Consider the following 57671-nt stretch of genomic DNA (forward strand, 5'->3'; position numbering starts at 1 on the left):
CAGTTTCATTGATATAATCTTTTTTGACTATTCATTTCACGAGTGCCCACACAGATTGCATGGTCAAATTGTTAAAGAACATTGTTATCTCGACTTTCTAACGAGTAGTTTGTCGTGACAACGGAAGCGAATTATAGGGAGATATTTGGAAGAGGCAATAGTTTTTTTAAGAAAAAAACACCAAGCGAACAAAGTTTATACAGCGACCCTGTTTTTTGTATAAATCAGAGACAAGACTCGAGCTAATTAAACTTGGTTCGCATCGTTGATAATGCCAAGCTTTGCTTTTCATCCCGCCTATCAGACCATGTCACAGTAGTCTGCAATTGCTTCGCATCACCTGACATTACTGATTTATATGTCCGCACCCAATCATAAGTCCCTTCAGCACGGCTAATACTGCCACTGGCACCAGAGATAGAGGAAAAACTCAGGCTCTGAACATACTGCATGTCATTTTCAGCTATCTGCAAAGCTACCAACCCCATCTGAACATACTCACTTTTACGCTCAAGGAAAGTTTGCATTTTAACCAAACCAAGAGTCGCGATAGCCACGACAGACATGGCAACGACAACTTCCACCAGCGAAAAGCCGTAACTCCTTCTCTGCTGATAACTAATCACGCCAGGTTCCTTCTTTCCATTTAACGGCGCTGCCACCGGGTGTCGCCCCTCCTCCCGGAGAGATAATCCCCTGCCACTTGCTAATATCGTATTCCGCCCAGAGCGAGCCAAACACTTCAAAAACTAAATCAGGCATATCCACTGCCAGCCCACCAAACGCATAAAGGGCGCCGTGAGTATAGAAGGCTTTATTTTTATAAGGCGCACTATGATCAGAACTCGAGCAAAATCCTGCCTTCTCACAAGAGGTAACCATATCAGCCGTCATCGCGCTATCCGCTCTATCTCCAGTCTTAAACTGATAAACCAGCCCTGAAATACCCACCTGCCCTGCCGAATAAATAATGCCGTCGCGTACAACGATCATCACTTCCATGTCTGCTTTATTATCTGCTGGCGTATTCAAATCTATCGGCATCCCATCTGTTGCAGGTTTGTCACTACTCCCTAGATTACAACTACCATCAATCCAGATACGTTTAGCACCATTTTTATAAGCCTCATTAATTTTATCGGCACAGTTTTCAACCATCACACCGGTGTTATCTTTATTAATGATGGCGGCATGGCTCCCCGTAAATTGTGAATCCCGCACTTCTTTCCATTTATCTCTAGTTACCCCAAACAAGTCTTTGAACATATCCATTGCCGGGTCTTCATCAATATCGTTCGCGAGGTACTCCCCCTCTCTTGTCCCCACCATATTGAAGCTCTGATATCCGGGCGCACAGGAAAAGTTACCAAGCTTAGCGCTGTTATTTAGTGCAGCCAGATCGACGCCGGGGGGAACCTGACCTTCGCTATACCCATCATTGTCACGAATAATCAACTTTGAGTTTGCAGTACTGTCGCTATGCACAAAGTTATGTTTGTCCTTTACCACCATGGTAATGCACTCGTTTTTCCCATCCTTGGTGTTTTTATTCGGGAGCAAGGCAAAATCGCCCGTCAGTTGGAGCATGGAAGAAGTCTTGAATATTCCGGGCATCACGGACTTCGTAGTCACTTCTATATTCTTGGAAATGTTGCGCTTACCTCTTCCATTACTTTCTGATGCTTTACTTTCAAGGTTATACAACGAGGGACTACCACTTACCTGACTTGCTGTGACTTGCAAATCAAGCCTCCCCCGCTCGCCAACGGGCAAGACCTCTTTTTCACAATCGCTATAACTTTGCAGAGGGGGAAGTACCCCGGTGTTTTGTTTATTCACGGCAAACGCACATTCCAGTCCCCCCTGTGCAGCCCAGTGAAGCTTCTTGGCCGCCAGGGTATTTTGGAAACGCTTGATAAGAAAAAGGCTGGTATCGGCGGATTCGAAAAATGCATAGCTGCCGATCAACAACAAGAGGACAGCCACCATTAACGTTAAAAAGCCTAAAGTTCGGCTCACTCGCTTCATCTTTTTTCCTTAGTTCATCCGGTGAACTTTGAACGCCATTTGTTCATCATGACCATCAAACTGCGACTGTGCTTGGATCACAACGTCATATAGCGGTGAAGCACTGCCGTCAAAAGTGAGAGCATTGACCTTCATACTCTTATTGTCTGTGATTGCTTCCCCCCAACGATCTCCCCCCTTACCACAAGCCTCGGTTACATTGGGTACACTTGCTGCGGCGACGGGAATAGTCTCCTCAAGGGTGTACAAACGTATAGCCTTACCAGCCGCAAAGAAATACACACTGGAATAGCGCACCTTTTCCGTACCCGAGTCGTCAAACTCATAGGCATAGGCAATGCACTGGCCTGACTCTAAGATCTCAAGCTCCGAAGCCGCGCCAGCCCACTTTACCAGCCCTTCACGGGTACCTTTTATTGCATGGCCGGCTCTTCGCATGTCATCAAGGATAAAACGTGAAACATCATAGAACTCGTGGAAAAAATACGAACCGTCAGAAACCCGTACCGCCGTTTGGGTACCACTCAAAAAGGTCGAGACCATGAGGGATAAAGCCAGAATACCAATAGCCATGGCGACAAGGCTCTCAATCAGCGTCATCCCCTTGCAGTTAGCAGGACTCAAAGCCCGGTATTCCATTCTTGCTACACCGCCTAATTCGTGACTTTTTACTCACTATCACTTCAATCCTTTGATCCGCCGTCATACCATCGGTTTTCAACTCATAGGTCATTCCTTGGTTTACCATGCTTCGGGCTCCATCAAATGAACTGTAGTTTCTGTTACTGCTAATTAAAATCGAAGGGAACTGACCGCCATCAACCACGGCTAACGCCTGTGTCCAGTCCGAGGCAGAACATCCGCCGGGCGTAGCGGCATTTGATGTCATTACTACGCACCACCCGGAATTTGTCGACGAGCTCATATTGATATTGTGAACATAAATAGTCTGGTTGGTGCGAACAGCTTCGGTACGCGCCAAATGCAAATTGGTCGCCAACTGATTGGCCAAGCGCCTGAGCTTGTAATGCTCAAGCGTCGATGTAAAAGACGGCGCGGCCGTTGTCAGCAAGACGGTGATGACAGAGAGAGTTATCAGCAACTCCAATAGAGTAAAGCCTTGATGTGATACCCAACTTCGCATGCAATCACCTTGATTAATACCAATTTAATTGCATATAGATTATCACTATAGAACAATAGCCTTACTTTATATCAATGAGTTAGCGATGCACTTCAGGAGATCGTGGTGAGCCAGATTCACAATTGCCAAAAAGGTATGACGCTGATCGAATTATTGGTCGTGGTTGCCATTGTCGGGATTATCAGTGCGTTCGCCTACCCGGCCTATACCGATCATGTCACTAAAAGCTATCGAGAGGACGCCAAGGCCGGACTCGTCCGGTTGCTGCTATGGATGGAAGAACAATACACCACCAACGGCAGTTATCCGGCAGCTGTCGATAACACCAGCTGTCCGGGCTGCAATCTCAATCTGAAGCGGTACGATTACGGTGCAACCTCAGGTACCGAGGCCAATATCTATAAGTTATCAGCCACTCCCAAACTAGATGATACATGCGGGACGCTTTATTTAAACGCTGCCGGTGTGGGCTCTGCATCAGGAAGCGGTGATTGCTGGTAAGAAAGATTAATAGAACACCGGTAAAATGCAGGCACAAAAAAGCCGACTTTACGTCGGCTTTTATCATGGCGTTCACCAGTGCTTAACCAGTCAAGTGATTAACCAGTCAGGTCATCAAAGAACTTTTTCACGCCGTCGAAGAAACCTTCTGATTTAGGCTTATGCTTCTTTGCCGCAGAGCCACCCAGGGTCTCTTCCAGCTCTTGCAGAAGCTCCTTCTGACGAGAGCTCAGGTTAACAGGCGTTTCAACCACAAGCTTACAGATCAGATCGCCAACCGTACCGCCACGTACTGATTTCACCCCTTTGCCACGCATGCGGAACATACGGCCAGTCTGGGTTTCAGTAGGCACTTTCAGGTTAACGCGACCGTCTAGGGTCGGTACTTCAACCTCACCGCCCAGGGCTGCCATGGTAAAGCTCACAGGTACTTCGCAGTACAGGTTGCTGCCATCACGCTCGAAGATATGGTGCTGGGCAACATGAACCTGTACATACAGATCGCCTGCCGGTGCACCAAACTCGCCCGCTTCGCCTTCGCCTGATAGTCGGATACGGTCGCCCGTATCAACACCTGCCGGGATCTTCACAGACAGAGTCTTGGTTTCTTCCTTACGGCCCTGACCATGACAGGTGCCACAAGGCTCCTTGATGATCTTACCGCGACCGTGACAGTGCGGACAGGTCTGCTGTACAGCAAAGAAGCCCTGGCGCATTTGCACCTGGCCCTGACCGTGACAGGTGCCACAGGTTGTCGCTGACGTACCTTTTTTGGCACCGGAACCGTCACAGGTATCACAGTGAACCAAAGTAGGAACACGGATCTCTTTGCTACAACCGCGAACGGCTTCTTCCAGTGTCAGCTCCATGTTGTAGCGCAAATCAGCACCACGCTGGGCACGCTGCTGACCACCGCGACGGCCACCGCCACCACCGAAGATATCGCCGAACACATCACCGAAAATATCGCCAAAGTCAGCGCCGCCGCCGAAGCCGCCACCGCCGCCCATACCACCCTGCTCAAACGCAGCATGGCCATACTGATCGTATGCCGCTTTCTTCTGAGGATCGGTCAGGATCTCATAAGCGGTTTTCACTTCTTTGAATTTTTCTGCAGCCTGCTCATCACCCTGATTACGGTCGGGGTGAAACTTCATCGCAAGGCGCTTATAGGCCTTTTTAATATCACGTTCTGACGCGTCACGGCCAACGCCAAGAACCTCGTAAAAGTCACGTTTAGACATACTTAACTGTCACCTGCCTGAATACAGCTACGGGCGCAAGAGTATTCCTCCAACGCCCGCGCGAAAATAAGATTATGAATTAACTATCTTATTTTTTGTCGTCTTTAACTTCTTCGAACTCAGCGTCAACAACGTTGTCGTCTTGTTGAGCTTGCTGCTCGCCAGCTTCACCAGCACCAGCTTGTGCCTGCTGAGCTTGAGCCTGCTGCTGAGCAATTTCCATTAGCTTCTGAGAAGCTGCGATTAGCGCCTGAACTTTCGCGTCGATCGCTTCTTTATCTTCGCCTTTGCGTGCTTCTTCTAGTTCAGAAACAGCGGCTTCGATTTTCTCTTTCTCGTCAGCTGGAAGTGCTTCACCCGCTTCTTCGATCTGCTTGCGCGTACCGTGTACTAGCTGGTCAGCCTGGTTACGTGCAGTTACCAACTCTTCGAACTTCTTGTCCGCTTCTTTGTTAGCTTCTGCTTCTTGTACCATTTTCTCGATATCTTCATCGCTCAGGCCGCCAGAAGCTTGGATAGTGATCTTCTGCTCTTTACCTGTGCTCTTGTCTTTCGCAGACACGTGCAGGATACCGTCGGCATCAAGGTCGAAAGTAACTTCGATCTGAGGCATACCGCGAGGTGCTGCCTGGATACCTTCAAGGTTGAACTGACCAAGAGACTTGTTGTAGTTCGCCTGCTTACGCTCACCCTGTAGTACGTGGATAGTTACCGCGTTCTGGTTGTCTTCTGCAGTCGAGAATACCTGGTTCGCTTTTGTAGGAATCGTGGTGTTCTTCTCGATAAGCTTAGTCATTACGCCACCCATGGTTTCGATACCAAGAGATAGTGGAGTAACATCTAGCAGTAGAACGTCTTTCACGTCGCCCGCAAGAACACCGCCCTGAACAGCCGCACCAACCGCTACAGCTTCATCCGGGTTCACGTCTTTACGTGGTTCTTTGCCGAAGAATTCAGATACTTTAGCCTGAACCATTGGCATACGAGTCTGGCCACCAACAAGGATAACGTCAGTGATATCGCCTACAGACAGGTCTGCATCAGCCAGAGCAACTTTTAGTGGCTCTAGAGAGCGCTGAACAAGATCTTCAACCAGAGACTCAAGCTTCGCACGAGTCACTTTGATGTTCATGTGCTTAGGACCTGTTGCATCAGCAGTAACGTAAGGTAGGTTTACGTCAGTTTGCTGTGCAGAAGACAGTTCGATTTTCGCTTTTTCAGCAGCTTCTTTAACACGCTGCATCGCAAGAGGATCGTTCTTAAGGTTGATACCCTGCTCTTTGTTGAACTCTTCTACCAGGTAGTTGATCATGCGGTTATCGAAGTCTTCACCACCAAGGTGTGTGTCACCGTTGGTCGCCAGAACTTCAAACGTCTTCTCGCCTTCAACTTCATCGATTTCGATGATAGAGATATCGAATGTACCACCACCAAGGTCGTAAACAGCGATAGTGCGGTCACCGCCCTGCTTGTCTAGGCCGTAAGCCAGTGCAGCTGCTGTTGGTTCGTTGATGATACGCTTAACTTCAAGACCTGCGATACGGCCGGCATCTTTAGTTGCCTGACGCTGAGCATCGTTGAAGTAAGCAGGAACAGTAACAACTGCGCCAGTCACTTCTTCGCCCAGGAAGTCTTCTGCCGTTTTCTTCATCTTCTTAAGTACTTCAGCAGATACTTGAGGAGCAGCCATTTTCTGGCCTTTCGCTTCTACCCATGCATCGCCGTTGTCAGCCTTAACAATTTTGAAAGGCATAATTTCGATATCACGCTGAACTTCTTCGTCTTCAAAACGACGACCGATCAGACGCTTGATAGCGAATAGTGTGTTTTCAGGGTTAGTTACCGCCTGACGTTTAGCTGGCTGACCAACTAACGTTTCACCATCTTGGGTGTAAGCGATAACAGATGCCGTTGTACGCTCACCCTCTGCATTCTCAATTACACGTGGTTTTTCACCATCAAGTACTGCTACACAAGAGTTAGTTGTACCCAAGTCAATACCAATGATTTTACCCATCAGGCTTTCTCCGAAATTCGTTTAGTTCTACTAACCTGCCCGAAGTCATATTGGGGCAAGCGGTGCGGACTCAGCCGCAGAAAATTGATTTACGATGTCGTATGACTACTAGATAAGGGCAGCCATTTTGTTTTCAAGGGCAACATCGAAAAAAAATTCAAAAAAATAAAAAACCGCTTAAAAATTGCGGGTTTTCCGATCCTAGCCGCTCAGCTTACGCCTGAGTATCAACGTTGCCCGCTGCAGCTTTAGATACCATTACCATTGCAGGGCGCACAACGCGGCCGTTTAGCTCGTAGCCTTTCTGCATAACCAGGATAACCGTGTTCGGCTCATGGTCGGCACTTTCCTGAATAGACATCGCCTGGTGGAACTCAGGGTTGAACGCTTCACCCATAGGGTCGATTTGCTTCAGGCCGAACTTCTCGACGGTATCCGTCATTGTCTTCAGCGTCAGCTCGACACCTTCAAGCATTGGCTTAATAGCTTCGTCATTCTTGTCTGACATTTCGATCGCACGTTCCATGTTATCGATAACCGGCAGCAGCTCTTCGGCAAACTTGTTCAGGGCAAACTTACGTGCCTTGTCAACTTCCTGCTCGGTACGGCGACGCATGTTGTCGATATCAGCGCGAGCACGCAATACACTGTCTTGCTGCTCTTTCACTTTCGCTTCGCTGGTTAGCAGAGCCGCTTCAAGTTCAGCAATACGTGCTGCCTGAAGCTCTTCTGCAATCATTTCTACTACTTGTTCCTCAGCAGATTCAGTTTCAGCTGCATTCACAGTGTCTTGCTGCAGCTGTTCGTCCTGTACTTTTTTCTCTTCGTTGCTCATGCGTTCGCTTCTCCGCCAAGATTTATTGTTCGTCAATGGAGTGGAAAAAACACACAGTTCCCACCCTTAAAAAACGGTCATGCGCATATTATGGGGATGAAGTTCAATGATTCAAGCCGAGATCGCTCACAAAGCGCGACAAGTGTCTAAACCTAGCGCTATACTGGCTCCACTATCATTTGTCGGATCAAGGACATGAAGCGCATTTTTCAGACAATCGCGTTAATTGGTAAGCCGAGAAACCCTGACGCCCTGCAAACCCACAAAAGTCTGTACGACTGGCTGAACAACAAAGGCTACGAAGTATTGGTCGATCACCGTCTGGCTAACGATCTGGACGTCCCGCAAGCCTCACTATGCGATTTGCTGACAATTGGCGACAAAGCCAACCTGGCCATCGTCGTCGGCGGTGACGGCAATATGCTCGGTGCCGCCCGGGTACTTTCCCGTTTCGATGTGGCAGTGATCGGCGTCAACCGTGGCAACCTCGGCTTTCTGACCGACCTTGCCCCCGACGATTTCGACTCGGAGCTCGAAAAGGTACTGAACGGCGAATTCATCACCGAAAAACGCTTCTTGCTGGAAGCCGAAGTGCACCGTCACGGGCAAATCAAAAGCCGCAACGCCGCCCTGAACGAGGCCGTGCTGCACCCGGACAAGATTGCCCACATGATTGAGTTCGAAGTGTACATCGACGAAACCTTCGCCTTCTCTCAGCGCTCTGACGGTCTGATTATCTCGACCCCGACAGGTTCGACTGCCTATTCGTTATCCGGCGGCGGCCCTATCCTGTCGCCGAGCCTCAATGCGATTTCTCTGGTGCCGATGTTCCCGCATACACTGTCTTGCCGCCCGCTCGTGGTTGACGGCAACAGCCGGATCAAGCTGCTGGTTTCACCGACCAACGGCAGTACCCTAGAGGTCAGCTGTGACGGACAGGTCTCCCTGCCGGTCAGCCCCGGTGACGAAATCCTTATTTACCAGAGCCCGGACCACCTCAAGCTGATCCACCCGAAGAACTACAGCTACTACAACGTGCTGCGAGGAAAGCTGGGCTGGTCAAGCAAGCTGTTCTGACCCCCTTTCCCTTCTGGGCCCTTTCTCTTCTGAGCGAAGCCAGCCATTGCGCTGGCTTTTTTGTGTTTGCAATTCATCACCTTAACTCACATCAAACTTTCTGAGAAAAAATTCACCCAGTATCTTTACTGTGTATAGATACAGTATATACTGTATGAAAAAACAGGTGTTGATTTAAACAGGTGAACACATGCTTGCACATATGACGATCTCCAACTTTGCTATTGTCAAAAACCTTGAATTTGAACTGAAGCCGGGAATGACCACCATTACCGGTGAAACAGGCGCAGGTAAATCTATTGCCATTGATGCGCTCGGCCTATGCTTGGGAGATCGGGCAGAAGCCAGCATGGTGCGACCAAATGAAGACAAAGCCGAGATTTCGGCCGCTTTTTCATTGCAGAACAACCAGGCAGCCCGCCGCTGGCTGGAAGACAATGAACTCGTCGACGGTGAGGAGTGCATCTTGCGCCGGGTGATCACCAAAGAAGGCCGCTCCCGTGGCTTTATCAACGGCAGCCCGGTACCGGCCTCGCAGCAGAAAGCCCTCGGCCAGCTGCTGATCAACATCCACGGTCAGCACGCTCACCAGCAGCTGATGCGCGCCGAGCATCAGCAGCAAATGCTGGATCAATATGCCGGTCATCACCTGTTGATGGAAAAAACCCGCAAGGCCTACCAGATCTGGCGCCAGGCCAATAACGAGCTGAAGCGCCTGACCCAGAACCGGGAAGAGAACAAAGCGCAGAAACAGTTGATCCAGTATCAGGTCAAAGAGCTCAATGAACTGGCCCTTGGCGAAGACGAATTTGCCGAGATCGAAGAAGAGCACAAGCGCCTGTCCAACAGCGGCGAGCTGGCCGTTTCCAGCCAGACCGCACTTTCCGTACTGTATGACAACGATGAAGGCAACGCCCTGCAACTGCTGCAAATGGCCAGCCAGCAGGTCATTACCCTTGGTGAGCTAGACAGCAACCTGAGCACCATTCCGGCCATGCTGGAAGAGGCCATTATTCAGGTTCAGGAAGCGAGCCAGGAGCTTCGCTGCTACCTAGACAACCTGGATATGGATCCGCAGCGCCTGATCTACCTTGAAGAGCGTCTGGCTAAAATCATGTCACTGGCACGCAAGCACTACGTAATGCCCAACGAGCTATACCAGAAACACCAGGATTTGCTGAAAGAGCTTGAAGAGCTGGACTGCAGTGACGAGCGTCTGGAAGAGATGGCCGAGCAGGTTGAACTCCAGCGCCAGAAATTCCTCGCCACGGCTGAAAAGCTCAGCAAGAGCCGCCAGCGTTACGCCAAGGAGCTCGACAAGAAGATTTCCAACAGCATGCATGAACTGAGCATGGAACACGGTATTTTCAAAATTGATATCCAGAGCGATGCCGAAGGGATGCTCAGCCCGTTAGGCTTTGACAACATCACCTTCCTGGTCTCGACCAACCCCGGCCAGCCGTTGCAGCCGCTAGGCAAAGTCGCCTCCGGTGGTGAGCTGTCGCGTATTTCCCTGGCCATCCAGGTAATTACCGCGCAAAAAGTCGAAACCCCGAGCCTGATTTTCGATGAGGTGGATGTCGGCATCAGCGGCCCGACCGCCGCTATCGTCGGCAAGATGCTGCGTACACTGGGTGAATCGACCCAGGTAATGTGTGTGACTCACTTGCCGCAGGTTGCCGGTTGCGGCCACCAGCAGATGTTTGTTGCCAAGAAATCAACCAAAGGCCAGACCGAGACCAACATGTACCCGCTGGATGACAAAGCCCGGGTTTCCGAGCTGGCCCGTCTGCTGGGCGGTAGCGAAATCACCGAAAGAACGCTCGCCAACGCAAAAGAATTGCTGTTTGCGGCCTGATATCAAACAGAATATTGTTCAGACCGGTATTATTGAAATAAACTTAAGCCGTGATGCAACTAATTAGCTAGCTCACAGTCTCAATTACAGTTTTTTTCTTAACCGCTTTTTTACTTCTGCCCAGAGCTTGTTTATCATCGCAGCAGTAAAAGCGAATTTGCCGGGATGCTATGAGTTGGAAAAACATTGCTGCACTAACGTTAGCAGTAAGCCTGTTAGGTGGTTGTTCAGTCGTTGAAAGGCTGGTTTATCGAATTGATATCAATCAGGGTAACTACCTTGATCAAAACGACATCAATACCCTGCGTTACGGTATGAACAAAGAACAGGTGAGCTATGTTCTGGGATCGCCAATGTTGGTAGAACCTGAATATCCAAATACCTGGTACTACGTCTACTACCACAAGCCGGGCCATGACGAAGCCATTCAGAAGAACCTGGTGCTCACCTTTGATGCCCAGAACAAACTCACTGGGCTATCCGGTGACTATCAGTCGGGACCAAACTTTATGGATCCGATTAACTGATACCACTGAAATAAGTGATGACCACAAAAAAAGCTCGCATCTGCGAGCTTTTTTATTAATTCCGGTATACAAGAATAAGGCTTTATTCAGTGGCCTTAGCTTCGGATTCCTTTGCTTCAGCTGCCTTGGCGTCTAGCGCCTCCTGCTTGGCCTGTTCGGCGCGCTTGCGGCGGATCTCTTTCGGATCGGCCAGTAACGGACGGTAGATTTCAATCCGATCGCCATCGTGCACCGTCGCATTGGGCTTCACATTACGGCTGTAGACACCCACCTTATTCTTCTTCAGGTCGATTTCCGGATACATTTCCAGCACGCCGGACTGCTCGATAATCTCATGAACCTGGGTATCAGGGGTGATCGCCAGCTTGATCACACGCTGGGCCTGAGGCAGCGCGTACACCACCTCGACATGGATCAGCTTTTCTTCAGAACTCATACACTTCTCTGGCTCGTTGGGTAAACGCATTCACCATATTATTGGTTAGATCGCGGAACACCTTGCCAAACGCCGCTTCCACCAACCCGTTGGTAAATTCAAAATCAAGCTTCAGTTCGACCTTGCATGCCTCGGCATCAAGCTCGGTAAAGTGCCAGCCGCCAACCAGACGCCGGAAAGGGCCTTCCACCAGCTGCATGTCAATTTTATTCACGCCAATCAGCTGATTGCGGGTGACAAAGGTTTTCTTGATTCCTGCCTTGGATACATCGACAGATGCCATCATATGCTCGTCAGAACTTTCTAATATCTTAGTGCCGGAACAGCCCGGCAAAAACGCAGGGTAAGACTCAACATCATTAACAAGTTCAAACATTTTCTGTGCACTAAAAGGAACCAGTGCAGAGCGACTAATCTGAGGCATAGTTTCTCCTTTACCCATAACAAGTGCCTCAACTCTCAAGTATTTAGCGACTTAGCAGCCAAAACCTAGGAGAAGAGGTGGGGCAATGATACCATTACTCGGCTATTAGCCAAAATTCGTGCAAATCGTGCCTGAGACATTAGCCAATCAGGTCTGTGATTATTGCACTTCGACCTGCCGATAATCTCATCCGGCAGGGACTGCAAAAGAGTGAAAAAAATATCTATGGCAAAGAAAAAACCAAGCAAGCAGGGTAGCAATACCATTGCGAAAAACAAATCAGCGCGTCATGAGTATGCGATTGACGACGAATACGAAGCAGGCCTGGAACTGCAGGGCTGGGAAGTCAAAGCCATCCGCTCTGGCAAAGTGAACATTTCCGAAAGCTATGTGTTCCTGCGCAACGGCGAAGCCTTCATCTCCGGGGTCACCATCACCCCGCTTAATGCGGCCTCTACCCACGTAGTGGCCGATCCGACCCGTACCCGCAAGCTCCTGCTTAAGCGCCGCGAGATTGACAAGCTGTTGGGCGCCGTCAACCGCGAAGGCCAGACTATTGTGGCACTTTCTATGTATTGGAAAGGTTCATGGGTTAAACTGAAAGTAGGTACAGCGCGCGGTAAGAAGCTTCATGACAAGCGTGCCGACTCCAAACAGAAAGACTGGCAGCGCGACAAGGCACGTATTATGAAGAGCAGCATGCGCTAAGAAGATGCCGAACCGGCTAAGTGGTGGATTTTTCTCCACAAGAGCCGATTCAACAGGGTTTTATGTTGACCCTATCGCATTTTCTGTTACCATCGATCGAACTCTGGGGCTGATTTAGGATTCGACAGGATCACGAAGGCTTTGGGAGCATGCCGAGGTGCGGTTGGCCTCGTAAAAAAGCCGCAAAAAAATAGTCGCAAACGACGAAAACTACGCACTAGCAGCTTAATACCCTGCTGAGAGCGCTCCTGCCCTAGCTTCCGCTTGTAAGACGGGGAATAACAGGGGTTCAAACCCAAACGAGATAGCGAGGGAATCTTTGACTAGAGAGATGAACCGCGAAATATGAATTCTGGTATGTACTTGCATAGCGTGTCTGTTCGCAGTGCACTTACGAGAATAAAGACAGACTAAGCATGTAGCGCCTCTGGTTAGACTGGTTTTGGACGCGGGTTCAACTCCCGCCAGCTCCACCAAACGTTTGGAAACGGGACATCTTCGGATGTCCCGTTTTTGTATCTGCTTCATACCTATGTTTTGTTATCAGCAGGAGTATATCCATGCTTGAGCAACTTCTAAACTGGCACCTTGTAAAGCACCCGCAATACACATTTGATAACTCCGCCAATCCAGCTTCAATTCACCAACTCCGCTTGCTTAGCGCTAAGCTACTCATGCCAATAGAACATCACCTAGGAACAATTAAGATAACGTACGGTTTTACTAGCCACGCTTTACTCAGATTTATCTTGAACAACAGTCCTAGAGATATAGCTCCTGATATTGATCAACATGCATCATTGGAAACAAATAGCCGTGGTAATCGCATTTGTAAACGAGATGGCGCAGCCTGCGATTTTCTTGTAAGCGGTTATGAAAACCGAATGGATGAAGTCGCAAAATTCATCGTTCAGCACCTAACCTTCGATAGGCTTTACTTTTACGGTAAAAACAAACCGCTACACATCAGCATTGGCCCAGAAAATACTCAGTATGTACTAATTCGTCGTACTCGTAGTGATGGACTTAGAGTTAACAAAAAGAGTGCGAAAGGTTTAGCCGCAGTAAGCTTGTTTGATGATTTATAATAACTAAAAACGCTATAACTCAGGTTACTGACATGGATGCAAAACTTTTCTCACAGCTCGCCACACAAGTAAAAGTTGGGAAACAACTTCCTGATGCACTCTATCTTCACCGAGATGCATTTTCAGCTATACCTGACGAGCTTGCGAAGTTTATCCCAGCAGTAGCGAAAGCGCTTCGCCTTAATGATTCTGAGTGGAATCTAGTTAAAATATTTAAGAAAGATTTTAGATTATCACTACTGCACTACCCTGGTTTTTATACAGAATCTTACCCAGAACTAAAACAAAGCCTCAATGTAGACCTTGCAAAACTAAGCCATAAAATCACTAGTTATGAAAGTTCAGAAAACCCACCTATCCTTCACCGCAAAGAGACAATGGTGCTATCTGATAACGAGCACTATCAACACTTTATCTCACTCACTCAAGAAGGCGAAAATGCCGGCTTATACGAAAATAGCCGCCTGATAGGCTTTAAGCGCTCTTGGGAAAACCTAATAGCCCGCCACGGGTACGAGCTTGTTGATGGTCGATTATTTCGTAGCTCTGCGGTAACAGTACAAACCAATGACAACGGGATAGACCGCCATAAAACAGCCATCGTCCGTCATGAACTGTCAGCTCCTATGAAAAGCTTAATAAAGCATGGTTTCCTTGAAGGAGCGTACTCCATTTTTGATTATGGTTGCGGTCGAGGTGATGATTTAAGAGAGCTGGAAGCTCACGGTTTAGACGCTCTAGGCTGGGATCCAAACTTTCAACCTGACAATGAAAAAGTAACTTCAGATATCGTCAACTTAGGCTTTGTACTCAATGTCATTGAAGACCAAGACGAGCGCCTTGATGCTTTACTAAGCGCATGGGAGCTGGCTGATAAGTTTCTAGTCGTGTCTGTCATGCTAGCAAATGAAAATTTCATTGCTCAGTTTACGCCTTATAAAGACGGAGTTATTACCTCCCGTAACACCTTTCAAAAATATTATGCGCAATCTGAAATCAAAGCCTATGTCGAAAGATGCCTACAAGAAGATGTAATCGCTGTGGCCCCTGGCATTTTCTACATCTTTAAAGACAAGCTTGAAGAACAACAATACTTGCAAAGTAAGTACAAGCGTCACCACAAATGGCAACAACTGACCTCACCTACTCCAATTGAAGCCAAAGACAGAGCAAGGCTAGTTATTACTCAAAACCAGCCACTATTCGATGCTTTTTGGAATACTTGCTTAGAGCTAGGTCGCATACCAGCGAATGATGAATTTGAAAACTCAGAGAAAGTGCGTGAGCTAATAGGCTCACACAAAAAGGTGTTTGGTTTACTGCAAGAGATGTTCGACACAGAAGAGTTCGAACAAGCAGAAACAAGTAGGAAAGAAGACCTATTACTTTACTTTGCAATGGGGCTATTTGAAAAACGGAAGCCCTATACCCAGCAGCCAGAGCCACTGAAGAGAGACATAAAGGCACTGTTTGGTGACTACAAAACCGTGATTAACCTTGCTACCGAGCTTCTATTTTCGATTGCTGATACTAGCCTGATTAAAAGCCTGTGTGAGAAAGCCCATAAAACCATACCCGCAAGCCTCCTCAATGAAAGCCACTCACTGATCTTCCATAGAGATTACATTGATGAACTTCCCCTACTCCTACGTACCTATGTAGGTGCAGGACTGCAGATGTATGGTGAACTCAATGATGATATTGACTTGGTCAAGATCCATATCACATCTGGAAAGCTTAGCTTAACGGTCTATGACGACTTCGAAAAGTCAGTTCCCTTTCTTGTAGAGCGCATCAAAATCAAAATGGCAGAGCAAGATATCGACTTCTTTGACTATGTAGATGAAAAGCGTAGGCCACCGTTATTGAATAAGAGCTTGTACATCAGTGAATGCTTCACCCTCTACAATAAGCAATGTAGCTTTGATAAACGGTTAGCCAAGCTTTTAGGAATCAGCAACAACGAAGAAAGAAACATGACACGTGGTGAGTTTGAACAAGGACTACAAGAAGAGTGCAGGAGAGTTAGTGGATATAAAATCACTAGATTAAACCAATAACCTTACTGTTACGCCACAATATATGCCTCCCTTTCCCTACCATCTACAAGTGCACATAGTCAGATTGACAGCGTGTTTTCCAAACGGAATTCTCACGTGCAATTCTGCTATATCTCCACTAAAATACGCACCTTGGTAGAAAACGATCACGTTAGAAATGACGAAAGTGACGTTATTGGATAACGTACTATAATGATTGTTACGTCAAAAATAACGTCAAAAGGTGAGTAATGAGAAACGCACAAGACGGCTACTGCTTTTCTTTCCCTGCTGTTCGGGGGCTACAAGCAGGAAAGCCATTCTACATCGCCACTTGCCCACTAAGTACAATCCCTAAGATTTTTGTCTTCGACGAAGATGAGGTTCCACCGGAACTTCGTGCTCAGCGTACGTTAAATAAATCACGTATTCCTGAGATGGTACGTTATCTCGTCGAAAACCCTAAAGACTATGTCTTTTCTGCTCTAACCGTCTCAGTCGCATCGACAGTGAGTTTTGAAGAAAACTCCAGTCTTGATACGCCAAACCTTGGCACATTAAAAGTACCAATGGATGCGCAGATTTTGATCAATGACGGTCAGCACCGCCGCGCAGCTATTGAGGCGGCTCTTAAAGAAAATCCAGACCTAGCTCAAGATAATATTCCTGTCTTGTTCTTTGTCGATGAAGGGTTAAAACGTAGTCAGCAAATGTTTGCTGACCTAAATAAATACGCTGTAAAACCAAGCCCTTCCCTTGGTGCCTTATATGACCACCGTGATGAAAGCTCTGAACTTGCTCGTTACCAAGCTCAGCACATTGCCCCCTTTAAAGGCTTTACCGAAATGGAGAAATCCAGTATCAGCTCCAAAAGTGGCAAACTATTCACTTTAAGCAGCCTAAAGCAAGCTAACAAAGCACTGCTCGGTAAAAGTGCAAAAGATGGTTTCAGTGAAGAAGAGAAATCACTGGCCAATCAATTCTGGGAAGCTGTTTACGACGCAACCCCTGAGTGGCAGATGGTACTAAACAAAGAACTATCACCCTCTCAATTCCGTCAAGATTACATTCACGCACATGGTGTAGGGTTACACGCATTAGGTTCACTTGGTTGTGCATTGATCACAGCTCAACCAACTGAATGGCAACAAACAATCAAAAGACTGAAAGATGTTGATTGGCGAAAATCCAATCCAAATTGGGCAAACCGTAGCATGCTACATGGCAAGCTAAGTAAAGCATCAACAAACATTATGCTAACAACAAATGCCCTAAAACACGCGTTATCGCTCCCACTGACACCAGATGAAAGAGCGCTAGAAAACCAACATATAACAAGTAGTGAGGCTTCAAATGGCTGAGTTGTATCAAGCCGATTGTCTGGACGAAGAACAAATTGAATATATCGAAAATGAGTTTTTTGCAGGCTTTAAGCGGTATAGCAATCATCAATCGTTACCAGCAAAATTAGATCACTATGCGGGACTAGATGAAGAATTAAGAAACGTTAGCAGCACCAACCTTTGTCGTGAGCTTCAACGTGAACATGAAAAGCATGAAGGCTTTGTTTTAAAGCACTTCATCGATGATATTCAAGCCGTATATTGTGCTGACAATCGTCCATGGGTTATTGGCTATAGCGGTGGTAAAGACTCCTCTGCAGTCGTAACGCTTGTTTATCTTGCGTTACAAGCATTAGATGAATCAAAACGCACCAAACAAGTGTACGTAGTTGCCTCGGATACATTGGTTGAAACACCGTTGGTTGTTGATCACGTCAATAAATCACTAGAATCTATTGGCAACCAAGCTCGCCGTGATGGCTTGCCTATTACAACCCATAAAGTATTGCCAAAGCCTCATCAAACGTTTTGGTCTTGTCTTTTAGGTAAGGGCTACCCTGCACCAACAAAAAGTTTCCGTTGGTGTACTGAGCGCATGAAAATTGACCCTGTTAGTGACTTCATTACAGATAAAGTAGCGAAGTTTGACGAAGTCATTGTTGTACTAGGTTCTCGTAGTCAAGAAAGTGCCTCGCGTGCACAAGTAATCGCGAAGCATAAAATTGAGAACACACGCCTAGCTCGCCATACAACTTTGGCAAATGCTTTCATCTATACACCAATTGATACTTGGAGCATGGATGACGTTTGGAAAATTCTTCGTGCATGTCGTCTCGAAGTAACCATCTCACCTATGGGTATTGGTAAAAAGTGGTCAAACAACTACGACCTTGAATGGGAAAATCCATGGGGTGGTAAGAACCTGACGCTATGGAATTTGTACAAGGATTCATCTGTCCAAGGCGAATGCCCAATGGTTATTGATGACAGTACCCCTTCATGTGGTAACTCTCGTTTTGGTTGTTGGACATGTACCGTAGTCACGAAAGACCGTGCAATGGAAAGCCTAATCCAAAATGGTGAAGAGTGGATGCGCCCGCTGCTTGATTTCCGAAACATGCTGGCTGAAACCAACATCCCAGAAAACAAGCCTCTTTACCGTAATTTTAAGCGCCGTACAGGCCGTGTTAGTTATCAACGAGTCAAAGATGGACAAGACTTATCGGCTGAACGTGATCATGTGCCTGGTCCTTACATGCTTAAATTCCGTAAGCAATGGCTAAGACAATTGTTGGTACAAGAAAAGGAATTTAACCAGTCAGGCTATCAGGTCACACTTGTTACTAAACCTGAACTGCATGCTATTCGCCAAGAGTGGTTGAACGATCCAAACGAACCTGACTGGGCTGATTCACTCCCTCAAATTTATCGTGAGGTTTACGGTAAAGACCTTGATTGGGTTATCAACGACAACAACAGCTTTGGTGAAGTAGAAGCACAAATCTTGCAGCAACTAGGCAATGAGCACGATGTATCACCAGAAATGATTCAAAAGTTACTTGATCTTGAAGTATCACTTGAGGGTTTAAGCCGTCGTACCGGTGTCTTTGAGAAAATTGGTAGCCTATTGAAACGTGATTGGGGTTCACTTGAAGAAATCAAAGAAAAGCATGCTGATCTGCAAAGTAAATCAGACTTTGATATCCATAAAGACCAAATCAAACGTTACGAAGATGAAATTGCAAAACTGGATCGCTTAGCCAAGGTGGAACTATAAATGATCATTAAAAGCCTTGTAGTCAATAACTTCCGTGTTTTCCGTGGTGTGCACGAAATTGACCTTGCCCCTCGTAAGCAACGTGAGTATCACGAAGCCCCTGCGCCAATCGTATTATTTGGCGGTTTAAATGGTGCAGGTAAAACGTCGATCCTAACCGCAGTCCGTGTGGCTCTATATGGCCGTGCTGCCTTTGGTAGAGGCATGACAGCAGCAGAATACCAAGAACAACTTGACGCCCTTATTCATAAAGGCGTCGGGATCAGTGAAGGTAAATCCTCCATTGAGCTTGTTTTCACACATAGCCAAAACGGTATTGAAAGCGAATATAAAATCACCCGAGGTTGGTCAAAAGGTCAAAAAGACCGCTTAGTCCTTGAGAAAGATTCTGAAGAACTAAGCCAGATGAACTACGACCAATGCCAAAGCTTCCTTAATGAACTGATTCCATCTGGTATTGCCGACTTATTCTTCTTTGACGGTGAAAAGATTGCCGAGCTTGCAGAAGATGAGTCAGGCGAAGTTCTACAAACTGCAGTAAGACGTTTATTAGGTATTGATGTTGTTGAGCGCCTTCGAAACGACCTTGCCATTTACCTGAAGCGTAACGATGCTGCTGCAATGCCAGCTAACATCAAAACACAAATTGAAAAGTTAGAAAAAGAGCGTGTGGATGCTGAAAATGCTGCAAAAGCAATGGCAAATGAAGCTGTGCTCTGTAAAGCAAAAATCGATTTAATTGCCGCCGATATTGATAAAGCCGAAGGAGAGCTGTCTTCACGTGGTGGTGCATGGGCAAGCAGCCGTGAACAAGAGAAATCCAAGCAAAATGAACTAGAAGCTGAGCGTAAAGAATTGGAGAAAGTTCTTCGTGCAGAAATCGAAGCTAACCTACCCTACTCTTTCGCACCAACAGTGCTAGCAAACCTGTTTACTCAACTTGAAGCAGAAAAATCAGCTAAACAAGCTCAAAACTTCAATGCTGAGTTACAAGGCTTTATGAATGAGCTTAGCCAGCAGCTTAGCTTCCGACTTGCTAATGCAGCAACAGCACTTGATACCATTCAAGATTGCTTAAATGAGCGAAGCGCTTCTCAACAAGAGACAGACATTTTACTTGATATTTCTGATCGTGAATTCAATCAGATTTATTCTCAAGTCAACGTTCAGGCACCAGAGTCATTCACGCGTTTTGATGCTGCTCGTAAACGATTAAGCATAGTTGATGAAGAAATAGCAAGTCTTTCTGTCAATATTGCTCGCGCACCAGAACAAGAGCAACTTGAATCACAATTAGCAGCAATAAAGTCTCTAACCAAGAAACGTACTGAAGCGATTTTAGAGCACAAAACAACAACTGACGATGCGAAGCGTAAATACCGTGAAGCAATTGAATTAGCACGCAAAATTCAAAAACTTCACGACAAGCATAAAGTAGCGCACAACGCTGAAGCTTCATTGGCTAACGCCCAAAATGCACACATTATGTTGGCTGATTTCAGTGAAAAGCTAACGCAAGTACGTGTTAAGCAACTTGAATCAGAATTTATTAAAAGCTATCAAAAACTGGCACGTAAAGAAGATTTACAGCTATCGGCACGTATCAATACTAAATCATTTGATGTTGAGTTGATTGATGAAAAAGGCCATACCATCAGTCGTAAGGCTCTGTCTGCTGGTGAAAAACAAATTTATGCTATCTCGATTCTAGAAGCATTAGGTCGAACTTCAGGCAATCAATTACCAATCATTATTGATACGCCTTTGGGCCGTTTAGATTCTAAACACCGTGATAAGCTTATTCAGCATTACTTCCCTGAAGCTAGCCACCAGGTCATCATCCTATCAACAGATACTGAAATCGATGAAAGCTACTTCAACAATGTTGATTTCAAATACGGTATTTCACATGCCTTTGAGATTCAGTTTGATGGCACCACTAAGTCATCCAGACTGAAAGAAGGATATTTCTGGCAACAGAAAGCACAAGCAGTTGCGGAGGTAAATTAAGATGCTACCTAATAGCATGAAATTGAATAAACAAACAGAAGAACAGCTAAAAAAGCTAAAGCAATTTACCGGAATTACACCTAATGTTTCTTCACGCATCGCTTTCTTCCGCTCAGTTGAATCAGGCTTTAAGTATTCAGCTGAAACAGCAAAGAAGCTTGATGGTAGCTTGGTACTGGATAAAGTGACATGGCTAGGTGACACCCAGTTAGTGACTGAACTGGTACTGAAACAGACCTACCCTGATCTTGACGATAAAGAAACAATGGCCGCTTGGGCTGCGCATGTTGAGGATGGGATTGCAGCATTGAGGAATCATAAATCGATTTCTTCCTTCTCAGAAGCTCTATAGTATGTACGGCACCATACGGTGCCGTATTATTTTCTAAATCATTATTATGACTATCAAATGATACTTTATGTTATCAACTTATATACCTTAAAATAAGATTTCTAACTTCTGCTCTACCAATACCAGAAAAATTAAAGTTAGATTTCTTTAGGGCGTTGACATCAACTTTATCCATCATCTTAAAATCAAGAAATAAATAATCGTTGGAATCAATATTTGATAAAACAATCCTTAACACATCAAAGATTGCTAATATTCCAATCGCTCTCGTAGTAACAAACTCATCATTAGAAAACCATCCAAGAGTGTCTAATTTAGATAAATATGCAAGTATTATTGAGTAAATATCTCTATCTCGTCCATCGATATAAAACTCTCTTAAAACTTGTTTATACTTTTTATCTATTAACCTTTTACGCCCTTTCGATAAAAACAATCCTGACTCATGGATTTTATATCTATCTCTAGTTGCATCCGATGTTATTAAACTTGAAATAGCTTCTACAAAACAAGCTGTTGATATATTCCAACCACTTGGTTTTTTACTCCCTTCAAAACTAGTATAAATCTTACCCTTAAATGATGTTTCAGACTCAGAATTCAAAATTCTCGTTAAAAATATTGCGAGAGTATCAGGAGACCAATAGTCACTGTTTGTCTCATCAACATTATAGCCAAAAAGTTCATACGCTATGCTTTTATCAACTTTCTTTTGATTAAAGTTTATTGAAGTAAATATTTCAGCTTGTTCCGCAAAATGTAGATCAATATAGACAGAACAAATCATATCATAATCACGAAAAGCACCATCAGATATTGCTTTTTTAATACCTTCAATACGGTGTTGCCCATCTATTATAGAAGCTATTTTTTTGTTTGTCGGAATAATTAACTTTTCGTTTTTAATACCCCATCTAATGTTCTCATCATCAACAAATGAACCATCACTTTTAAAATTCGCACTTAATATAACTGTATTTGGGTATGTTGTTCTATTGCTACGGCTATATAGTGCAATCTGATTAATCCGATCATCTCTAAGCTTCCTTTGAACACCATTTAACTTTCCATTTTGGCTATAAGCCGACATAGAAAACACCAACTCAACTAACATAGAAGCTTTTATTTTGAATGTATAAAATGTACTAAATGGTTGATGAACTTCAAGGACATTCGTTTCAAAAAAGTTTTTCACTTTAGACATTTTATCTTCCATTACTTAATGATTCTGAACTTAGTGGTTTGTTACCTGTCGGAGTATAACCACCACGAACTCCTGAGGTGAGATTAGCTGAATTCACGAAAACCCAAATGATAATTGCAAATACTGTTGATATTGATGAAAGAACAAGGCTATTTTGTAATAGTGATTGTGCCATAATTATTGCCATAACAATAATCATCCCAAATGATAGAAATATAGCATTTAGAAAATTTTCACGTTGTTGTTCATCTTCAGATAAATTATCATACCTTTCAAACAACTTCAGAATCCCATCCATTAGGGCTGTAATTAAAAGTGGTACTGTATACGAGAACATTGACTTTGGAGTAAATGTTGACAAAAAGTCAACACCTCCTCCAGGACTAAAACACTCATAATAAATGCCAAAAGTGCTTGCAAAAATAAAAATAACAAATATTATTCTAAATCTAACATCATAAAATGGGCTTATAAACTCCCCCCAAATATACTTCAATAAATCACACATTACATCCCTTAAAACAATATATTTGAACATTACCAAAAATTTACTGTGTAGCTATTTTTTAAACACCTCTCTAATATGCCATTCAATCTCCCGTATAGATGGCCTATTAGATATATTGTGTGGTAAGTGAATCATTTTAGAATCAAAATCCCACATCAATTTTTCAACTAATCTGCCTCCAACTACAGACGGTGATATTTTCACCTTCATATCGCTATCTAAGGTAAATGCGCCTTTATCAAAAGCTCTATGGTGAATGCTGCATAGAGCTATACCATTAGTAACATGGCAAGGGCCAGAAAACTGCTTCCATTTTATATGTGCAGCTTCAATGCCAACTGGCACTGTATCTAACGCCAAATCAAATCCACAAACAGCACAACGATAATTGTAAGCTCTTAAGACTTCACGCCTGAAGTTAGGATCTCGCAGCTTTGAAGATGTATCTAGTTCAAAGCCAAATTTGATGAATAGTTCATCTTGAACCGTTTCAGGAAAATTGTCTTGAATTAACTTCGAAGCTATCCGCTCAATTAATGATGGATTAGATTCAATGGCTAGATACGATGAAACATCAAAGCCTGCCATGACGTTGAATTTTACAAGCTCTGATTTTTTCGGATCAGTATTACTTTTACGGGGAATGCACTCCTCACCGTTTTTTATTTCCCAAAAGCCATCATTCACTAATCTCCAGAAAGGATACTCTGGATGGTGTGCTTTACGAGAAGGCCCAAACTGAACCAGCAATTCTTTTACCTGTTGATCAACTTCACTTTCAAACTTAAACAGCCGCTCATGCCCTTTTTTATACTCAGACAAAGCATAAAGAAGCATCAAGGGCTTATGAGGAGCACGTTGGTCACCACGTCTCCAGCGCGATACTGACTGTACTTTTTCTTGCAGGTCCAAATTTGCACACCTCACATTGATAATATGCCCAATTATACATACACCCATCTATTTTGATATTACACCCACAAAAAAATAGCACCTAAAAGGTGCTTTTTTTGACTTTAGTCAGTTACTTACTGCAGTAACTCCAAAAATTCCTTATCCCGTATCTTGACGATCTTCTTGGCGCCATCAATGATATAAGCTGTAGTGGATTTCTAGCTTATTGATAGTTATCATCAGATCTCTTGTACGGCTTTTTCATTCACACTAAACATCGCTTTTAGCTCCAGAGCGCGGATCTTAGCTACACTGTGAATTAACCAAGTAAGTACGTAGCTTAAATAATTATTTTTGCTTGTTTGAAACTGAGTAATATCTTGTTTTGGTGAGTTCACCCAGCCTTTGTATTTCCGATTTTCTTTATAATTTGTCACAAGCATGTTTGGTGCTGCAGTGTGAAGTCATCCATATTATCGATAGAATACGGCGAAAGAAGCATTACACATCTTTCGCCATCTACGGAAGGACTATATCCGGTCACACATCTGGGTAATGTGGACTTTCTTAACACCCACTTTTAAGTTACCAGTACTATCCATATGGTAACCAACGGACAAGCATTGCCCTTTACTGAGCTCTCCAAGCCGAATCTCCCATTCTGCCTGTTTAGTCCCAGGCATGCTAAGCTCAAGAATCTTCGCATAGGTTTTAGTCTCAGTTTTTGCAGGTGCAAAAAATAATTTATGTGAAGCTTGGAATAAACGGTCTTGTTCATCTCTTTTTAGCATACTCAAGGTCTGAGTTGCTAAAATAAGAGAAACACCAAACTTCCTGCCTTCAGTTAGCATTTTACCTAAAGGGCTTTCTAAGCGATGATCTAAGTTCTGCACTTCATCCAAAACAATTGGTACTGGCGTGTTTTTACTGCCATAACTACATGCGTAAGAGTACAAGTCCCAAAGTAAAAACTCCGTACATAACATCGATATATCGTGAGAAAGAGATGCTAGCTGCATGATAGTTGCGCCATATCGATCGCTTTGGAATACAGACTCCCAACTTTGCCCACTATTCGAACTGAAAAGGTTAGATTTAACAAGTGGAGAAAGTTTGCTAGCTAATGTAGGACCAACTGTTTCTTCTTCTAGCAGATCATCGTACATATTCTGGAAGCTATAAGCGCTCCCATACTTTTGTACTCCGTATTCAATTACATCATTCAGTACGGCAATCTGTTTTTCACCAATTGACGAGTAAACCTTGTTAAATACTGATGCTATTCTTCCTGCCACCGTGTGTGGTTTTTCTTGAATAATTAGCCCACCAAAATCTTGTTTTTGTGCTCGGAAAGGAGACATCTCAAATGGCTCATTGCACATAACATTAGATTTCGGGTCTAATTTTGACAGAAATTCTGGCTCCAAGTGATTTGGTAAAAATCCATTTGTATAATCAACAACAAGTGAGCGGATTTGAGAATCTGCCATACTCATCATCAGCCCTTGAATACAATAAGTCTTTCCTTGCCCGGAACTACCAAAAATAATCATATGTCTGTTCGCCAGATCTTTATGACCATATTCCCAATATACTTTCTCACCTGTACAAGTATTACTTCCAATTTCGACACGATTAAATACATCAGGCTGCAACTCTTCCCCATGTAAGTTCGGAGAAAGATTACCTATACCAGAAATATCTTCGTTATCTGAAGAAAAAGCCACTTCTGCTTGAGTACTTCCTCCTAAAATGTATTGCTCTGGCACATGGCATAGCTTCACTACATCAAGCTTGTTCAATACATCTTGTAACGGTGTTTCTACCAAGCTTGGCAGTAAGCCCATAGGTAAATCGACTTTTAAAATGCCATCAAGCAGTTGGTAATCAGGCTCTAAGCAACTAGCGCCTTCTAGGTGGCTAACAACAAAACCATCTGGGTACTCAGCTACTTTAGCCAGTGAGTAATCACCCTTTAACAACTCTTCTTTGTTTGCCAGTAGTGAGTCGAAGTAGTTGGATGCAAACACGTTATAAAGGCGGTATTTATCGACTTGCATCAGTACTTGTCGCATAAACAAACCACGGTATAACTTGCTTGCCAATGTGACGTTACCAAGTAAATCTTCACTTAGGTAACGCAGCAACTCTTTCGCCTGTTTTACCGCTTTCTTATAATCAGGGATTGACCCCGTCTTCACTTCTACCGGAAGTAAGTACATCTGCTGATCTTTAAAGCCAACTAACAACACATCATCAGAGATTGCGCCTTTTTTATAACCTTGCACATTGCGCGAGAACTCGCTGTCTGACATTTTCAGGCCGATATTGCCAGAAACACGAATCATTTCTGCTACTGATAGAGGCACCCAGGTAATATCTGAGCTGTGCACTAAGCTGGTTACAAACTTATAGGCACCAATAACACCTTTGCGCTCTTTGTTAATCGTCGGTGCACACGTCATCATCTTCAGAAGCCAATCACCGTTGAAGGCATTGAATTCGTTGATTTGGCCGCCATCATCTTGCTTTATCACTTTCTCAAACAGATCACGTTGAGCGGTTACCGTGATAGCATCGTAACTTGATGAGCTGGTGTATTGATCCGAGTAGTGGATTAACACCACGTCTTCATTGCTATGGAAGAAATCGAGCGTAACTTTCGGATCGATAATGATTGTCCAAATAGAGCTATCATAAGAGCGCTCGAGTAGATCTTTAAAGTCTTCACTTACAGCTAATGCAATTGCATTCGTGTCACCTGTTTTTCGATTAGCCTGCAGTGCTGGCTTCATCAACGAGCCAATATGCTTAGCCATCATCAAATGCGGGAAAGTCTGATAGTCGGTATTTTTTAAACCAAAACCGGTAAAGTAAGATCCATTATCGCTATGAGAAGCTTCTCCAGGTAATAGTCCGTCACACGCGATCCCTGACTCCATCAATTCAATAGCGATATCCGAACAATCAACCTTCTCATTATTGCGGAAGAAAGAAAGATGTGCATAAGCTTGCCCATTCTTCTCTGCTTGTTCATTCGTGAACTTGCTGTAAGTCAACCGAGTACGCAGGATATCGATGATGGTATCAGCAACTTCACGTACTTTACCTTTATTGAGCTCTAGCCATTCTTTTAGTTCATCGTAATTTGCAGTTTCGGCAAAACGGTCGAAGGCATTAAATGTCAGCTTTTCATCGTAAAGGTTCACGTGAATTGATGCAGATTGCTCTTGGTTGTTACGAATGTAATCCACCAAGCCCATAAACAGCTCATCAGCACTGTCTTGGTTCACTGCATTCACAATGATACTCTTTTCTGAACCAGTAAACAGTTGGCTGAATGCCGTTTGAAACTCATCAATTTTTTCTTTCACCAACTTACGGACAAAAGAAAGCGAACTCTTCTCTTGCGGAACACTCTTGAGCCAAAACGCATTTTCTTTTACTTGTTGGTTATAAGCGAACTCGTGTTTCGGATGGTAAACATAAGGCAGCAAGCCTTTTGGAGAAAGGCGTTCAAATGTGACATCTGGTAGACTTACAAAGCTAGCATCCTCACGAATGGCTTTTCTCAAGTTCAGATAGTAAGCCAACATCAATGGATGAAACGGCGAGTAGTACTCTTCCTCTTCTGACTTAATCAAACCAATTTGTAGTGCTGCTTTTTGCCCTGATGTTAGCATGCTACCTGTTGGAATAGCATCAAAGTACGCAAGACAAGCATCCACGACATTTTCGACAAGTGCTGTAAACTGATCCCCCCAAGACGCAAGTGAAGGTGTGCTGCGACGCTGTTCTAGGTAATCATACAACTCTATATATCCAGCATGGATTGCGTCGTCTACGGCTAGCAAATCATCCAACTTAATCACATTGTCATTGAAGATCGCCACAACTTTGCGGTTGATGAACTCTTCTTCCCAACGAAGCAGCTTCAGGCGAAGTCCCGGTACCACAAACTCACTGTTATCAATGCCTACCTTACCTTTTTGTGAATACAACTCACCGTTGTAGTCGTCTTTAAATAGCTTGTGGTAACGACCACGATTTAGCAGCAATGGTAAGCTTAAAGAGTCCGTTGCAACCGCACCTTCAACATTAAAGCTCAATTGGTTGTCACCGGATTTCACCGAGAAATCAATTTCATCGGCTTCATTGGCTAATGCTTCAAAATCCACCAGAGCATGTTCAGCAATATTGACCACTTGTTTGGCATCGGTCAGTGAACATGTTGCGCCCTCTTCAGTGCGAATCGGAAGTTTGTTCTCTTCCATATTCAACGTTAAGCGCTGCTTTGAGTGCTCCACTAAGAAGATGTTTTTGAAAGGTTCAATATAGAATTCGCCTTTACGCACAACAAGACAACGGAAGTTATAGACTTCCGATTTATTCTCACGCTTTAGTGCCAGATTAAAAAACAAAGGCTCATGCTTGTACTTGCCTTTTAACTTTGCATTTGCACCCAAACGAGTCGGATCTACTTTAATAACCTCTTCATAGTTTAACGCTTTTTTGGGTACGATGTGGAATTCATCTTTCTTGAGATCAGGTGCGCCAACAAAAACAAGTTTTAACTCAAATTCATCAACCCCCTCATCTAACTCGATGATAAGGTGGCGATCACGTAAGCCAGCTTTGGTTTCTGAACGGTTACGTCCAGTGATAGTCATGCTTGCACCCGCTTGTTCCTCTTCCAATACAAGCTGTTGCTGGGCATTACGTTTTATCTCATCGAGATACGTTTGGTATTCAACCTCTTTCCAATCGGCAAGCTCTGAGAAATGTATCTTTATAAACTTATCCCCAAATAACTTCGCTTCACTTTGCAACTCACCATATTGCTTCATCTCAAAGTTAATTCTATAAAATAGAGCCCGATTGTTGGCTAATCGCTGCTTAACCTGCTTCTCATTTCCACTCAAATTAAGAATTAATGGGTCTTCAAACATCCCCAATTCATTAAAACGCAAGTCACCATCTTCTACTGCTTTGTAGAGTGACTCGAAACCAAACATAGTGGCGCCATCTTCCAAGATGGCACCAAACTGATCATCAAGCAGACAATTAGAGACATCTTTGCCTTTATCTTGCTGATCAATCAGGCCCTTCATCGCCTCTTTGATCTTAGTTGGGCTCCACACCTGCCCGGACTGAGCCAAGTCTTCTGCGGAGTTAATTAGGGTATCCAACAAGCTGTTATGGATAACGACCAACGCGCACCCTTTCAGGTAACCAGATTGGCTGGCCACTTCATCACGCAGATGAGAAATGTAGTTATCAGTGAAGCCTTGGTATTCCGCAGGATCTTCGCTATGAATAACCGGCACAACTTTGCAACGAGCAAGCTCGATGTAAGGAAGCTCGATGCCATTTGTTGCAACAATACTCTGCGCAGAGTGAGCAATCATAGCTTGGTACAAACGCAAGCTGTTTTCACTATCTGGTGATTTGAACTGATAGCGAAAGCCTGCCTCGATGTGTGTTTCTGCGTTTGCTAGAAACTGCTCAACCAGAAAGGTCTCAAATTGTTTTACGGACATATACTGCGTCTCCACTATCACTCATGCGCTCAACGTTACCAATACGCTCATAGAATTTAATTAGTTCTTGTTCAGTTTGCCTATCTACAAAGATACCTCGCAGCTTGAATTCAGCGATAAGCTCATGGAATCGGAGTTTGTCCTTCTCACCAACAACCAAATTAGTCAGTAAGATAATGTAATCTTGATTCAGCACGAGTACCAAACCACCTCGACGCCTGTTTTGAATAAAATGCGATGCCAGGTACTTCTCAACTTCAGAAACGTATTTCTTGTTGATGTTAAAGCGTTCCCCAACACTAAATTGCGCTATTGCCAACTTCATTATATTGCCAAGCCAATCTAGTGCCGAATCAGATTCTTCCAGCGAAATATCAAGCTTACGCTGTGTGCGGAACGCTTTTGCGAAATTTTCCAGATCCTGTTTCAAGTGCTCTGAACTTGATTCTTGAATACCTTTGGAGATCATCCAAAGCGGTACTTTTGCCGAATTCTTGTCACCAGGTTGTAACAATTCAACCATGGTCAACATTGGGTAAAGCCTCTTCGCCGACTCTGCAAATAACTTGTAACCATGATTCTTAATGTGCGTGCGTTCATTACTTGCACGCTCATGGTCCATGATAAAGTAAAGTGGTTTCGCAGCTGGCGCTTCACCTGAACGCCAGTCTGTCAGCGCTAAACTCAACTGCGCTGTGTAAGTGAAGCCATAAAATGATAGGAATGACTCAATCTCGCTGAGCAGGTACTTAGGGCGACTTGCTAAAAACTTTAAGTCGTCACGAAACGCTTTCGACAAATATGGCAGGTACGGCTGCTCACTCGCCTGCACTGATGAATCATCTTTCATCTTGCTTCGCAATGTTGCCAGCATTTCACGTTCAATAAAGTTAAGCTTGGCATCAAAATTTTCTACTCGCATATTTTGCAGCAAGTTTGTAAACAATGAAGCAACACGTGTATCACCTGCGGTGTACTCCCCTTTCTGGGCGCGGAACAGCAGTAACTCAGGGCTTACCGAGAAAATATCTTTATTATCAAAATACATTTCACGTAAGACTTCCCAAAACCCTTCTTCTCCCAACTTTTCTTTGAAAGCAGATTGACAGCCTTGGGTAAACTCCTCGTAGGAATACTTTTCTATTTTTTTTCTTAATAGCCCACGCAACACTAAACCAATGACCGCATTCCAATCAAATTCATTGCCTTTAGTTCGAATTGGTAAATAACATTCTAGGCTGTTTTTATTTTTCACACCTTCCGAGGTTTGTGGTAACTTCGGATTAAACGGTTGGGTGTATTTATCCATTGTCATCTTAGATTCCCACTCACTTCGAAATACTCATCATCTTCATTCGCAATCTTGTAGCGTTTGTCATCTTTTAGGATGAACAAGGTATCTTTTTCATTTGCCACTGTAATGATTTGTTCTATAACTTCATCCAGTAACAATACTGCATTTTTATCATGCTTATTCGGACGATAGCCTTGATTGATTTTTGTCAAAAGCTCCAACAAGTTGATACTTATCGGCATAGGTAACAACGTGTGTCCATCGACTTGAATGTAGGCATTGAATGCACCAATTTTACCAACATCACTGGTTTTAATTGCGGTGAAGTCTGGTTTTACTTCTAGTTCAACCGCTGTCTTAAATCCGTTGTACTCAGAAATAAAGTATGCATCTCTATCTAATAAGGGAGAGTTTCGGTTGCAGTAACAATGAATCGCAGAAATAAGCGTATCTTTATAGAACCGGTTTATTTTTTGTCTCTGCTTGCCAAGCCCATCAAACTCTTTATGCAACAACCATATATCTGCATACTGATTAACTAATGTATTTTCAAAATCAACTTTGAGTGCATTGGTATAGTCATTAACAAACTGCTCTTCATCTTTAAGTAAGTAAACCAAACGTAAGTATGAAGAAGCAGTCTCAACATCGAACACACCTAAAGATTTAACTTGCTCCTTTAGAGCAGAGAAGCCCTTATCTTCGATTCCTAAGCCGAACTGAAGAACAAACTCGTCGATCTTACGGGTATGAATATTACTAGGGTCAAAGCATTGGATGTGTTCAATTAGCTCGTTGTCAGCTTCTGAAAAAAGGTTGTCAAATAGGTAACCGTCCATCGCCAAAATCTGGAAAACAAAATCTAACAGTGCACGGGCGGTTAAAAATTGATCTTTAATTAAACGTGCTTTTAGCAACAATGAGATGACATTATTTTGCACCGATTCAAGGGCAAGCAAGGCAAAATTAGCCGTCAGTATCGTATGCCCTTGCTTTTCCACTTCGCTGTTGTAAAGCGCATAAAACGGGTTATCCAACGACTGCTCTGTTAGGCGAGCAATAAATTTTGCCGCAAAGTCAGATGTACTCCCCTCTTGGGTTAACGTGAATTTAGGGTATTGCTCGAAGTCTAAAAAGGTATGGTTTGTCGGAATATCTTCAGCTCGGTTTTCCAAAAATGCTTTAATCGACGCTTTTACATCGTTATGTTGGTCGGCACCTTCCTCAGCATAATTACCCAACATACCTATGTTTATGCCCACAATCAGTGGCTTATCATTTCCTTTGAATTGCGTGAAGCGATCGTCTAATGCCTGAATTGCAGTTTGGCTTGGATTGAAACTGTGTGTTGCATCCAGGTGGAAATCTCGTGTTGCCTTATATTGTTGGCTATAACGAGTCAGAATTTCTGATTTACCATCACCACTACTACCACAAAGAAATATAATTTCAGATGGTTTAGCTGAGGTTAATGCGCTCTTAAACGCAGTTTCGATATCAGTCTGAATATAGATATAGTCTTTATAGCTAGATAGCAGATCTTGAGTATTATCTCGCTCAGTGCTTACCGCATAGGGGGAGGACTTTGAGAGAATGCTGAGGGCTTGTGCTAGATTCAAAATGCGTTTCTCAATCAAATGGTTAATATACGAGCTAATTTGTATAATGTAACCGATTAATAGTAATTCAATTAAATATCAATTTCGATAACGTATTGAAAGTCTATGAGAAAAGTTTGAATCAGTTAGCAAACCTCCTCAAAGAAGGCCGTCTATAGGTATATCAGATGAACACCGTAAGCGTTTCTGCCTACTGTCAGCAGGCATTGAGCTAACCAACTCTTCCTTTAAATGGCGGCTATGATAGTAAACATTTATAGACAATAAATAGTCGTGAGGAGGTAGCCTGTAATCTTGCTTTTTCAGAGCTGGTAGTTTCTATCTACCAGCCCAATCATGAATAATGGCATAGGTTGCCATATTAAATATGAAAACGCTCCGTGTAGTTGCTTAGCTGCTGTCCTACCTCGGATAGGTGATCGGCCAGTTGCTGGTTGTTGGTGGCGTTATCGCGGGTTTTGTGGGAGGTGTCGGCAACATGGACGATGCGCTGGTTCATGTCATCGGCGACATCGCTTTCTTCCCGTGTTGCGGTAGCGATGTGGGCGTTCATTTCATTGATGGCCGCGACGGCTTCGACGATGCGCTCTAGGGCTTCATCGGCCTGTTTCATGTGTTCGACGCCAGCTGCAGCCTGCTGCTGACCGGCACCAATCACGTCTACAGCCTGATGGGCCTGCTTTTGCAGTTTCTCGACCATCTGCTGAATTTCGCTGGTTGAATTGGCCGTTCTGGCGGCCAGGCCACGCACTTCATCGGCAACCACGGCAAATCCGCGTCCGGCCTCACCGGCACGGGCGGCTTCAATAGCAGCGTTCAATGCCAGCAAGTTGGTCTGCTCGGCAATGTCGTTGATCACTTCCAGTACCTTGCTGATCCCCATACTGTCGGCATTGAGGGTATTAATCACCGTCCCTACCGACTGCACCTGCTGATTAAGTTCATCGATAGTACCGGTTGCCTCCAGCATCACAGTGCGGCCGCGGTTGGCTTCTTGTTCTGCACGGTTGGTGTATTCAGAGGCATTGGCGCTGCTTGAAGCCACTTCCTGGATGGTGGCAGAGATTTCATTCATCGCCGTCGAGATCATCTCGATCTCCTGGTATTGCTGCTGCATGCCGCTGGCATTTTCAGTCGCTGCCTTTTTCAGCTGCAAGCTGGATACGCTCAGTTGCTCACTCGATTTGATGACGCTGCCCAGCATACTGGCAAATCCCCAGCGGGCCTCATTGTAGTCGGTATAAAGCGCACCGATTTCATCGCCACTGTCATCAGACGGCAGTGGTTTAGTCATATCGCCTTTGGCAAACAGCTGTAGCGCTTCACGCAGTGGCAACAGAGGTTTCATCAGGTATTCGTTGACGTAGAGATACAAACTTCCGGACAGCAGCATTAGCATCAGGATCAAGCCCAGCGAGATCTGCATCTTGACCGTCACACTGGCGTTACTGGCCGTTTCCATCATCTTCACGGCGGTATTCATTTCCTTGAGAATAACTGGAGAGCGCTGATACAGCTCTCTTATCAAGGTGGCATTCTCTTCGCTGCGAAGCTGGCTTTCATCTATCTGCAGCAGCTTTTGGATACCGGCGCGATATTCAAGCCATAGCTCGTTTACCTTGCTAAGCTGGGCTTCAATCTCAGGTGTTTTTGGCGCTGATATGCCTTGCTCCTTGTCGCCGTTTCTCAGCAGGTTCATCGAAGACTCAAACAGTTTAATCGTCTTGTTAACTCCCTCTTGCTGTTCCATGCCGGACTGTACCAGCAGGACTTCCTTGGCAACCCGTTGGGACAGCATTCGCTGGCGTCCGGCTACGTTGATGGTTGCCGCATCGGCTTCCATCCCATAGTAGATAATTCCCATCGCGCTAAACCCGGATAGTACTAAGATGACACTCAGCAGCAGTAGCTGCGCCTGGATACTCTTGAGGCCGATAGTCTGAAGTAGCTTTCTTATTATTTTCATTCTTTTTATTACTCTTATCTTTAAATAGTTTTGATTTATTTCAGTAGACGTTGCCATGGTGCCGCTTACACCACGTCGAATTGGCACTCCGTTCGCCAACGCAACCCGATTTGCTGAGCAGTAGCTATCGGGGCAATCACTGAGTTTTGACATCAGGCTGGTTTTGATCGCGACACAACCCGTCAAACAAATGACAAAAGCGTCAAAACACGGACATACTACAATAGAGGTATAAATCAGGAATATGGTTTCAAATCAAAAAGTAGTGTGAACTATGAATTATTTGTCGCATATTTGATCAGGCGTCAGGTTTTAGAAAACTAGACAGGCATCTCGTCAAGAAACTGACACAAATACTCATAAAAAAAGCCCCTAATACGAATTAGGGGCTTTCAGCTATCTATCTAGTTTTGAGCTAGACAATCCATGACCATGCTCCCATTTGATATGGGTCTAATGTTGATACTGATCGTATGTTGGTATTGCTCGCATGGTCTGGTTTGGTGATTACATCTGCGAGAACACGTTCATGATCACGCCGCCTGTGATGATCAGGCCCATTGCCAGCATGGCCGGGAAGTCAGGCTTCTGCTTGTAGAGGATCATCGAGAAGATTGTTACACCGATAATACCGAAGCCACACCATAGCGAGTACGCAATACCGACAGGGATATAACCCATCGCCTTGGTCAGCGCGAAGTAACACAGACTGTATGCACCAATAACCAGCGCCGACATCGCCGGGTTACGGAAGTTATTGGTTTTCTTGATGTATGAAGTACCTGTGATCTCAGAGCAAATTGACAGTGCCAGCCACAAAAATCCTACGTTGAACATGGTATATCTCCTTACCCTTTCGCTTCTTCAGTGTTAAGTTCGATTGCTTCTTCTTCGCTTTCTTCTTCACCCATCTTGGAGAACAGGTTCATGATGATGATCCCGCTGGCAATGACCAGCATGCCGATCATCGCGGCCATATCCGGATGCTGGCCGTAGAACACCATGCCCAGCGTCGAGACCAGCAGGATACCGGTGCCAGACCAGGTGGCGTAGGCAAGACCAACCGGCAGGTATTTCACCGCCTGAGACAGCGAGTAGTAACACACCACATAAAGCAGAACGATAACCGCCAGCAGGGCTGTTTTGGTAAAGCCTTCACTGGTGTCGAACATTTTCAGGGTTGAGGTGGCCGAGGTTTCAGAGGCGATAACCAACGCCATCCAGAGCCATTTTTTTACAGATTCAGACATAAATACTCCTAAAGTTTTCTTTCAATTTTTGTTTTCGAATTAGATAAAGCGTTAGCTCGCCTGCTGAGCCTTTACATACTCCTGAGCCAGATCGGTTAACCGGTCCTGCTCGGAAAATGCGGCAATCCCCTGCTCCATCACCTCGGAAAGCGTGATGAAGCGTGGCGATGCCGATTCAGCCGGCACACTTGCATTTGTTCTTACATTTGTTGTTATTGCGTTCGTTGCTCTTTCGTTAGTAGAAAGCGACTGGCAGCCCTGCTCCTGTGGTTCTGCGTCAAATACCGCTATCGAACCAAGCGTTAAACCCAGTGCCTGTACCGTCTGACGCTGTGCTGTCAGCCTTGCGGTCATGGCCGGGTTATTGGCCAGTCCCTTCAGCTGGTTCAGCTCGCTGTCTAACCGGCACTGATAATCCAGAGCGGCTGTCGGTATCCCTTTCATCAGAGCGGTTTGCACCAGTACAGCACCCGGCGATCCGAACAGGCCATTGGCGATCTCGGCCAGCGTTGCCGGATCGAGAAACGGTAGCCACACCGCCTCGAAGCCGGACAGAAACTGCACCGGATCGCTGCCGTCCCACGTCAGGATCTCCCCCACTTCCTGCCACTGAATCGCTGAATGCGCGGCAGTTGCCGAAGGCGGGATGTAGATGGAAAACCGGCGCTGCTGGCACTGCTGAAGACGCGCAATGATCAGGGACTGATAGTCCGCATCACCGCCCAGAACAACCAGCGTGCGAGGCTGCATGCCCGCGAGCACACGTTTCACCAGGGCTTCAATCTGTTGCTCGTTCATTCCTACCTCTCTTAGCTCAGTCATTTGTCTGGCTTAATTACCGAGCCAGATAAACGTCTTCTCCCGAGCGGATCCCTGCCGCATTCGCTTCATCGGTGTCGATATGGAACTCCAGCGCATACGAAGGGCTGACTCGCACCACCACCTGCTCGAATACCACGCCGCAACCGCCACCAGCACGCACCTTCACCCGCTGGCCGTTCTCGACCTGAAAGCGAGCGGCGTCTTGTGTGCTCATGTGGATATGGCGCTGGGCACAAATCACTTTCGAATCGAGATGGCAGTAACCCGCCGCTCCGACCAGCAAGGCATCTGCCGAGCCAGTCAGATCGCCCGACTCGCGAACAGGCGCCTTGATACCAAGGGTGTAACAGTCGGCTTTCGAGACCTCGAGCTGCGTTTGTGGCCGGGCCGGACCCAGCACGCGTACACGCTGGATCGAGCCCTTAGGGCCGACGATAGTGACGCACTCTTTGGCTGCGAACTGACCCGGCTGCTTGAGCTCCTTGATAGGCGTCAGCTGATAGCCCGCCCCGAACAGCGCTTCGATGTCCTGCTGGCTAAGGTGAACGTGGCGGTTTGACACCCCGGTAGGAATGCCAAGCTCCGACACCGCACCTGCCATGACCGAGCTCAATACCGCTGCTTCCTGTCGGCAGCTCGGCGGCAGTTTCTGCTCAATCTGTGCCATTAACGTTGCGCTGATCATTTGCGTGGTCCTTGTTTACGGGTTCGGGTAGAGCGCTTCGCCGCCAGTTTTTCGCCAGTCGCCTTGCGGCTTGTTTCTGGCTTAGGCTCTGTTTCCTGTGCAGCTTCTGGCCCTTTAGTGGCTGTTGGCTCCACCTTTTGTTCAGGCTCTGGCTTTTGCTCTGACTTAACCAGCACCTCAGGTGCAGGCTGCGCCTTTTCCGGTATTGCGGTATCGGCTTTCGGTGCAGGGGTATCGGCTTTCGGTGCAGGTTCACAATCTGCATCGGCAACCGGCTCCGGCTGGGCTGGTGATGTGTTTTCCAACATCGCCAGCACACTCTCGTCAGGGCGGGCAATCACCAGTGACGCCACGACGCCCTGCGCTGCCTCGACACCGTTTTCTACCGCCGCCGATATGGCACTGATCTCGCCGTGAAACATCACGGACACCAGCCCCGAACCTATTTTCTTGTAACCCACCAAATTGACAGCTGCCGACTTGCAGGCCGCATCAGCGGCGTGAATGGCAGGCGTCAGACCCCGGGTTTCTATTACGCCCAAACTGGTCGTCATCGTTTCCTCCTTAATGTCGAACCAAGCGGATATCGAAATCGAACTGGGTAAAGAAGGCGCTTAACTGCTCTAGCTCTTCGTCGCTATAGCCAAGGTCTTGGGTGATTGGGTAAATCATGTCGAGCTTGTCGTATTTGGTTTTGCCAAACTGGTGGTATGGCAGCACGTCGATACGCTGGATGTTGCCGCGCTTGGCAAGCTCCATGACATAGCTGAATGCCCCGGTGATCGAATCGTAAGAGTCGTTGTAGCCGCGGATCAAAGGCATACGGATCACGATGTTGGCGCCAATATCGACCAAATATTCGAGATTGCGTTTTACTCCTTCGTTACCAATTCCGAGCAACTGACGGTGCTGGTCGGTATCAATTTGCTTGATATCAAACAGGAACAGATCCGTACAGGTGGCCAGCTTCTGGTAGCTTTCCAGGCTGGTGGTGCCCTGGGTTTCAATCGCGGTGTTGATCATCTGCTTTTTGCATTCGGTCAGCAGTGCCGTGGCGAAATCCGCCTGCAGGCTCAGCTCGCCGCCGCCCAGAGTCACCCCGCCGCCGGAAGACATGTAGAAGTCGTAATCCTGCATGATGATTTCCATCAGCTCGGAGACCGTGACATCTTTGCCCATCACATCCAGCGCATCGCCCATGCACACTTCTTCACACTTACGGCAGCCAATACAGTCCACCGTCCGGTTGATCTTGTGGACTGCCTTGCCGTCCGCACCGGTGCTCATCATGTGCACACCGGCAGGACATACCTGGGCACATTTGCCGCATGCGACACACTTGTCCTGGCTGAACATCACCTGGAACTTGCTGCTCAGCCCCTCGGGGTTGGCACACCAGTCACATTGCAGGTTGCAGCCCTTAAAGAAGATCAGCGTCCGAATGCCGTCACCGTCATAAATGGAATATTTCTGGATATTGAATATCCGTCCTGTTAGCTCTGCGTCTTTGCTCACTTGTGCTATCCCAGTCATTGTTATTTCTCCTCACTTCGCTCGCGCTTAGTGGCTTTATAAGGGGCCTTGCGGCCCCTTGGGCTGGGTTAGAATTTTTCCAGTACGGTACGGCTGATGATTTCGTCCTGAACTTCCTTACAAAGCTCGACGAAGTAGGCGCTGTAGCCGGCAACACGCACGATCAGGTCGCGGTATTTCTCTGGCTCCTGCTGGGCCTTCTTCAGCACTTCGTTGTCGACGTAGCTGAACTGCATCTGGCCGTTGCCGAGAATCGAAGCGGTTCGCAGCAAGGTGATCAGGCCGTTCTTGCCTTCCGGCGTATCGAGCAGACCTTTGAGGAACTTGAAGTTGTGCACCATACCGATGTTCATGGTTTCAACGTTCATCTTGCTCACCGACTTGATGATCGCCGTCGGGCCCTGCTTGTCCGCACCCTGAGTCGGGCTGATACCGTCAGACAGCGGCATCCAAGCCAGACGACCGTTCGGTGTCGCGTTGGTCAGTTCACCAATCGGGGTGTTGTTAGAGATAGACAGGGTGCCGTGGCTCAGACGCGAATAAAGCATCTCGTACTTGCCACACTCACGCTCGGTCCACTCGGTGATATCCAGCGCGAAATCATCGGCGTAGTTATCATCATTACCGAACTTAGGTGCGTTCAGACAGTCACGGCGCAGCTCTTCGAAACCTTCGAAGTTAGCCAGCATCGCATCGCGCATTTGCTCCAGGCTGTACTTCTTGTCTTCAAATACCAGCTTGCGGATCGCAGCCATTGAATCGACGTATGTTGCCAGGCCAGAGAAGATCAGACCCGGACCGTAGTTGACCACGGCACCACCGGCACTGACGTCTTTGCCCTGTTCCATACAGCCTTCCACCAGCAGTGACATCAGCGGCTTAGGTGCCACATCGCGGTGCACGCGCTGGCTGATCACCGTACCGACGGCAGACAGTTTGACGATATGGGCGATTTGCTCCTTCACCGCCGCATCGAATGCGTCGAAGGTTGTCATGCTATTCAGATCACCGGTATCCAGGCCCTGATGGCTATCGAACAGCACCATGCGGCCGCGGTTCAGCACGAACTCAATCGCGATAGGCCACTGGGTGTAACCAGTAGAGGTCCACTGGTAGATACGGCCAGATTTCTGCGGCTCTACACAGCCCATCAGGCAGTAGTCACGGGCATCTTCGAAGTCGTAGCCTTTGCGCAGCATCATCTTGATGTGCGAATCATCGAAGTGACACGCCGGGAAGCCCATACCCGCCTTTACGACATCAACGATTTTTTCCATGTAGTGCTGTGGCGACTGGTTGTGAATACGACACGCCAGCGACGGCTGGTACACCTTCACAAAGCGCACCGCATCCATGATCAGCAGGGTCAGATCATTGGTCGCATCACCGCCCATACGCTTCTGACCGCCAACGGTCAGGTTGATGAACGGCTGGTAACCGGCGAAGTACTTCGCGCCCAGCTCGCTCGACATCCACATCAGCTCGGCACACTTGATGATAAAGGCCTGCATCATCTCCAGAGCTTCTTCCTTGGTCAGGCGGCCTGACTCAATATCCGCCTGGTACATCGGGTAGCAGTACTGGTCAAGGCGACCCAGTGACAGGCCGGTCTGGTTCTCTTCCACTTCGAACAGTGACTCCACCGTCCAGATGCTCTGCAGCGCTTCCTGCAGGGTCTTCGGCGGGTTGGCCGGAACGTTTTCATTGGTTTCAGCAATGGTGAACAGCTCGGCACGGCGCGCCGGATCGGTTTCAGTCAGTGCCAGTTCGCGGGCATGGTTAGCCAGACGCTTGGCGTAGGCCATCACACCTTCACAGCTTTCGATAGACGCCTTGTAGAAGTAGATCTTGTCGATGTCTTCCGGGTTTTCCATGCTCAGCTGAGCCAGTTTTTCCTCGGCATCGGCCTTGATGCCGTTCATACCCTTGGTGAACAGCAGGACGTCGTAACCCGGACAGGTATCGCCACCACCGTTGATCTGGTGGTAAGACAGATCACTGACGTAAGTCTCGCCGCTGAACTCCCACAAACCGGCTTCGCGGTACTGGGCTTCACAGATCTCATCTAAAGAGCGGCCTTCCCAGAACGGTACGATCTCCTCGCGGATCACCTTCTTGTCTTCTTCGGAGATCTCGAACGGATCCTGCGGACGGGTGCTCATGGTATCAAGCTCGTCACGAACCCAGCGCCATGCGATATCCGGCGAGAAGGCACCGGCACGTGGCTTACCACATGGGTGGCCGACAATCAGCTCGTCGTCCTGGATCAGCAGCGGTGCAGTTTCACAGGCCACGCGGAATGCCTTGGCACGTAGCAGAATTGGCGGCAGGCCCTGGTGCTGCTTGGTCACCTCGGTGAATGCCAGTGCACGGTAGATAGATACACTCGGACGGGCTTTCAGGTAGTTCTGGCGCAGGCGCTGCATACGCGGTGTCAGGCCTTCCATCTCTTTGACTTCAGACTCGGCGGTTGTTGCAATCTGCGGAGCCGCTGCAGTAACTGGTGCACCACCGGCCTGGTACAGGCGAACCGCCAGTTTGCTATCAAGGCTTGCCAGGTTGTTACGGGCAGCCAGCAGCATCTTGGACAGATCGTTGATCAGCAGCTGGCTGTCTTCGAAACGGCCGCCCTGTACCATCCAGTCGAACATCGGGTAACCGTCAACGGCTTTTTCAGCACGCACTTCTGACAGCTCGCTCAGTTTCAGCCACAGGCTTTCGATAACTTCATAGGCCTGCTGCTCGGTGATCACACCGGCCTGCAGATCACGCTGGTAGTAGCTGTATAGCGCCTTGTCGAAACCGACTGCACCCACGGCGTAGCCACCGTTGTCCAGATGCATCATTAGCTGGAACAGATAGAAAGCCTGACAAGCTTCCTTGAATGTCTGAGCCGGTTGCGCCGGTACGCGGCGAAGGATCGCAGCGGTTTCTTTCAGCTCGGCCTGGCGGTACGGGTGAGTTTCCGTTGCCGCCATGCGCTCCATTTCGGCAGCCAGTTTGTTGGCCAGCGCCACGGCACCGTTGCAGGCAAAGATCATCGCCTTACCCTGATTGACTTCGTCCATGCCGCTGCGGCTGATCGCGCTGCCGATGTTTTTCAGGCGCATCTCGATGTGCTGTTCCAGTACCTGGAAACCAGAGCTGATCACCGACATGTAGTCAGGGCTGTTGGTTTTATCGCAGTTAAGGAAACCAAATACAGACTCGTTGTTCAGTTCGTCTTCGGTGTGGAAGATTGCACCGCGGGCCTGAGACGACTGGCTGCCGACAATCAGTTCGTCCTGACCGATATGAACAGGCATCTCAGCCATTAGCTGGGAAAACTGATGGGCATTTTTGACCATCGGCGGCATACCGGCGATATCGTCGCCCATTGATGCCAGAATGGTTGCACGCTCGGCGCTAATAGTACTTTTTTGCGCAAGCAGTCTTTCCGCCAGCATTTTTACACGCGGCGTAAGGGAATAGTTGGCCATAATTCAGCCTCTCCTAATAATATGTTTCACTGTCGGCCGGGCCTGGACGGCCCGCCGTTTCGATATTGGATTGTTGTGCGCTATGGCATTGCCTAGGTGTGGGCAATACCTGCAAACGCTTGTCGGTATAGGGTTTCCAAGTGGTGGGTGTTCACCTCACGCGGATTGGTCGGGGTACAGCCATCTTTCAGCGCCGGACCGACCAGGTCGGGCAGCGAGGCAAAGAACGCCTGCTCGGCCACCTCGCAGTCGCGGATACCTGCCGGCATATTCATCTGCTCTTTAAGCACATCAATCGCCACGATAAGGCTCATCACCCCTTCTCGCGTAGAACGGCTCGGCAAGCCAAGCTGCTTGGCCAGATGGGCATATTTTTCTGCCGCCAAGGTCTGGCAGTCGCCGTGCAGGTTGGCGTTAAAGGCCACAACATGCGACATCATCAGGGCGTTCGCCCGTCCATGCGGAATGCCAAACACACCACCCAGCGCGTGGGCCAGGCTGTGGGTGATCCCCAACGAGGCATTGGTAAATGCCATGCCTGCAATGCACGAGGCATTGTGCATTTTCTCCCTTGCTTCGAGGTTGCTGCCGTTCTGGTAGCACTCAAGCAAGTGGGCAAAGACCAGCTGCACGGCCTTTTCGGCCAGGGCATCGGTAAAATCAGACGCCATCGTCGAGACATAGGCCTCCAGCGCGTGACACAGCACATCCATCCCAGTATCGGCGGTAATGCCCGCAGGCACCGACTTCACCAGTTCAGGATCTAAAATGGCGTGATCCGGCAACATAAACTCGTCGACCACTACCCACTTTTCGCCCTTTGACTTAATCACCGAAAATGCCGTGACTTCCGAGCCCGTACCGCTGGTGGTCGGGATAGCGACAAAGCACGGTTTTTTCGCCAGCTTGCCACTTTCCCACAGGGTGTAGATCACCCCTTTCGCCGCATCGATCACCGAGCCACCACCCAGCGCGACAACCACATCCGGCGCATCGGCATCCATCTGCTTCATGCCGTTGACGATGACCGAGATGTCCGGATCCGAGGTCACATCGGCAAACAGGCTAACCACCATCTGGTTGGCAAGCAGACGCTGGCGGACCATGTCGGCCATGCCAAACTTGACCATCGCCTGATCGGTCACGATCAATGCGCGCTGACCCGTCAGTGTGCCCAGCTTGTCTAGGGCGCCGTTGCCAAAATGGAGCGTCGGCTTAATCTGAAATTCATTCATGCGCTCTGTTATTCCTTATTTGTCCTGATGGACTTTTTCCACGATGGCAACGATTGACATGGCCTTGTACTGCTGTTTGTGCAGCGCAAAATATTCCTCAACCAGGACCAGGTCACGAATACCGGCCCCCACACTGTCGACGGCTACATAGGTGCGGTCCTTGATGGGCTCGAGATCGTCCCCCAACGCCGTTACCAGCAAGAGGTTGCTGCCTCGTAGTTCGTCATTTTTCTGCGGGGCGACGACATGCCCGGTTACCTTTGCGAGAATCATAGTTTTGCCACCTTCTGTTGCGTTGCTACCGGTTAGGACGCCATGCGACCCATCACCTGCTTGATGATGCGCTCGACATTTTCTTCCGTTATGTCACGACTAGCGTCACTGCCGACGCCAGTGCCAGCGTCATTGCAGGCCGGTGCCGGAACACCACAGCCAAAACGGTCATCCGCCGATGTTGTTGCTGCAGGTGCAGCGACAGGTGCCGGGCCACCGGTAAAGCGCGTGTCTTCGAAGATGCTGGCCGGGGCACTTGCAGCCACAGCCGGAGCAGTAACAGGCGCAGCTTGTACTGGCTGTGCTAGCTGTGCCGCTGGCGCGATAGACGCTTCCGGCTGGCGAAGATCGTCAATATTGCAGACGCCGTAGCCGACCTTGCGGACGTTCAGCAGGTTCATCGGACCGACGTTATCTGAGCTCGAGCCGCCGCCAAGAGCGCCGCAACCTAGGGTCAGAGCCGGGATCAGGTTGGTTGTCGCACCAATGCCGCCAAGGGCTGCCGGGGTGTTTACCAGCATCCGGAATACCGGTTTTTCCAGTGCGAACTGGCGCACGATGTCCTGGTTCTGGGTGTGGATCACCAGGGTGTGGCCCATGCCTTCGTTGGTCAGCAGTTCCACCACGCGGTCACACGCCGAACGCCAGTCTTCCTCGATGTACAGGCCCAGTACCGGGCAGAGTTTTTCACGGGAATACGGGTTTTGATGAGATACGCTATCCTGGCGCGAAATCAGTACCTTGGTATTGGCCGGTACACTGAAACCGGCAATCTCTGCCAGTGATAGTGCGCACTTGCCGACGATAACCGGGTTAATCATGCCGTTCGGACGCAGCAGGATATTCGCCAGTTGTTGCGACTCCTGCTCATTCATGAAGTAAGCGCCCTGAGCCAGCAGCTCCTGGTGCACCTGCTCATAAATGCAGCGTTCTGCTATGATGGATTGCTCGGACGCGCAGATCACACCGTTGTCGAAGGTTTTACTGGTAATGATGTCGCTGACAGCCTGCTTGATATCGGCGGTACGCTCGATAAACGCCGGGCCATTACCCGGACCACCGCTGATTGTCGGTGTGCCCGATGCGTAAGCCGCACGAACCATGCCTTCGCCACCGGTTGCCAGGATCAGCGAGACATCTTTGCTGTGCATCAGCTCTTTGGTCGCTTCCATCGTCAGCAGCGTCACGCCGTCAACGATACCGGCAGGGGCTCCGGCTTCCATGGCGGCACGCTTGACCAGCTCAATCGCTTTCTGACTACACGCCTTGGCATTCGGGTGCGGCGAGAAGATGATCGCATTACCGGCTTTGAGCGCGATCAACGTCTTGTAGAAAATCGTTGATGTCGGGTTGGTCGACGGAACCAGCGCGGTGATCACTCCAAGCGGTACACCCACTTCCATCACCTTGTTCACCGGATCATCGGAAATGATGCCAACTGTTTTGAGCGGCTTGATATGCTCGTGCACCTTGGTCGACGCAAAGGTGTTCTTCAGTACCTTGTCCTGCCAACGCCCGAAGCCAGTTTCCTCATGGGCCAGTTTCGCCAGCTCTTCGGCATTGCGAGCCGCTTCGGCCGCAATGTGCGCGACAATACTGTCGACTTTTTCCTGCGAGAACTGCGCAAACTGAGCTTGAGCCTGTTTGGCCTGTTTTAGCAGCTCACGGGCTGCCTGGATGGATTGTAAATCCTTGTCTAAAGTCATGATCTCTAGTCCTTCACTAATGCGTGAATGAGGGGAGGAAGGATTGCCTTACAACGATTGGGTAAGGCAAACTCGCCCCGGCATCTTGCACAGCGGCAACGTTAGGCCTTGTGCTGGGATGCAATTTTCTCGATGTCATTGTGTGGGCGGGCAATCACGCGAGATGACACCACTTCACCCACTTTCTGAGCCGCTTCAATGCCTGACTCAACGGCAGCGTTTACCGCACCGACATCGCCTTTCACCATGACTGTAACCAGACCGGAACCTACATTTTCATAACCAATCAGCTCGATATTGGCGGCTTTGCACATGGCATCAGCAGCTTCAATACTTGGAACCAAACCCTTTGTTTCGATAAGACCAAGTGCATCTTTCATAGAACTTTCCTTTTATTCAGTCACGGTGTACTGAGAGACAATTTTTTCGATATCGTTATGCGGGCGGGCAATCACCAAAGACGTGACAACCTCGCCAACGCGCTGCGCCGATTCCACACCGGAGTCCACTGCAGCCTTCACCGCACCGACATCACCACGGACCATGGCCGTTACCAGGCCAGAGCCCACGTTTTCATAGCCGATCAAATCTACGTTGGCGGCTTTGCACATCGCATCAGCGGCTTCGATACACGCAACCAGTCCCTTAGTCTCGATAAGCCCTAAAGCATCACTCATTGTCAGATCCTCCGTTAACGCTCTTATGCTTTGTGTTTAATAACGATTTTGTTGATATCGTTATGCGGACGAGCAATCACTAGCGAAGTCACCACTTCACCCACGCGCTGTGCCGATTCCACACCAGAGTCAACCGCCGCTTTCACCGCGCCGACATCGCCTTTCACCATCGCTGTTACCAGACCTGAACCGACGTTCTCGTAACCGATAAGTTCTACGTTTGCTGCCTTGCACATTGCATCTGCAGCTTCTACACAGGCAACCAGCCCTTTTGTTTCAATCAAACCTAATGCATCACCCATATTTATTTCCTCCGTACATAGGTCTCGAGTAAGCGTTATTGAGAAAAGGCCTCCAGGCCTTTTTATGTGGTTTTCTTATGGTTTTATTGGCCTGTTCCAACCACGAAAAACACTATATTCCTCATCAAAAACAAATGGCATTAAACTCCAAGAATATGGGCAACTTAGTTGTTTATTCTTCTTCAAAGGCGAATTCACGCCCTGATTCACAGAACTATCCTGATATTTATCTTTTGGCGATATTGGCAATTAACCTGAATAAGCAGCAAAAACGGAGCTAAATCACAGTAATGACAACCTTCGTTATAACCGAATAGTCAGCATGGAAATTCCGGCATGTTTACCCGGAGAAAGTGTTGCCAATGAGCCAGGTCAAAAGCTAAAGCGGAAATAAAAGCAACAGAGAGGGAGTAAACATTCACCAGAGAGATGAATTAAAGAACCAAAATAGAAGTAGAAGTAGAAGTAGAAGTAGAAGTAGAAGTAGAAGTAGATAATTAATTTGAAGGGGTAAGCAAGGAAGAGTTTATACCGAAAGTCGGCCGGAATAATAAATAGCCGTCGACAACCAGTAGATTATTGACGGCATTTACCACTTAGAGATTAAGCCCTAGATATAAAGGCAATTAATAACTTGAGATTGAATAATACAAATAAGAAAGAACAGGGCGCTCTATTTGTCACTTAACGCACAGACAAACAACGGCGAGTTGATCGAGCTCAGCAATACGGTTCTATAGCTAAGCTTTTCGACTTTGATCAGCAGTTCATCATGGCTGTCAGACATTTCACGCATAAAATAATCAAACAGCACATCGGGGGATTCATCAATTGAGGATTTGGTCGAAGACCAGCTATGGACCTGATAATGGCGTTCATACCCTGAGACACGCTCACTGGTATAATCGAACTGAACATATCGTTGCAAATACAGCCAGCCCGCTTTGGAATCGGAATAGCCCTCGACAACCAAGGAGCCTTTGCCACGGTCGCCAAAGCGAAAATGAACATTCGCATTCACGGTTTCTGTCACCGTGTCTTCGAAGTGCATGATCGCCCGTGCCGTACAATTCAGATCACCAGATTGCGAGGGGATCACCTTTGAGACAAAGGGCAAAGTACAGAGGAAAAATAAAATCAGCGCGTAGAGAAAAAAAATCTTACCGCTTTTGCGTGTTAGCATTATTTCTTCCAAGAATAATAAAAATAGTTATCACAGTAGGCGTAGGGGTTATTTTCGTTTTCGGCACATCGCGCAATGTAGGTTCGCCCTAACCCATTGCTTTGCAACTTATCCCCATAGAAAAAAATGAATCTTTCATGCTTGGCACAAGACAGACCCAGCTTGTCACGCACCGCTTTGAAGTTGGTGACGTATTTATCTCCCATCGCACTGTTTATCATCAGTTCAGGCGAAAAGAGCTCGCACAGACCACTCTCGACCTCAGTCAGGCTGACAATATGCAGCGAGCGCTCGGTGATGATGGCCGTCCAAAGCAAGCCCAACGCCGCGATAAAGAGTGTTGCACTGGCAATCATCCAGTTCCGTTCCTGCTGCTCGGTTTGAGGCGGAAACTCTTGCTCCTTGATGCCTTTTACCAATGGTTCGGGGGCTATCTCTTTGTCATCACTCGCCTGCTGCAACAAAGGGTGCAGATGATTATCATCAATAACCTCAATCACCAGCTCGGGATTAAACTCCAGCCGCCCACGCGGAATGGTTACAATCACATTTTCAATATTGTAGCTGCGAAAAGATTTTCTCAACAAACTCAGGTACTGATTCAAATTACTGTTTGATGAAATAAGACCGTTGTCATCCCATACCTTTTTCATCACTTCATCGCGCGTCAGCACGCCCGGGTGCTGAATTAAAAAAAACAATAATGCATTGGCGGTAATAGAAAGCTGAGTGTCATCTGCTGCTTGTCCTTCAAGCTTTAGCGTGCCATCTATTGCATCGTAATATAGAAACCCATTTATTTTATACTTCATTGGTATAGGCTAATTCCGCTCAAAATGACCGCAATTCCCCGTATCCTGACGCCTTTCCATGACAATAAAATATACAACTGCCACCAACCCTGTATTTATCAGAGTAAAAATGGACCCGTGGATAATAACAATCGCAGAATCTAATTGGAGTGGGGAAATAATCGAAGGTGAATCATACCGCCGGGATGAGAACTCTATTTTTGATGCAGATCAAGAGAAGCTGGTCAGACAAGATCACATCGCTCTATTATGTCTACCAAGTCACATGAAACTATTCACACTGACTGAAAAATAATCCACCGGATATTTATTTTCTATAATGAAATATATCAATATTCTTTATTGTGAAAAAATAAATGATATAAGCGGTTATCGAGTTAGTGAACGGTGGCTAACAACTCTTTTTATTTCCACTCGATATTTTCAACATTATAACTTAGCTGTTACTTTTGCTGATTGTACTTAAGCAACCTCAAGAAGCTCGTTTCATGGCCCAAACCTCGATAGAGATTTACCAAAACGTATTTAGCTGTGATGGCAGCGTCAGGTTGACCTGCAACGCAATCATACCCTGTCAGCATCATTACGGCTTACCTCCACCAGCAAAATCAGCGTGATGAAAAGCGCTTAACGCGCGATGAAATCACCCGCTTCAGCGTAATAAAGCCAAAGAAAATAACCTTGAACCAGCACCGAGCCGAGCCTCATTTTCTAGCCCAATTTATCCGAGCTGGAACATAGAGCACCCTATTAGCACAAAAAGATCATTAAAAACATGGTCTTATATTGATTGATCACTGTTTTTCCCAACGCCTGTTGTCATACATTGACAACAGGGCATGAACGTTCAGCGATCTTGCTTCCAGTTTCTTGTTTACCGCCTGATCTTATTTCGCCGTTAGAAATTTGTTCCATTTTTTACCCATCACTACAAATAGGTATATTCCTTTAACGAAATCAATCGCACTTTTTATGCTTCATAGCTCCCTTCGAAATCGTTATCAGTAAAATAGTTTATAACTTTTAAGAATGCCATTTGCATTTAAATTCTGTGAGCAGGAAGCTAGAGATTATGGAATATTTAGAGAGAATTAAGCGATTAGCTAAAATCCAGGGGATCAGCCAAAAACAACTTGGCGAGGCTTTAGATCTTCAGCAAGGTACAATGAGCCGCAAACTATCGGGCAAGTACGGTATCGAAGTCCGTGAGCTTGAAAAAATTGCGCAGACCCTGAGCACGTCTATCAGCTACCTGCTTACCGGACAAATTGATACCGGTACTCAGGCCACAACGGCGATCTCCGACGAGTCGACCCAGGGTTCAACCAGCACCTATATCCCGATCATTCACCGCAAGGATTTTATTTCCTACAGCCAGGGCGGCTCTGTGGATGTCGTTAGCAAACGTGCCATTCCGCAGCACCTTGATCGCGAAGAGTGCCTGGGGCTGTTGGTCGACAACGAGAACATCTCCCAGTGTGCTCCGGTAGGCAGCTACGCGCTGGCAACACGCAAGGCTTCATACCGTCCGAAGCAACCGGTTTTTGCTTCTGTACGCGGCAGTGAGCCGGATTTCTACCACATGACCCAACTGGCAGACGGTGTTGTTTTTTCAACCTCACAGCCAGATTTTCCGAACCTGTTTGTGAATAACGACGAGTTCCAGATCCACGGCTATATCATCCAGTCTGACTGGGCATACGACCGTTAAGACTTATCTGTCTATTTACGTGACTTCATGCTGGCAAACCGTAAAATAGCCGGGTGGAGGTAATCGTATGTCATCAGTTATTGTCGCCTCAGCGAACCCGGCCAAGATATCGGCCGTCGCTGAGGCTTTTTCAGCCGCATTCCCAGATCAGACCTTCTCTTTTGAAGGGATCAGTGTCGCCAGCGAGGTTCGCGATCAGCCAATGTGTGCTGACGAGACCCTGTCCGGTGCCCGCAACCGAATCACCAATGCCCGCCGCAGCAAACCTGATGCCGACTACTATGTCAGTATCGAGGCCGGCATCGACGGCAACTTCACCTTTGCCTGGATGGTGATAGAAAACGCCTATCAGCGGGGCGAATCCCGCTCTGCCTCCCTGCCGCTGCCACCCGAGGCCCTGGAGAAAGTCCATCAGGGGATCGAGCTGGGTGATGTCATGGACGAAATGTTCAACCAACACAACGTCAAACAGCAAGGCGGGGCAATTGCCATGCTGACCAACCATAAACTCAGCCGCAGCTCGGTCTACCAGCAGGCACTTATCCTGGCCCTGATCCCGTTTATGAACCAGGAACTCTTCCCGGTATAAAAACCAACCGGTGCCTGGCTTCTAGGTACCAAGCTTTTAGGTACCAGAATTCTAGGTACCGGGCTTCTATAAGAAAGCAGATATAAAAAACCCTGCCGAGTGGCAGGGTGATGTGTCCATGCAGCGCACCAGCGAAAAGCTGGTACTACGCAATCAAAGCGCCTTCTTGGCACTCTGCTGTTGCAGCAAATCAGACAACCAGGCTTTGGTCTCATCATCGTGATGCTTCAACTCATTGGATCCGCGGGTGATCGTCGCGACACCCACTCCCAGCAGTTCACTGATCTTACGCTGGCTGCGATCTCCATTTAACAGTTCATAGAAAATATTGATGCGGGACAGCAGCACCGTGCGCTCATCCGGTGTCAGCAGCAATTTCAGCAAGGTATCGTCTTTTTGCTCGGTCGCGGCCTGATGCAAAATATCGATCACCTGCTGCCAGTCAGTAAATTCAGGTGTTTCTGGAGTAGAAGACATTTAAACCTCATCAATGAGTACAGTTCTCAGTCAGGATTCTACCGCGTTCTGGATACGCAACCAAGCCAAGGTGACATATCGACTAGTACATGGCTTCTAATTCATTCGGCTTAAGCAACGGGTTTTTATCGCCGGTCAGATCGCCATAGTAGACTTCAAACATCAGAATGTTCTGCACATAGCCCCGGGTTTCGGTAAACGGGATCGCTTCAATAAACTCAAACACATCCAGTTGTTCATCGGTTTCCTGACGCCAGCGTTTCACCCGGCTCGGACCGGCATTGTAGGCCGCAAAAGCAAAGATGCGGTTGTTGTCGTAACGCTCCAGCATCATCTTCAGATACCCGCTGCCGAGACGAATGTTCACCCCGGGATCAAACAGGCTTTTCTTACCCTTGTAGTTACGTCCGAGCTTTTGCGCGGTCTCCTTTGCCGTGCCAGGCATTAGCTGCATCAGGCCACGCGCGCCGACCGGTGATACCGCCTCGACATTGAGGGCACTTTCCTGACGGGCCAGTGCCATCATCGTCGTAGCAGGCAAATCCCGTTTCTTGCTGAAAAAGTCGAACCACCATTTATGGGCTATCGGGAACCGCAGCTCGACATAATCCCACAGCTGACCGGAGATCGTCGCCTGCACCGCAAAGTGATGCCATTTGTTGGCCGCAGCATAGGTGGCAAGCATCACCACCTCGTCATTATTCATATGGTCAAGCAGGTAGTGCCATTCCCTGTCCGCCGCAAAAATCTTGTCCAGTGCAATCAGCTCTTTGATCCGCCGCAGTGTCTTGCCGTACTCGTAGGTCAGCGACATCGACTGGTTAGGGTTCTTGACCGGATAGACAACGGGCTTGTTCAATACCGTGGCAGCCGCAGCACTGTAGAAATCACGCTGGCCGAGAATAGAGCGGTACAGCTCCTCGGCAGCGGCCTCATTCCCCGCTTTGGCCTGTAACTTGGCACGCCAGAAGGTCCAGCGCGTCGATGCCTTGTCCGCCTCGGACAGACGATCTATCCAAAGCCCGGCTTCTTTCCAGTCTGCCTTGCGAATTGCCACCCGGATCCGGCGCTCCAGCAAATTGGTACTGTTACTGGTGGCCACCTTGTCATCTCGCCAACGCAGTAACGCCTCGTCATCGGTAGAGAACAGCCGGCTGGCAGTATAGTCGGCCAGCAACTGGCGCTTGGCCTTGGAATAATGCTGACCGTCCATGGTGCGCTGGTATTGCTTGACGGCTTCCCTGACATCTTTCCGTACCAGACGCTTGTAGGCCAGTACGGTCAAGCTCTGGTTAAACGGGGTTACCTTGCTGCGTTTGGAAAAAGCCGCCACGCCATCGGGATCATCGTACAACGCCAGTACTTCTCTCCCTTTGGCTTTCCCGCTTCCCGACAGCTGCTTGTTCAAATACTTGAGGCGATTTCGGTGGCCTTCTTCATACACCAGCAACATACGATCGAGGATCAGGGTATTGGTTCTCTGGCCTGCTTTCTGCCACTTGTTCAAAAGCGGGTCGCAGGCATCACTCAGCGACTTGCCAGTCAGCCAGAGTGACTCCGCACCCTGCCAGGCCACTTCGGTATTGCCCAGTTTGCTTTGGGCATAGTAATAGTGGCACTTCAGCACCTCCCCGCGGGGCGGCATCGGCTGCACCTCGACAAAGTTCTGCCAGCGCTTGGTACCGGCCAGGTACTCAAGATAACGGGACTTGATGGTGGTACTGAACGGCAGATTTTTGTATTCCTCGATGAAGTCTTCCACCTGCTTGGGCGTCTTCATAAACAACAAACGAGAAAAGTCACGATAATCGAGATAAGGGGTAAGAGGGTAATCGTCCAGCTTGTCCCTGAGCTTGCGGTACTCGTCGATATTGTCCTCTTCCAGCGCGATACCGGCTTGCTCATACCAATCGCGCTGCTGCTCAAGATCGGCAGCCAAAGAGGTGGGGACGGCAACTATGCCTGCTGTGATAATTACAACCGAGAATGCTTTACGAAGAAAATAGCCAATCACAACACAATCCTATTCTGGCCCTGCCAGCAGTGCCAGATCTATCCAATACTATGCTTATTTGCCTGAACAACAAGTGATAACACGATCCAGTAACAGGCTGGTATTTATTCATCTTAAACGCTAATTATGAACAATGCTGTTAAACTTATGTCCAGAACAGGTAAAATACCCCTCCACTTTATATTAGAGATTGCAAACGGATATGGCTGAATACGTCTATACCATGTCGCGCGTGGGCAAAATTGTTCCGCCTAAGCGCCAAATTCTGAAAGATATTTCCCTTAGCTTCTTCCCTGGCGCCAAAATTGGTGTTTTGGGCCTGAACGGTGCCGGTAAATCTACCCTGCTTCGTATCATGGCAGGTATCGATACCGATATCGAAGGTGAAGCTCGTCCACAGGCAGGCCTGAAAGTCGGCTACCTGCCTCAGGAGCCGGTACTGGATGAAGAAAAAACAGTCCGCGAAGTGGTTGAAGAAGCGGTATCAGACGTTAAAGAAGCGCTTGTACGCCTTGACGCAGTTTACGCCGCCTACGCCGAGCCGGATGCCGACTTCGACGTGCTGGCCAAAGAACAAGGTGAGCTGGAAGCCTTGATCGAAACCAAAGACGGCCACAACCTGGATATGCAGCTAGAGCGTGCGGCCGATGCACTACGCCTGCCTGAGTGGGATGCCAAGATTAAGGTACTGTCCGGTGGTGAGCGTCGCCGTGTGGCTATCTGCCGCCTGCTACTCGACAAGCCAGATATGCTGCTGCTCGATGAGCCGACTAACCACCTGGATGCAGAATCTGTTGCTTGGCTGGAACACTTCCTGGTCGACTACAACGGTACTGTCGTGGCAATTACCCACGACCGTTACTTCCTTGATAATGCTGCTGGCTGGATTTTGGAACTTGACCGTGGTGAAGGTATTCCGTGGGAAGGTAACTACACCTCTTGGCTAGAGCAGAAAGATGCCCGTCTGAAGCAAGAGTCATCGCAAGAGAAAGCCCGTCAGAAAACGATCGAGAAAGAGCTTGAGTGGGTTCGCCAGAATCCGAAAGGCCGTCAGGCTAAATCAAAAGCACGTATGGCGCGCTTTGAAGAGCTTAACAACAACGATCACCAGAAACGTAACGAAACCAACGAGCTATTTATCCCGCCAGGTGAGCGCCTGGGTGATAAGGTGCTTGAAGTGAGCAACCTGACGAAGTCATTCGGTGACCGCGTTCTGATTGACGATCTGTCTTTCAGCCTGCCGAAAGGCGCTATCGTCGGTATCATTGGTGCCAACGGTGCGGGTAAATCAACCCTGTTCAAGATGCTAAGTGGCGTTGAACAGCCAGATGCGGGTACGATCGAACTGGGTGACACAGTCAGCCTGGCGTCGGTTGACCAGTTCCGCGACAGCATGAACGACAAGAACACGGTATACCAGGAAATTTCGGAAGGTGCGGAAATCATCCGTATCAACAACTTCGAAATCCCTGCCCGTGCTTACGCGTCACGCTTTAACTTCAAAGGCAGCGATCAGCAGAAACTGATTGGCGATCTGTCCGGTGGTGAGCGTAACCGTGTTCACCTGGCGAAGCTGCTTAAAGCCGGTGGCAACATGTTGCTACTCGATGAACCGACCAACGACCTGGACGTAGAAACCCTGCGTGCACTGGAAGAGGCGCTGCTTGAATTCCCTGGCTGTGCCATGGTTATCTCGCACGACCGCTGGTTCCTGGACCGTATCGCAACGCACATTCTTGATTACCGTGACGAAGGTCAGGTTAACTTCTACGAAGGTAACTACACCGAGTACACAGACTGGCTGAAGAAAACGCTGGGCGCACAAGCAGCCGAGCCACACCGTATCAAGTACAAGCGTATCTCCAAGTAAGGGCCATCCCCTTTATCTTGTCAAAAGGCTGCATAATGCAGCCTTTTTGTATAAATAGCCTCTGCAATCAGACATTTCAATTGATCTCACTGCCGGACTAGCACATTTTTGTGATCCGATTCCTGGAGAAATGTCGCATTTCTCATTACACTTAAGTTACTAATAATCAAAAAAGTATTGTTATGGCTGAACGACGTCACTTCATTCGCATTCTTTACCGAACTCCGGCTAAGCTACAGCAGGCGCAGGAACAGTGGTCTGCCGAAGTACGTGATCTGTCGCTACAGGGGATTCTGCTAACCTGCCCGCCGGACTGGACACCCAGACCGGAGGAGAACTACTGCATCAGTTTCTGCCTGCATGACTGTGACATCGAGCTGAAAATGGATACCCGGCTGGTGCATCACGACAGCGACTATCTGCGCATGCAGATCCTCCATATCGATATCGAAAGCGCCAGCCACCTCAAGCGCCTAGTCGAACTCAATATCGGCACGGATGAACTATTACATCGAGAACTAGAACAACTGGCTGATTTAAAAAAGCACCTTAACGAGTAGTAGTCATTCACCATGTCAGAAAATATCTGTATCTCGGCCTCAGATCACCGAGGCACCTCTCATTACTTGATCAATCGCTTCAAGAAGCGCTACCTAGCCCTGACGATGAGCCTGATCCTGACCATCATTGTGGCCGGCAGCTTCAGTGTCTATCAGCTCTATCAGCAGAACCTGCTTTCCAGCCAAAGGCTTAACGAGCTCAACCTCCAGACCAAGCAGCTCACCACCTCGCTGTCTGAAGAAAATGCGGCCAACCAGGCGCTGACCCAGGAGCTGGCTACCAAGAAAGCCGCCCTTGGCATGCTGACCCAACGTATCGATGACGTCGAGATCATCCTAGGCCTGCAAACCGGTGACGGCGATGCACTGCCGCTGGAGCAGCGCGTCGACAGCGCCGCAATCAGTTCGGCAGTCAGGGGAACGCTCTTCAGGCTGCTGCCAAACGGCAGCCCGACGCCGGGGATCCGGATGTCGTCAGGCTTTGGTACCCGAATCCATCCGGTGACCGGAAAACGCAAGCGCCACCGCGGGCTCGACTTTGCTGCCAATACCGGCACACCTATCTATGCACCGGCCGATGGCGTTATCGAGGTCACCCGACCGAGCAACAAGGGATCGGGAAACTTTTTGAAACTAAACCACTCGCTGGGATTTGCCACCACCTATTCCCACATGAGCAAATTCAATGTCAAACGCGGTAAGTTTGTTCGCAAGGGTGATCTTATCGGTTGGTCGGGAAATACGGGGCTGTCGACCGGTCCGCACCTGCACTACGAGATCCGTTTCCTCGGCCGGGCCCTGAACCCGCGCCCGTTTGTCGAGTGGACGCCGGAAAACTTCGAATCCTTGTTTGAAAAAGAAAAAACCGTGCAGTGGGCCTCACTGCTGGAGATGATCAACAATGTGGTCTCGATGCAGGTCCAGCTGACCCACGCTCCGGAGCCGCTCACCCCAATCGAAACGGCGAGCAATCAGGCACTGGCTTCTGGTGAGCAGCGCAAACTGTAACGGGCTGATTCAAGCAGATACAAAAATACGAGAGCCGAACTGGCTCTCGTTTTATATCAGCTACAGCCAAACAACTACGACCAACAGCTACATGGCAACGCGCTCAAACGCCGTCAGTGCCTCCTGCAGATCTTCCACCGCAATGATTTCGATCCCGTTAACCTTCCGGCTGGCATTGGCCTTTGGCACGATAGCACGGGTAAAGCCCTGCTTGGCCGCCTCACGGATCCGCTCAAGACCGTTGGCTGCCGGACGAATATCGGCATTGAGGCCAATTTCGCCGAACACCAGGACATCCTGCGGAATCGGGGCATTCTTGAAACTGGAGAAAATTGCCAGCAATACGGCCAAGTCCGCCGAGGTTTCCTCGATCTTGATCCCGCCGACACAGTTAACGAAAATATCCATGTCCGAGAGCATCACCCCGCCATGGCGCGCCAGAACCGCTATCGACATCGCCAGACGGTTGGAGTCATAACCTACCGTCAGGCGGCGCGGATTCTCCGTCACCGAGTTATTACACAGCGCCTGTACTTCCACCAGCAAAGGGCGCGTTCCTTCCCATAGCGTGGTACACACCGAACCGGCGTGGTTCTTGTCGGAACGGCTCAGGAAAATCGCCGACGGATTTTTTACCTGCTTCATACCGGTTTCCGTCATCGCAAAAAAGCATGACTCGGAATCGGCACCAAAACGGTTTTTCGAGGTCCGTAACACCCGAAACTTCTCATCCGATGTTGATGACAGTGCAAACAGACCATCCACAATATGGATCAGCTGCATCGGACCGGCAACATTGGAATCTTTGTTGATATGGCCAACAATAACGAAGGTCACCCCCTCCGTCTTGGCAAAACGGGTTAGTGCTGCCGCCGACTCTTTCACCTGACTCGGACTGCCCGCTGCCGATTCGTTATGGGCAACCGTCATGGTCTGGATCGAGTCAATGATCACGAACTCCGCTTTTTGCTGGGTCACATGATTCAACACCTGCTCAACGGAGGTCTCGGCAACCACGCTGATCTTATCGATATTCTGAGTCCCCAACCGCT

49 protein-coding genes, 1 other RNA gene and 2 pseudogenes (1 of these 52 running past the window's edge) are annotated in these 57671 nt (G+C 47.6%); 17 read left to right on the forward strand and 35 right to left on the reverse strand.

Annotated elements, in window-relative coordinates:
• Positions 1–242: 242 nt before the first annotated feature.
• The 4 genes from BIT28_RS04470 to BIT28_RS04485 are packed head-to-tail and all read right to left on the reverse strand — an operon-like array spanning position 243 to position 3172.
• Positions 243–626: a prepilin-type N-terminal cleavage/methylation domain-containing protein gene (locus BIT28_RS04470; protein ID WP_075762446.1), complete on the reverse strand. Its 384-nt coding sequence runs from the start codon at positions 624–626 to the stop codon at positions 243–245.
• Positions 619–2028: a hypothetical protein gene (locus BIT28_RS29480; protein WP_075762447.1), complete on the reverse strand. Its 1410-nt coding sequence runs from the start codon at positions 2026–2028 to the stop codon at positions 619–621. Before BIT28_RS29480 ends, BIT28_RS04470 begins: the two co-directional genes overlap by 8 nt.
• A gap of 9 nt (positions 2029–2037) precedes the next feature.
• On the reverse strand, positions 2038–2652 hold the full coding sequence (locus tag BIT28_RS04480; protein WP_175577488.1) for a PilW family protein: 615 nt from the start codon (positions 2650–2652) through the stop codon (positions 2038–2040).
• The gene (locus tag BIT28_RS04485) at positions 2639–3172 is read right to left on the reverse strand and encodes a GspH/FimT family pseudopilin (protein WP_075762449.1); all 534 of its coding nucleotides are present in this window, start codon (positions 3170–3172) and stop codon (positions 2639–2641) included. Before BIT28_RS04485 ends, BIT28_RS04480 begins: the two co-directional genes overlap by 14 nt.
• A 105-nt stretch (positions 3173–3277) precedes the next feature.
• Here BIT28_RS04485 and BIT28_RS30165 point away from each other — a divergent pair, with 105 nt between their 5' ends.
• Positions 3278–3673, forward strand: a complete 396-nt coding sequence (locus BIT28_RS30165) for a type IV pilin protein (RefSeq protein ID WP_083651728.1) — start codon at positions 3278–3280, stop codon at positions 3671–3673.
• Positions 3674–3771: 98 nt separating this feature from the next.
• On the opposite strand, the gene dnaJ is transcribed toward BIT28_RS30165, so the two are convergent.
• The 3 genes from dnaJ to grpE form a co-directional block, all read right to left on the reverse strand.
• Entirely contained in the window at positions 3772–4917 is a 1146-nt protein-coding gene (gene dnaJ / locus BIT28_RS04495) for a molecular chaperone DnaJ (RefSeq protein ID WP_075762451.1), read from the reverse strand.
• An 88-nt stretch (positions 4918–5005) separates the two neighbouring features.
• Entirely contained in the window at positions 5006–6934 is a 1929-nt protein-coding gene (gene dnaK / locus BIT28_RS04500; RefSeq protein ID WP_075762452.1) for a molecular chaperone DnaK, read from the reverse strand.
• A gap of 214 nt (positions 6935–7148) precedes the next feature.
• On the reverse strand, positions 7149–7769 hold the full coding sequence (grpE, locus tag BIT28_RS04505; RefSeq protein ID WP_075762453.1) for a nucleotide exchange factor GrpE: 621 nt from the start codon (positions 7767–7769) through the stop codon (positions 7149–7151).
• A gap of 195 nt (positions 7770–7964) precedes the next feature.
• On the opposite strand from grpE, the gene nadK reads away from it, so the two are divergent.
• The 3 genes from nadK (at position 7965) to bamE (ending at position 11231) form a co-directional block, all read left to right on the forward strand.
• Positions 7965–8846 (forward strand): NAD(+) kinase, encoded by an 882-nt coding sequence (gene nadK / locus BIT28_RS04510; RefSeq protein ID WP_075762454.1) that lies wholly within the window; start codon positions 7965–7967, stop codon positions 8844–8846.
• A gap of 190 nt (positions 8847–9036) precedes the next feature.
• The gene (gene recN, locus BIT28_RS04515; protein ID WP_075762455.1) at positions 9037–10704 is read left to right on the forward strand and encodes a DNA repair protein RecN; all 1668 of its coding nucleotides are present in this window, start codon (positions 9037–9039) and stop codon (positions 10702–10704) included.
• Positions 10705–10874: 170 nt separating this feature from the next.
• Positions 10875–11231: an outer membrane protein assembly factor BamE gene (bamE, locus tag BIT28_RS04520; RefSeq protein ID WP_075762456.1), complete on the forward strand. Its 357-nt coding sequence runs from the start codon at positions 10875–10877 to the stop codon at positions 11229–11231.
• Positions 11232–11313: 82 nt separating this feature from the next.
• Here the strand turns inward: bamE and BIT28_RS04525 are convergent, their stop codons facing one another.
• Positions 11314–11667 carry an RnfH family protein gene (locus BIT28_RS04525; protein WP_075762457.1) on the reverse strand — a complete coding sequence of 118 codons (354 nt, stop codon included), beginning with the start codon at positions 11665–11667 and terminating at the stop codon, positions 11314–11316.
• The gene (locus tag BIT28_RS04530; protein ID WP_075762458.1) at positions 11657–12091 is read right to left on the reverse strand and encodes an SRPBCC family protein; all 435 of its coding nucleotides are present in this window, start codon (positions 12089–12091) and stop codon (positions 11657–11659) included. The genes BIT28_RS04525 and BIT28_RS04530 overlap by 11 nt, the downstream gene beginning before the upstream one ends.
• 225 nt (positions 12092–12316) lie before the next feature.
• On the opposite strand from BIT28_RS04530, the gene smpB reads away from it, so the two are divergent.
• The 8 genes from smpB to dndE all read left to right on the forward strand — a co-directional run bounded on the left by smpB (position 12317) and on the right by dndE (position 21408).
• Positions 12317–12799 carry an SsrA-binding protein SmpB gene (smpB, locus tag BIT28_RS04535; RefSeq protein ID WP_075762459.1) on the forward strand — a complete coding sequence of 161 codons (483 nt, stop codon included), beginning with the start codon at positions 12317–12319 and terminating at the stop codon, positions 12797–12799.
• A 105-nt stretch (positions 12800–12904) separates the two neighbouring features.
• Positions 12905–13275: a transfer-messenger RNA gene (gene ssrA, locus BIT28_RS04540) on the forward strand.
• A gap of 84 nt (positions 13276–13359) precedes the next feature.
• The gene (locus BIT28_RS04545) at positions 13360–13887 is read left to right on the forward strand and encodes a hypothetical protein (RefSeq protein WP_075762460.1); all 528 of its coding nucleotides are present in this window, start codon (positions 13360–13362) and stop codon (positions 13885–13887) included.
• A 32-nt stretch (positions 13888–13919) separates the two neighbouring features.
• Positions 13920–15947, forward strand: a complete 2028-nt coding sequence (locus BIT28_RS04550) for a DNA phosphorothioation-associated putative methyltransferase (protein WP_075762461.1) — start codon at positions 13920–13922, stop codon at positions 15945–15947.
• A gap of 230 nt (positions 15948–16177) precedes the next feature.
• Complete coding sequence (gene dndB, locus BIT28_RS04555) at positions 16178–17287, forward strand: DNA sulfur modification protein DndB (RefSeq protein WP_075762462.1); 1110 nt, start codon at positions 16178–16180, stop codon at positions 17285–17287.
• Positions 17280–19046, forward strand: coding sequence for a DNA phosphorothioation system sulfurtransferase DndC (locus BIT28_RS04560; RefSeq protein WP_075762463.1), 1767 nt, complete (start codon positions 17280–17282; stop codon positions 19044–19046). The genes dndB and BIT28_RS04560 overlap by 8 nt, the downstream gene beginning before the upstream one ends.
• On the forward strand, positions 19047–21056 hold the full coding sequence (gene dndD, locus BIT28_RS04565; RefSeq protein WP_075762464.1) for a DNA sulfur modification protein DndD: 2010 nt from the start codon (positions 19047–19049) through the stop codon (positions 21054–21056). It abuts the gene before it with no gap.
• Position 21057: 1 nt separating this feature from the next.
• On the forward strand, positions 21058–21408 hold the full coding sequence (dndE, locus tag BIT28_RS04570) for a DNA sulfur modification protein DndE (protein WP_075762465.1): 351 nt from the start codon (positions 21058–21060) through the stop codon (positions 21406–21408).
• 73 nt (positions 21409–21481) lie between these two features.
• Here dndE and BIT28_RS04575 read toward each other — a convergent pair whose 3' ends face one another.
• The 23 genes and pseudogenes from BIT28_RS04575 to BIT28_RS04690 form a co-directional block, all read right to left on the reverse strand.
• Complete coding sequence (locus BIT28_RS04575; protein ID WP_075762466.1) at positions 21482–22612, reverse strand: DGQHR domain-containing protein; 1131 nt, start codon at positions 22610–22612, stop codon at positions 21482–21484.
• 1 nt (position 22613) lies between these two features.
• Positions 22614–23120: a hypothetical protein gene (locus tag BIT28_RS04580; protein ID WP_139310438.1), complete on the reverse strand. Its 507-nt coding sequence runs from the start codon at positions 23118–23120 to the stop codon at positions 22614–22616.
• A gap of 51 nt (positions 23121–23171) precedes the next feature.
• The gene (locus tag BIT28_RS04585) at positions 23172–24032 is read right to left on the reverse strand and encodes a phosphorothioated DNA-binding restriction endonuclease (RefSeq protein WP_075762617.1); all 861 of its coding nucleotides are present in this window, start codon (positions 24030–24032) and stop codon (positions 23172–23174) included.
• Between the two features lie 116 nt (positions 24033–24148).
• Positions 24149–24439 (reverse strand): annotated as a pseudogene (locus BIT28_RS30330) (hypothetical protein); the annotation flags it as partial.
• Between the two features lie 105 nt (positions 24440–24544).
• Entirely contained in the window at positions 24545–29554 is a 5010-nt protein-coding gene (gene dptH, locus BIT28_RS04595) for a DNA phosphorothioation-dependent restriction protein DptH (RefSeq protein ID WP_075762469.1), read from the reverse strand.
• Positions 29535–30869, reverse strand: coding sequence for a DNA phosphorothioation-dependent restriction protein DptG (gene dptG / locus BIT28_RS04600; protein ID WP_075762470.1), 1335 nt, complete (start codon positions 30867–30869; stop codon positions 29535–29537). Before dptG ends, dptH begins: the two co-directional genes overlap by 20 nt.
• A complete protein-coding gene (gene dptF, locus BIT28_RS04605) occupies positions 30866–32467 on the reverse strand; it encodes a DNA phosphorothioation-dependent restriction protein DptF (protein WP_075762471.1) in 1602 nt (533 codons plus the stop codon). Before dptF ends, dptG begins: the two co-directional genes overlap by 4 nt.
• A gap of 361 nt (positions 32468–32828) precedes the next feature.
• Positions 32829–34433 (reverse strand): methyl-accepting chemotaxis protein, encoded by a 1605-nt coding sequence (locus BIT28_RS04610; protein ID WP_175577489.1) that lies wholly within the window; start codon positions 34431–34433, stop codon positions 32829–32831.
• A 507-nt stretch (positions 34434–34940) separates the two neighbouring features.
• On the reverse strand, positions 34941–35270 hold the full coding sequence (locus BIT28_RS04615; RefSeq protein ID WP_075762472.1) for a DMT family transporter: 330 nt from the start codon (positions 35268–35270) through the stop codon (positions 34941–34943).
• A gap of 11 nt (positions 35271–35281) precedes the next feature.
• Positions 35282–35683, reverse strand: coding sequence for a DMT family transporter (locus BIT28_RS04620; protein WP_075762473.1), 402 nt, complete (start codon positions 35681–35683; stop codon positions 35282–35284).
• Between the two features lie 51 nt (positions 35684–35734).
• A complete protein-coding gene (locus BIT28_RS04625) occupies positions 35735–36481 on the reverse strand; it encodes a hypothetical protein (protein WP_075762474.1) in 747 nt (248 codons plus the stop codon).
• A 37-nt stretch (positions 36482–36518) separates the two neighbouring features.
• Positions 36519–37190: a phosphate propanoyltransferase gene (locus BIT28_RS04630; protein WP_075762475.1), complete on the reverse strand. Its 672-nt coding sequence runs from the start codon at positions 37188–37190 to the stop codon at positions 36519–36521.
• Between the two features lie 314 nt (positions 37191–37504).
• A pseudogene (locus tag BIT28_RS29915) lies at positions 37505–37744 on the reverse strand (BMC domain-containing protein); the annotation flags it as partial.
• A 10-nt stretch (positions 37745–37754) separates the two neighbouring features.
• Complete coding sequence (cutD, locus tag BIT28_RS04640; RefSeq protein WP_075762477.1) at positions 37755–38723, reverse strand: choline TMA-lyase-activating enzyme; 969 nt, start codon at positions 38721–38723, stop codon at positions 37755–37757.
• A 68-nt stretch (positions 38724–38791) separates the two neighbouring features.
• Positions 38792–42202, reverse strand: coding sequence for a choline trimethylamine-lyase (gene cutC / locus BIT28_RS04645; RefSeq protein ID WP_075762478.1), 3411 nt, complete (start codon positions 42200–42202; stop codon positions 38792–38794).
• Between the two features lie 92 nt (positions 42203–42294).
• Positions 42295–43437, reverse strand: coding sequence for a 1-propanol dehydrogenase PduQ (locus BIT28_RS04650; RefSeq protein WP_075762479.1), 1143 nt, complete (start codon positions 43435–43437; stop codon positions 42295–42297).
• 15 nt (positions 43438–43452) lie between these two features.
• Complete coding sequence (locus BIT28_RS04655; RefSeq protein ID WP_075762480.1) at positions 43453–43710, reverse strand: EutN/CcmL family microcompartment protein; 258 nt, start codon at positions 43708–43710, stop codon at positions 43453–43455.
• A gap of 32 nt (positions 43711–43742) precedes the next feature.
• Entirely contained in the window at positions 43743–45416 is a 1674-nt protein-coding gene (locus BIT28_RS04660; RefSeq protein WP_217696616.1) for an acetaldehyde dehydrogenase (acetylating), read from the reverse strand.
• Positions 45417–45517: 101 nt separating this feature from the next.
• A complete protein-coding gene (locus BIT28_RS04665; protein ID WP_075762482.1) occupies positions 45518–45796 on the reverse strand; it encodes a BMC domain-containing protein in 279 nt (92 codons plus the stop codon).
• A 12-nt stretch (positions 45797–45808) separates the two neighbouring features.
• Positions 45809–46093 carry a BMC domain-containing protein gene (locus BIT28_RS04670; RefSeq protein ID WP_075762483.1) on the reverse strand — a complete coding sequence of 95 codons (285 nt, stop codon included), beginning with the start codon at positions 46091–46093 and terminating at the stop codon, positions 45809–45811.
• 23 nt (positions 46094–46116) lie between these two features.
• Positions 46117–46395 (reverse strand): BMC domain-containing protein, encoded by a 279-nt coding sequence (locus BIT28_RS04675; RefSeq protein ID WP_015670698.1) that lies wholly within the window; start codon positions 46393–46395, stop codon positions 46117–46119.
• 673 nt (positions 46396–47068) lie between these two features.
• Positions 47069–47578, reverse strand: coding sequence for a FidL-like protein (locus tag BIT28_RS04685; protein ID WP_075762485.1), 510 nt, complete (start codon positions 47576–47578; stop codon positions 47069–47071).
• Entirely contained in the window at positions 47578–48390 is an 813-nt protein-coding gene (locus tag BIT28_RS04690; protein WP_075762486.1) for a winged helix-turn-helix domain-containing protein, read from the reverse strand. The genes BIT28_RS04685 and BIT28_RS04690 overlap by 1 nt, the downstream gene beginning before the upstream one ends.
• 1072 nt (positions 48391–49462) lie before the next feature.
• Here BIT28_RS04690 and BIT28_RS04700 point away from each other — a divergent pair.
• On the forward strand, positions 49463–50101 hold the full coding sequence (locus BIT28_RS04700) for a helix-turn-helix domain-containing protein (protein ID WP_075762488.1): 639 nt from the start codon (positions 49463–49465) through the stop codon (positions 50099–50101).
• A gap of 67 nt (positions 50102–50168) precedes the next feature.
• A complete protein-coding gene (gene yjjX, locus BIT28_RS04705; RefSeq protein WP_075762489.1) occupies positions 50169–50690 on the forward strand; it encodes an inosine/xanthosine triphosphatase in 522 nt (173 codons plus the stop codon).
• Between the two features lie 153 nt (positions 50691–50843).
• On the opposite strand, the gene trpR is transcribed toward yjjX, so the two are convergent.
• Positions 50844–51167: a trp operon repressor gene (trpR, locus tag BIT28_RS04710; protein WP_075762490.1), complete on the reverse strand. Its 324-nt coding sequence runs from the start codon at positions 51165–51167 to the stop codon at positions 50844–50846.
• Positions 51168–51249: 82 nt separating this feature from the next.
• Positions 51250–53181 (reverse strand): murein transglycosylase, encoded by a 1932-nt coding sequence (sltY, locus tag BIT28_RS04715; RefSeq protein ID WP_075762491.1) that lies wholly within the window; start codon positions 53179–53181, stop codon positions 51250–51252.
• A 202-nt stretch (positions 53182–53383) separates the two neighbouring features.
• On the opposite strand from sltY, the gene ettA reads away from it, so the two are divergent.
• From ettA to BIT28_RS04730, 3 genes are all read left to right on the forward strand, one after another.
• Complete coding sequence (gene ettA / locus BIT28_RS04720; RefSeq protein WP_075762492.1) at positions 53384–55051, forward strand: energy-dependent translational throttle protein EttA; 1668 nt, start codon at positions 53384–53386, stop codon at positions 55049–55051.
• A gap of 182 nt (positions 55052–55233) precedes the next feature.
• A complete protein-coding gene (locus tag BIT28_RS04725) occupies positions 55234–55611 on the forward strand; it encodes a PilZ domain-containing protein (protein WP_075762493.1) in 378 nt (125 codons plus the stop codon).
• 12 nt (positions 55612–55623) lie between these two features.
• On the forward strand, positions 55624–56619 hold the full coding sequence (locus BIT28_RS04730) for a M23 family metallopeptidase (RefSeq protein ID WP_075762494.1): 996 nt from the start codon (positions 55624–55626) through the stop codon (positions 56617–56619).
• Between the two features lie 87 nt (positions 56620–56706).
• Here the strand turns inward: BIT28_RS04730 and radA are convergent, their stop codons facing one another.
• Positions 56707–57671: the 3' portion of a DNA repair protein RadA gene (radA, locus tag BIT28_RS04735; protein ID WP_075762495.1), read on the reverse strand. 424 nt of this gene lie beyond the right edge of the window; 965 of the gene's 1389 nt are visible here — the last part of the coding sequence; the start codon falls outside the window, past its right edge — the gene reads right to left on this strand; it ends in the stop codon at positions 56707–56709.

Source organism: Photobacterium proteolyticum (assembly GCF_001939735.1).
GTDB classification, from domain to species: Bacteria; Pseudomonadota; Gammaproteobacteria; order Enterobacterales; family Vibrionaceae; genus Photobacterium; species Photobacterium proteolyticum.

Bases quoted from the DNA above. Each gene is read 5' to 3' on its own strand.
- BIT28_RS04625 (WP_075762474.1), bottom strand. From the start codon at position 36,481: ATGAACGAGCAACAGATTGAAGCCCTGGTGAAACGTGTGCTCGCGGGC.
- BIT28_RS04620 (WP_075762473.1), bottom strand. From the start codon at position 35,683: ATGTCTGAATCTGTAAAAAAATGGCTCTGGATGGCGTTGGTTATCGCC.
- trpR (WP_075762490.1), bottom strand. From the start codon at position 51,167: ATGTCTTCTACTCCAGAAACACCTGAATTTACTGACTGGCAGCAGGTG.
- BIT28_RS04530 (WP_075762458.1), bottom strand. From the start codon at position 12,091: ATGCCTCAGATTAGTCGCTCTGCACTGGTTCCTTTTAGTGCACAGAAA.
- cutC (WP_075762478.1), bottom strand. From the start codon at position 42,202: ATGGCCAACTATTCCCTTACGCCGCGTGTAAAAATGCTGGCGGAAAGA.
- BIT28_RS04665 (WP_075762482.1), bottom strand. From the start codon at position 45,796: ATGAAAGATGCACTTGGTCTTATCGAAACAAAGGGTTTGGTTCCAAGT.
- BIT28_RS04545 (WP_075762460.1), top strand. From the start codon at position 13,360: ATGCTTGAGCAACTTCTAAACTGGCACCTTGTAAAGCACCCGCAATAC.
- dndB (WP_075762462.1), top strand. From the start codon at position 16,178: ATGAGAAACGCACAAGACGGCTACTGCTTTTCTTTCCCTGCTGTTCGG.
- BIT28_RS04550 (WP_075762461.1), top strand. From the start codon at position 13,920: ATGGATGCAAAACTTTTCTCACAGCTCGCCACACAAGTAAAAGTTGGG.
- BIT28_RS04655 (WP_075762480.1), bottom strand. From the start codon at position 43,710: ATGATTCTCGCAAAGGTAACCGGGCATGTCGTCGCCCCGCAGAAAAAT.
- dptG (WP_075762470.1), bottom strand. From the start codon at position 30,869: ATGACAATGGATAAATACACCCAACCGTTTAATCCGAAGTTACCACAA.
- BIT28_RS04525 (WP_075762457.1), bottom strand. From the start codon at position 11,667: ATGAGTTCTGAAGAAAAGCTGATCCATGTCGAGGTGGTGTACGCGCTG.
- dndE (WP_075762465.1), top strand. From the start codon at position 21,058: ATGCTACCTAATAGCATGAAATTGAATAAACAAACAGAAGAACAGCTA.
- BIT28_RS04615 (WP_075762472.1), bottom strand. From the start codon at position 35,270: ATGTTCAACGTAGGATTTTTGTGGCTGGCACTGTCAATTTGCTCTGAG.
- ettA (WP_075762492.1), top strand. From the start codon at position 53,384: ATGGCTGAATACGTCTATACCATGTCGCGCGTGGGCAAAATTGTTCCG.
- BIT28_RS04560 (WP_075762463.1), top strand. From the start codon at position 17,280: ATGGCTGAGTTGTATCAAGCCGATTGTCTGGACGAAGAACAAATTGAA.
- BIT28_RS04725 (WP_075762493.1), top strand. From the start codon at position 55,234: ATGGCTGAACGACGTCACTTCATTCGCATTCTTTACCGAACTCCGGCT.
- dptH (WP_075762469.1), bottom strand. From the start codon at position 29,554: ATGTCCGTAAAACAATTTGAGACCTTTCTGGTTGAGCAGTTTCTAGCA.
- cutD (WP_075762477.1), bottom strand. From the start codon at position 38,723: ATGACTGGGATAGCACAAGTGAGCAAAGACGCAGAGCTAACAGGACGG.
- BIT28_RS04650 (WP_075762479.1), bottom strand. From the start codon at position 43,437: ATGAATGAATTTCAGATTAAGCCGACGCTCCATTTTGGCAACGGCGCC.
- BIT28_RS29480 (WP_075762447.1), bottom strand. From the start codon at position 2,028: ATGAAGCGAGTGAGCCGAACTTTAGGCTTTTTAACGTTAATGGTGGCT.
- recN (WP_075762455.1), top strand. From the start codon at position 9,037: ATGCTTGCACATATGACGATCTCCAACTTTGCTATTGTCAAAAACCTT.
- BIT28_RS04690 (WP_075762486.1), bottom strand. From the start codon at position 48,390: ATGAAGTATAAAATAAATGGGTTTCTATATTACGATGCAATAGATGGC.
- dnaJ (WP_075762451.1), bottom strand. From the start codon at position 4,917: ATGTCTAAACGTGACTTTTACGAGGTTCTTGGCGTTGGCCGTGACGCG.
- yjjX (WP_075762489.1), top strand. From the start codon at position 50,169: ATGTCATCAGTTATTGTCGCCTCAGCGAACCCGGCCAAGATATCGGCC.
- BIT28_RS04575 (WP_075762466.1), bottom strand. From the start codon at position 22,612: ATGTCTAAAGTGAAAAACTTTTTTGAAACGAATGTCCTTGAAGTTCAT.
- grpE (WP_075762453.1), bottom strand. From the start codon at position 7,769: ATGAGCAACGAAGAGAAAAAAGTACAGGACGAACAGCTGCAGCAAGAC.
- BIT28_RS04660 (WP_217696616.1), bottom strand. From the start codon at position 45,416: ATGACTTTAGACAAGGATTTACAATCCATCCAGGCAGCCCGTGAGCTG.
- BIT28_RS04630 (WP_075762475.1), bottom strand. From the start codon at position 37,190: ATGATCAGCGCAACGTTAATGGCACAGATTGAGCAGAAACTGCCGCCG.
- BIT28_RS04610 (WP_175577489.1), bottom strand. From the start codon at position 34,433: ATGAAAATAATAAGAAAGCTACTTCAGACTATCGGCCTCAAGAGTATC.
- dnaK (WP_075762452.1), bottom strand. From the start codon at position 6,934: ATGGGTAAAATCATTGGTATTGACTTGGGTACAACTAACTCTTGTGTA.
- BIT28_RS04580 (WP_139310438.1), bottom strand. From the start codon at position 23,120: ATGTGTGATTTATTGAAGTATATTTGGGGGGAGTTTATAAGCCCATTT.
- BIT28_RS04670 (WP_075762483.1), bottom strand. From the start codon at position 46,093: ATGAGTGATGCTTTAGGGCTTATCGAGACTAAGGGACTGGTTGCGTGT.
- nadK (WP_075762454.1), top strand. From the start codon at position 7,965: ATGAAGCGCATTTTTCAGACAATCGCGTTAATTGGTAAGCCGAGAAAC.
- bamE (WP_075762456.1), top strand. From the start codon at position 10,875: ATGAGTTGGAAAAACATTGCTGCACTAACGTTAGCAGTAAGCCTGTTA.
- BIT28_RS04700 (WP_075762488.1), top strand. From the start codon at position 49,463: ATGGAATATTTAGAGAGAATTAAGCGATTAGCTAAAATCCAGGGGATC.
- BIT28_RS04675 (WP_015670698.1), bottom strand. From the start codon at position 46,395: ATGGGTGATGCATTAGGTTTGATTGAAACAAAAGGGCTGGTTGCCTGT.
- BIT28_RS04730 (WP_075762494.1), top strand. From the start codon at position 55,624: ATGTCAGAAAATATCTGTATCTCGGCCTCAGATCACCGAGGCACCTCT.
- BIT28_RS04685 (WP_075762485.1), bottom strand. From the start codon at position 47,578: ATGCTAACACGCAAAAGCGGTAAGATTTTTTTTCTCTACGCGCTGATT.
- smpB (WP_075762459.1), top strand. From the start codon at position 12,317: ATGGCAAAGAAAAAACCAAGCAAGCAGGGTAGCAATACCATTGCGAAA.
- dndD (WP_075762464.1), top strand. From the start codon at position 19,047: ATGATCATTAAAAGCCTTGTAGTCAATAACTTCCGTGTTTTCCGTGGT.
- BIT28_RS04485 (WP_075762449.1), bottom strand. From the start codon at position 3,172: ATGCGAAGTTGGGTATCACATCAAGGCTTTACTCTATTGGAGTTGCTG.